This window comes from Sulfurimonas sp., from assembly GCF_023229025.1.
Lineage (GTDB): Bacteria > Campylobacterota > Campylobacteria > Campylobacterales > Sulfurimonadaceae > Sulfurimonas.
In genome coordinates, this window is the sequence record NZ_JALOAA010000001.1 from 57,672 (window position 1) to 114,820 (window position 57,149).

At 36.3% G+C, this 57,149-nt stretch carries 65 protein-coding genes (2 of these 65 cut by a window edge); 29 read left to right on the forward strand and 36 right to left on the reverse strand.

Features of this window, described 5'->3' with window-relative positions; translation table 11 throughout:
* From M0Q20_RS00280 to M0Q20_RS00315, 8 genes are all read right to left on the reverse strand, one after another.
* Positions 1-48 carry the beginning of an HAD family hydrolase gene (locus tag M0Q20_RS00280; RefSeq protein WP_295057416.1) on the reverse strand. It extends 447 nt beyond the left edge of the window, so 48 of the gene's 495 nt are visible here — the first part of the coding sequence; it begins with the start codon at positions 46-48; its stop codon lies beyond the left edge, outside the window.
* Positions 45-617, reverse strand: coding sequence for an imidazoleglycerol-phosphate dehydratase HisB (hisB, locus tag M0Q20_RS00285; protein ID WP_295057419.1), 573 nt, complete (start codon positions 615-617; stop codon positions 45-47). The genes M0Q20_RS00280 and hisB overlap by 4 nt, the downstream gene beginning before the upstream one ends.
* A gap of 3 nt (positions 618-620) precedes the next feature.
* The gene (locus tag M0Q20_RS00290; protein ID WP_295057422.1) at positions 621-1,433 is read right to left on the reverse strand and encodes a septal ring lytic transglycosylase RlpA family protein; all 813 of its coding nucleotides are present in this window, start codon (positions 1,431-1,433) and stop codon (positions 621-623) included.
* Complete coding sequence (locus tag M0Q20_RS00295; protein ID WP_295057425.1) at positions 1,426-2,652, reverse strand: lytic transglycosylase domain-containing protein; 1,227 nt, start codon at positions 2,650-2,652, stop codon at positions 1,426-1,428. The genes M0Q20_RS00290 and M0Q20_RS00295 overlap by 8 nt, the downstream gene beginning before the upstream one ends.
* 78 nt (positions 2,653-2,730) lie before the next feature.
* A complete protein-coding gene (locus tag M0Q20_RS00300) occupies positions 2,731-3,507 on the reverse strand; it encodes a TatD family hydrolase (protein ID WP_295057428.1) in 777 nt (258 codons plus the stop codon).
* 20 nt (positions 3,508-3,527) lie between these two features.
* A complete protein-coding gene (locus tag M0Q20_RS00305; protein ID WP_295057431.1) occupies positions 3,528-5,066 on the reverse strand; it encodes an AAA family ATPase in 1,539 nt (512 codons plus the stop codon).
* Between the two features lie 64 nt (positions 5,067-5,130).
* Positions 5,131-5,664, reverse strand: a complete 534-nt coding sequence (locus M0Q20_RS00310; RefSeq protein ID WP_295057434.1) for a DUF4136 domain-containing protein — start codon at positions 5,662-5,664, stop codon at positions 5,131-5,133.
* An 18-nt stretch (positions 5,665-5,682) separates the two neighbouring features.
* Positions 5,683-6,537, reverse strand: coding sequence for an NAD(+)/NADH kinase (locus M0Q20_RS00315; RefSeq protein ID WP_295057437.1), 855 nt, complete (start codon positions 6,535-6,537; stop codon positions 5,683-5,685).
* 139 nt (positions 6,538-6,676) lie between these two features.
* Here M0Q20_RS00315 and wrbA point away from each other — a divergent pair, with 139 nt between their 5' ends.
* The 3 genes from wrbA to M0Q20_RS00330 all read left to right on the forward strand — a co-directional run bounded on the left by wrbA (position 6,677) and on the right by M0Q20_RS00330 (position 9,730).
* Positions 6,677-7,288, forward strand: a complete 612-nt coding sequence (gene wrbA / locus M0Q20_RS00320; protein WP_295057439.1) for an NAD(P)H:quinone oxidoreductase — start codon at positions 6,677-6,679, stop codon at positions 7,286-7,288.
* Between the two features lie 90 nt (positions 7,289-7,378).
* The gene (gene aspS, locus M0Q20_RS00325; protein WP_295057441.1) at positions 7,379-9,133 is read left to right on the forward strand and encodes an aspartate--tRNA ligase; all 1,755 of its coding nucleotides are present in this window, start codon (positions 7,379-7,381) and stop codon (positions 9,131-9,133) included.
* A 24-nt stretch (positions 9,134-9,157) separates the two neighbouring features.
* Positions 9,158-9,730 carry an adenylate kinase gene (locus M0Q20_RS00330; RefSeq protein ID WP_295057444.1) on the forward strand — a complete coding sequence of 191 codons (573 nt, stop codon included), beginning with the start codon at positions 9,158-9,160 and terminating at the stop codon, positions 9,728-9,730.
* Here the strand turns inward: M0Q20_RS00330 and M0Q20_RS00335 are convergent.
* The 3 genes from M0Q20_RS00335 to M0Q20_RS00345 form a co-directional block, all read right to left on the reverse strand.
* Positions 9,723-11,168 (reverse strand): potassium/proton antiporter, encoded by a 1,446-nt coding sequence (locus M0Q20_RS00335; protein WP_295057446.1) that lies wholly within the window; start codon positions 11,166-11,168, stop codon positions 9,723-9,725. The two genes, M0Q20_RS00330 and M0Q20_RS00335, sit on opposite strands and share 8 nt — an antisense overlap.
* Positions 11,169-11,222: 54 nt before the next feature.
* Positions 11,223-11,870 (reverse strand): adenylate kinase, encoded by a 648-nt coding sequence (adk, locus tag M0Q20_RS00340; protein ID WP_295057448.1) that lies wholly within the window; start codon positions 11,868-11,870, stop codon positions 11,223-11,225.
* Positions 11,871-11,945: 75 nt separating this feature from the next.
* Positions 11,946-12,236 carry a hypothetical protein gene (locus tag M0Q20_RS00345; RefSeq protein WP_295057451.1) on the reverse strand — a complete coding sequence of 97 codons (291 nt, stop codon included), beginning with the start codon at positions 12,234-12,236 and terminating at the stop codon, positions 11,946-11,948.
* Between the two features lie 58 nt (positions 12,237-12,294).
* Between M0Q20_RS00345 and M0Q20_RS00350 the strand changes: the two genes are divergently transcribed.
* Together M0Q20_RS00350 and M0Q20_RS00355 are read left to right on the forward strand one after the other, a co-directional pair.
* Complete coding sequence (locus M0Q20_RS00350) at positions 12,295-13,026, forward strand: molybdopterin-binding protein (RefSeq protein ID WP_295057454.1); 732 nt, start codon at positions 12,295-12,297, stop codon at positions 13,024-13,026.
* A 187-nt stretch (positions 13,027-13,213) separates the two neighbouring features.
* Positions 13,214-13,846: a DUF6166 domain-containing protein gene (locus tag M0Q20_RS00355; protein ID WP_295057457.1), complete on the forward strand. Its 633-nt coding sequence runs from the start codon at positions 13,214-13,216 to the stop codon at positions 13,844-13,846.
* Positions 13,847-13,870: 24 nt separating this feature from the next.
* Here the strand turns inward: M0Q20_RS00355 and M0Q20_RS00360 are convergent, their stop codons facing one another.
* On the reverse strand, positions 13,871-14,374 hold the full coding sequence (locus M0Q20_RS00360) for an ankyrin repeat domain-containing protein (protein WP_295057460.1): 504 nt from the start codon (positions 14,372-14,374) through the stop codon (positions 13,871-13,873).
* Positions 14,375-14,451: 77 nt separating this feature from the next.
* On the opposite strand from M0Q20_RS00360, the gene M0Q20_RS00365 reads away from it, so the two are divergent.
* Together M0Q20_RS00365 and M0Q20_RS00370 are read left to right on the forward strand one after the other, a co-directional pair.
* On the forward strand, positions 14,452-15,648 hold the full coding sequence (locus M0Q20_RS00365; protein WP_295057463.1) for a tetrahydrodipicolinate N-succinyltransferase N-terminal domain-containing protein: 1,197 nt from the start codon (positions 14,452-14,454) through the stop codon (positions 15,646-15,648).
* A 67-nt stretch (positions 15,649-15,715) separates the two neighbouring features.
* Positions 15,716-16,021: a hypothetical protein gene (locus M0Q20_RS00370; RefSeq protein WP_295057466.1), complete on the forward strand. Its 306-nt coding sequence runs from the start codon at positions 15,716-15,718 to the stop codon at positions 16,019-16,021.
* An 8-nt stretch (positions 16,022-16,029) separates the two neighbouring features.
* Here M0Q20_RS00370 and M0Q20_RS00375 read toward each other — a convergent pair whose 3' ends face one another.
* From M0Q20_RS00375 to M0Q20_RS00430, 12 genes are all read right to left on the reverse strand, one after another.
* Positions 16,030-17,412, reverse strand: coding sequence for an NlpC/P60 family N-terminal domain-containing protein (locus M0Q20_RS00375; protein WP_295057469.1), 1,383 nt, complete (start codon positions 17,410-17,412; stop codon positions 16,030-16,032).
* 13 nt (positions 17,413-17,425) lie between these two features.
* On the reverse strand, positions 17,426-18,085 hold the full coding sequence (locus M0Q20_RS00380) for a LexA family transcriptional regulator (RefSeq protein ID WP_295057472.1): 660 nt from the start codon (positions 18,083-18,085) through the stop codon (positions 17,426-17,428).
* A gap of 217 nt (positions 18,086-18,302) precedes the next feature.
* Positions 18,303-18,443, reverse strand: a complete 141-nt coding sequence (locus M0Q20_RS00385; protein WP_295057474.1) for a hypothetical protein — start codon at positions 18,441-18,443, stop codon at positions 18,303-18,305.
* On the reverse strand, positions 18,440-18,910 hold the full coding sequence (locus tag M0Q20_RS00390; protein ID WP_295057477.1) for a tRNA (cytidine(34)-2'-O)-methyltransferase: 471 nt from the start codon (positions 18,908-18,910) through the stop codon (positions 18,440-18,442). The genes M0Q20_RS00385 and M0Q20_RS00390 overlap by 4 nt, the downstream gene beginning before the upstream one ends.
* A gap of 2 nt (positions 18,911-18,912) precedes the next feature.
* Positions 18,913-19,755 carry a formyltetrahydrofolate deformylase gene (gene purU / locus M0Q20_RS00395; RefSeq protein ID WP_295057480.1) on the reverse strand — a complete coding sequence of 281 codons (843 nt, stop codon included), beginning with the start codon at positions 19,753-19,755 and terminating at the stop codon, positions 18,913-18,915.
* The gene (locus tag M0Q20_RS00400) at positions 19,752-20,138 is read right to left on the reverse strand and encodes a hypothetical protein (protein ID WP_295057482.1); all 387 of its coding nucleotides are present in this window, start codon (positions 20,136-20,138) and stop codon (positions 19,752-19,754) included. The genes purU and M0Q20_RS00400 overlap by 4 nt, the downstream gene beginning before the upstream one ends.
* Positions 20,114-20,362, reverse strand: a complete 249-nt coding sequence (locus M0Q20_RS00405) for a tetratricopeptide repeat protein (protein WP_295057485.1) — start codon at positions 20,360-20,362, stop codon at positions 20,114-20,116. Before M0Q20_RS00405 ends, M0Q20_RS00400 begins: the two co-directional genes overlap by 25 nt.
* On the reverse strand, positions 20,359-21,426 hold the full coding sequence (leuB, locus tag M0Q20_RS00410; RefSeq protein WP_295057488.1) for a 3-isopropylmalate dehydrogenase: 1,068 nt from the start codon (positions 21,424-21,426) through the stop codon (positions 20,359-20,361). Before leuB ends, M0Q20_RS00405 begins: the two co-directional genes overlap by 4 nt.
* On the reverse strand, positions 21,426-21,929 hold the full coding sequence (locus M0Q20_RS00415; RefSeq protein WP_295057491.1) for a 3-isopropylmalate dehydratase small subunit: 504 nt from the start codon (positions 21,927-21,929) through the stop codon (positions 21,426-21,428). The genes leuB and M0Q20_RS00415 overlap by 1 nt, the downstream gene beginning before the upstream one ends.
* A 91-nt stretch (positions 21,930-22,020) precedes the next feature.
* A complete protein-coding gene (locus M0Q20_RS00420) occupies positions 22,021-23,550 on the reverse strand; it encodes a bifunctional GNAT family N-acetyltransferase/carbon-nitrogen hydrolase family protein (protein WP_295057494.1) in 1,530 nt (509 codons plus the stop codon).
* A gap of 146 nt (positions 23,551-23,696) precedes the next feature.
* Entirely contained in the window at positions 23,697-24,485 is a 789-nt protein-coding gene (flgG, locus tag M0Q20_RS00425; RefSeq protein ID WP_295057497.1) for a flagellar basal-body rod protein FlgG, read from the reverse strand.
* Positions 24,486-24,497: 12 nt separating this feature from the next.
* The gene (locus M0Q20_RS00430) at positions 24,498-25,319 is read right to left on the reverse strand and encodes a flagellar hook-basal body protein (RefSeq protein WP_295057500.1); all 822 of its coding nucleotides are present in this window, start codon (positions 25,317-25,319) and stop codon (positions 24,498-24,500) included.
* A 130-nt stretch (positions 25,320-25,449) separates the two neighbouring features.
* On the opposite strand from M0Q20_RS00430, the gene rpoD reads away from it, so the two are divergent.
* Positions 25,450-27,327 (forward strand): RNA polymerase sigma factor RpoD, encoded by a 1,878-nt coding sequence (rpoD, locus tag M0Q20_RS00435; RefSeq protein WP_295057503.1) that lies wholly within the window; start codon positions 25,450-25,452, stop codon positions 27,325-27,327.
* Positions 27,328-27,332: 5 nt separating this feature from the next.
* Positions 27,333-28,019, forward strand: a complete 687-nt coding sequence (locus M0Q20_RS00440; RefSeq protein ID WP_295057505.1) for a hypothetical protein — start codon at positions 27,333-27,335, stop codon at positions 28,017-28,019.
* Here the strand turns inward: M0Q20_RS00440 and M0Q20_RS00445 are convergent.
* From M0Q20_RS00445 to hemL, 3 genes are read right to left on the reverse strand one after another with little or no spacing between them, the layout of a single operon-like run.
* Complete coding sequence (locus tag M0Q20_RS00445; protein WP_295057691.1) at positions 28,014-28,520, reverse strand: hypothetical protein; 507 nt, start codon at positions 28,518-28,520, stop codon at positions 28,014-28,016. The genes M0Q20_RS00440 and M0Q20_RS00445 overlap by 6 nt on opposite strands.
* Positions 28,498-28,824, reverse strand: coding sequence for an AtpZ/AtpI family protein (locus M0Q20_RS00450; RefSeq protein ID WP_295057508.1), 327 nt, complete (start codon positions 28,822-28,824; stop codon positions 28,498-28,500). The genes M0Q20_RS00445 and M0Q20_RS00450 overlap by 23 nt, the downstream gene beginning before the upstream one ends.
* Positions 28,817-30,112 (reverse strand): glutamate-1-semialdehyde 2,1-aminomutase, encoded by a 1,296-nt coding sequence (gene hemL / locus M0Q20_RS00455; protein WP_295057510.1) that lies wholly within the window; start codon positions 30,110-30,112, stop codon positions 28,817-28,819. The genes M0Q20_RS00450 and hemL overlap by 8 nt, the downstream gene beginning before the upstream one ends.
* Positions 30,113-30,206: 94 nt before the next feature.
* On the opposite strand from hemL, the gene M0Q20_RS00460 reads away from it, so the two are divergent.
* Complete coding sequence (locus M0Q20_RS00460; RefSeq protein ID WP_295057512.1) at positions 30,207-31,124, forward strand: hypothetical protein; 918 nt, start codon at positions 30,207-30,209, stop codon at positions 31,122-31,124.
* Here M0Q20_RS00460 and M0Q20_RS00465 read toward each other — a convergent pair.
* Together M0Q20_RS00465 and M0Q20_RS00470 are read right to left on the reverse strand one after the other, a co-directional pair.
* Entirely contained in the window at positions 31,114-32,067 is a 954-nt protein-coding gene (locus tag M0Q20_RS00465; RefSeq protein WP_295057515.1) for an aldolase/citrate lyase family protein, read from the reverse strand. The genes M0Q20_RS00460 and M0Q20_RS00465 overlap by 11 nt on opposite strands.
* Positions 32,057-32,407, reverse strand: a complete 351-nt coding sequence (locus M0Q20_RS00470; protein WP_295057518.1) for a cytochrome c — start codon at positions 32,405-32,407, stop codon at positions 32,057-32,059. The genes M0Q20_RS00465 and M0Q20_RS00470 overlap by 11 nt, the downstream gene beginning before the upstream one ends.
* Before the next feature lie 59 nt (positions 32,408-32,466).
* Between M0Q20_RS00470 and folD the strand changes: the two genes are divergently transcribed.
* From folD to ychF, 14 genes are all read left to right on the forward strand, one after another.
* Positions 32,467-33,324, forward strand: coding sequence for a bifunctional methylenetetrahydrofolate dehydrogenase/methenyltetrahydrofolate cyclohydrolase FolD (gene folD / locus M0Q20_RS00475; protein WP_295057521.1), 858 nt, complete (start codon positions 32,467-32,469; stop codon positions 33,322-33,324).
* Positions 33,325-34,134: a signal peptidase I gene (lepB, locus tag M0Q20_RS00480; protein ID WP_295057524.1), complete on the forward strand. Its 810-nt coding sequence runs from the start codon at positions 33,325-33,327 to the stop codon at positions 34,132-34,134.
* Entirely contained in the window at positions 34,121-34,798 is a 678-nt protein-coding gene (locus tag M0Q20_RS00485; protein ID WP_295057526.1) for a site-2 protease family protein, read from the forward strand. The genes lepB and M0Q20_RS00485 overlap by 14 nt, the downstream gene beginning before the upstream one ends.
* 12 nt (positions 34,799-34,810) lie before the next feature.
* The gene (rpiB, locus tag M0Q20_RS00490) at positions 34,811-35,248 is read left to right on the forward strand and encodes a ribose 5-phosphate isomerase B (protein ID WP_295057529.1); all 438 of its coding nucleotides are present in this window, start codon (positions 34,811-34,813) and stop codon (positions 35,246-35,248) included.
* An 18-nt stretch (positions 35,249-35,266) separates the two neighbouring features.
* The gene (locus M0Q20_RS00495) at positions 35,267-35,599 is read left to right on the forward strand and encodes a hypothetical protein (protein ID WP_295057532.1); all 333 of its coding nucleotides are present in this window, start codon (positions 35,267-35,269) and stop codon (positions 35,597-35,599) included.
* 9 nt (positions 35,600-35,608) lie between these two features.
* The gene (locus tag M0Q20_RS00500; protein ID WP_295057535.1) at positions 35,609-36,157 is read left to right on the forward strand and encodes an adenine phosphoribosyltransferase; all 549 of its coding nucleotides are present in this window, start codon (positions 35,609-35,611) and stop codon (positions 36,155-36,157) included.
* Positions 36,157-37,380 (forward strand): tryptophan synthase subunit beta, encoded by a 1,224-nt coding sequence (gene trpB, locus M0Q20_RS00505; RefSeq protein WP_295057538.1) that lies wholly within the window; start codon positions 36,157-36,159, stop codon positions 37,378-37,380. Before M0Q20_RS00500 ends, trpB begins: the two co-directional genes overlap by 1 nt.
* A 17-nt stretch (positions 37,381-37,397) precedes the next feature.
* The gene (locus M0Q20_RS00510; RefSeq protein WP_295057541.1) at positions 37,398-38,810 is read left to right on the forward strand and encodes a leucyl aminopeptidase; all 1,413 of its coding nucleotides are present in this window, start codon (positions 37,398-37,400) and stop codon (positions 38,808-38,810) included.
* Positions 38,811-38,940: 130 nt separating this feature from the next.
* A complete protein-coding gene (locus M0Q20_RS00515; protein WP_295057544.1) occupies positions 38,941-41,013 on the forward strand; it encodes a TonB-dependent receptor plug domain-containing protein in 2,073 nt (690 codons plus the stop codon).
* A complete protein-coding gene (locus tag M0Q20_RS00520) occupies positions 41,014-41,559 on the forward strand; it encodes a hypothetical protein (RefSeq protein WP_295057548.1) in 546 nt (181 codons plus the stop codon).
* Between the two features lie 71 nt (positions 41,560-41,630).
* Positions 41,631-43,574, forward strand: coding sequence for an EAL domain-containing protein (locus tag M0Q20_RS00525; protein ID WP_295057550.1), 1,944 nt, complete (start codon positions 41,631-41,633; stop codon positions 43,572-43,574).
* A gap of 55 nt (positions 43,575-43,629) precedes the next feature.
* Entirely contained in the window at positions 43,630-44,475 is an 846-nt protein-coding gene (gene zupT / locus M0Q20_RS00530; protein WP_295057553.1) for a zinc transporter ZupT, read from the forward strand.
* A gap of 22 nt (positions 44,476-44,497) precedes the next feature.
* Positions 44,498-44,998 carry a ribonuclease HI gene (locus M0Q20_RS00535; RefSeq protein ID WP_295057556.1) on the forward strand — a complete coding sequence of 167 codons (501 nt, stop codon included), beginning with the start codon at positions 44,498-44,500 and terminating at the stop codon, positions 44,996-44,998.
* Between the two features lie 69 nt (positions 44,999-45,067).
* Entirely contained in the window at positions 45,068-46,168 is a 1,101-nt protein-coding gene (ychF, locus tag M0Q20_RS00540; RefSeq protein WP_295057559.1) for a redox-regulated ATPase YchF, read from the forward strand.
* A 31-nt stretch (positions 46,169-46,199) separates the two neighbouring features.
* On the opposite strand, the gene M0Q20_RS00545 is transcribed toward ychF, so the two are convergent.
* The 6 genes from M0Q20_RS00545 to M0Q20_RS00570 form a co-directional block, all read right to left on the reverse strand.
* Entirely contained in the window at positions 46,200-47,480 is a 1,281-nt protein-coding gene (locus tag M0Q20_RS00545) for a diguanylate cyclase (RefSeq protein WP_295057562.1), read from the reverse strand.
* A complete protein-coding gene (locus M0Q20_RS00550; protein ID WP_295057565.1) occupies positions 47,480-48,094 on the reverse strand; it encodes a chemotaxis protein CheC in 615 nt (204 codons plus the stop codon). Before M0Q20_RS00550 ends, M0Q20_RS00545 begins: the two co-directional genes overlap by 1 nt.
* A 12-nt stretch (positions 48,095-48,106) precedes the next feature.
* On the reverse strand, positions 48,107-48,469 hold the full coding sequence (locus M0Q20_RS00555) for a response regulator (protein ID WP_295057568.1): 363 nt from the start codon (positions 48,467-48,469) through the stop codon (positions 48,107-48,109).
* A gap of 91 nt (positions 48,470-48,560) precedes the next feature.
* Positions 48,561-49,379 carry a phosphatidylserine decarboxylase gene (locus M0Q20_RS00560; RefSeq protein WP_295057571.1) on the reverse strand — a complete coding sequence of 273 codons (819 nt, stop codon included), beginning with the start codon at positions 49,377-49,379 and terminating at the stop codon, positions 48,561-48,563.
* On the reverse strand, positions 49,372-50,469 hold the full coding sequence (gene truD, locus M0Q20_RS00565; RefSeq protein WP_295057573.1) for a tRNA pseudouridine(13) synthase TruD: 1,098 nt from the start codon (positions 50,467-50,469) through the stop codon (positions 49,372-49,374). The genes M0Q20_RS00560 and truD overlap by 8 nt, the downstream gene beginning before the upstream one ends.
* A 16-nt stretch (positions 50,470-50,485) precedes the next feature.
* Positions 50,486-51,304, reverse strand: coding sequence for a thiamine-phosphate kinase (locus M0Q20_RS00570; RefSeq protein ID WP_295057576.1), 819 nt, complete (start codon positions 51,302-51,304; stop codon positions 50,486-50,488).
* A gap of 88 nt (positions 51,305-51,392) precedes the next feature.
* Here M0Q20_RS00570 and M0Q20_RS00575 point away from each other — a divergent pair, with 88 nt between their 5' ends.
* From M0Q20_RS00575 to M0Q20_RS00595, 5 genes are all read left to right on the forward strand, one after another.
* Positions 51,393-52,592, forward strand: a complete 1,200-nt coding sequence (locus M0Q20_RS00575) for a diguanylate cyclase (RefSeq protein ID WP_295057579.1) — start codon at positions 51,393-51,395, stop codon at positions 52,590-52,592.
* Between the two features lie 195 nt (positions 52,593-52,787).
* Positions 52,788-54,500: a succinate dehydrogenase flavoprotein subunit gene (sdhA, locus tag M0Q20_RS00580; RefSeq protein WP_295057582.1), complete on the forward strand. Its 1,713-nt coding sequence runs from the start codon at positions 52,788-52,790 to the stop codon at positions 54,498-54,500.
* Between the two features lie 9 nt (positions 54,501-54,509).
* Complete coding sequence (gene sdhB / locus M0Q20_RS00585) at positions 54,510-55,487, forward strand: succinate dehydrogenase/fumarate reductase iron-sulfur subunit (RefSeq protein WP_295057585.1); 978 nt, start codon at positions 54,510-54,512, stop codon at positions 55,485-55,487.
* Positions 55,488-55,498: 11 nt separating this feature from the next.
* Entirely contained in the window at positions 55,499-56,380 is an 882-nt protein-coding gene (locus tag M0Q20_RS00590; protein WP_295057587.1) for a CoB--CoM heterodisulfide reductase iron-sulfur subunit B family protein, read from the forward strand.
* Positions 56,381-56,622: 242 nt separating this feature from the next.
* Positions 56,623-56,934 carry a hexameric tyrosine-coordinated heme protein gene (locus M0Q20_RS00595; protein WP_295057590.1) on the forward strand — a complete coding sequence of 104 codons (312 nt, stop codon included), beginning with the start codon at positions 56,623-56,625 and terminating at the stop codon, positions 56,932-56,934.
* A 17-nt stretch (positions 56,935-56,951) separates the two neighbouring features.
* Here M0Q20_RS00595 and mog read toward each other — a convergent pair whose 3' ends face one another.
* Positions 56,952-57,149, reverse strand: the 3' end of a protein-coding gene (gene mog / locus M0Q20_RS00600; RefSeq protein ID WP_295057593.1) for a molybdopterin adenylyltransferase. Its footprint extends 336 nt past the window's final position; only the last 198 of its 534 coding nucleotides appear in the window; its start codon lies off the right edge, out of view — the gene reads right to left on this strand; it ends in the stop codon at positions 56,952-56,954.

The window sequence follows — 57,149 nt, forward strand, 5'->3', positions numbered from 1 at the left end:
TCCACTTGTTAGGCAACCGTCAACATCTAAGACTATAAGTTTAATCACAGCATCTCTTTTGTGCTTGGGATACCTACTCTATCATTTCTTTGCATTGCACGACGAATTGCAACTGCAAGCGATTTAAAAGCCGCTTCAATAAGATGATGTTTGTTTTTTCCTCTAAGCGCTATAATGTGCGCACTAATTCTAGCATTTGAGATGAAAGCTTTAAAGAACTCTTCAACAAGCTCTATATCAAACTGCCCTACTTTGCCAAAGATATTAATCTCGTATACTAAATATGGACGATTGCTTAAATCTAAATCACAACTAACACATGCCTCATCCATGACAATATTTGCACTTCCAAATCGCTCCATGTTTTTAACCGGATATATTGCCTCTGCTAAAAGAGAACCCAAAACTATTCCTATATCTTCAACACTATGGTGATCATCTATGTGCGTATCGCCCTTACATGAGATATTTAAATCAATTAAAGAGTGTTTAGAGAAGCTCTCTAGCATGTGGTCTAGAAAACCGACACCGGTGTCTATATTAGACTTGCCCTCTCCATTTAATAGCATCGAGATAGTTATATCCGTCTCTTTTGTTTTTCTACTTTTACTAATCATCTCTTAATCCTCTCTAACAATAAATGAATCTTTAAAATTTCCAAGTGATTTATAATCTCTGGCCTCTTGTTCACTTCTAAAACCTTTAAGCCATACTTTGAACATTCTACCGTTTTCTGTATCCATATCTTTAATGATAGTTTTGTATCCATCAGTATCATCATACTTCTTTTGGGTAAAAATTGCACCCTCTATTCTAGAAAAAGATGCAATCTGAATAGCAAATCCATCTACCGGCTGATCTTGAGGCGAATCTCTTAGCTCTTTATTGAGTGGAACCTTTCTCTGATCTTTTGAGTGAAAACCTAGGACTTCAACGCTAACTGGTGCCGTTCCATCATTTATCATATCTATTTTTCGCGCAGCCGTGTTTGAGAGGTCTATGATTCTTGTTGCTATAAAAGGACCTCTGTCGTTTATCCTAACAACCGTGCTTAAGCCGTTTTTCTTGTTTGTGACTTTTACAATGGTATTCATAGGGAGGGTCTTATGTGCAGCAGTCATGTCGTACATATTGTAAGTCTCCCCGTTTGATGTAAGTTTACCGTGAAAATCAGGACCGTACCAACTTGCATTTCCGCGAAACTTGTCACCTACGTTTACGACGGTAGGGTAGTACTTCTTTCCTCTTATTACATATGGTCTCATAGTCGGGTGTTTATAATCTTTTTGATTAATCACAGAACTATGCGACCTACTATCAGAAGAGTATGTTTTTGTATCTCCGTAGTTTGTATATGTTCTAGTGCCTCTTGTGCTACATCCCGTAGCTAAGATAAGGGCAAAAATAAGTAAAAAAAAAGAGAACTTACTCATATAGCTTTAACCTCTCGCCTTCTCTTATTAGAGTATCTTTGAGATTGTTTTGTAGCTGTATGCTTTTTACACTTACCTTGTATCTTTGCGAAATTGACTCTAGAGTGTCGCCTCTTTTAACAAAATGATAAATCTGTTTATTTATTTTTTCAATACTTTTTTTATTATCTATAGGGATGATTAATCTCTGTTTTAAGTTGATAATATTGCTTTGAAGATTGTTAAAATCTTTAATCATCTTAAATGAAACACCATACTTTTTTCCTATATCATAGAGGCTATCTCCTTTTTTTACAATATGTACCTTGTATATATTTTTAATCTCCTCTTCAAAATATTTTTGTTTAAAGTCGGAGAGCTTAATGTATGGAATATATATGTCGTAACCGCCTAAATATGGAGGTACAAAATCATATTTAAGATGTCTATTTAATTTCTGGAGTTCTGCAAGCGGGATTCCAACTAGCTTGGAAATTCTCTTTAACGACTCCCCTCTTGGTACTCTAACAGTAGAGATAGAGTAGGCATTTGCTCTGTTTAAAAGATGTTCATACTCACTTTTTAACAAAAACTGCTCATCATTCCCCATTAAAGCAAGAGCGACTATTTTTCTAATATAGAGCCTGCTCTCTCTTGGAATATACTTTTTTTCAGGGTCTAGCAAAATAGGCAGTTCATCGCTTTTTGCAGCTTTAATTGCTCTACTTAATCTTCCACTACCGCAATTGTAAGCAATAGCAGCCAAGTACCACTTCCCAAATCTATCATGAAGATCACGAAGATGTCTTGCAGCTGCTTGTGTTGATTTTATAAGATCTCGTCTCTCATCTACGTATTCATCAATTTTTAGGTCATACATCTTGCCTGTCTCAGGCATAAATTGCCATAAGCCTGATGCACGTTTTACAGAGTATGCTTTTGCAGAAAAGTGCGATTCTGCCATAGCAAGAAAAAGAAATTCAGCAGGAATACCATGTTCTGCCAAAATACTCTTTATAGCAGGAATAAAAAGATAGGCATCATTCATCGCTTGAAAAAAGCGCTTATCTTTATAGATAGTCATGTTGCTGTTTTTCATTTTATTCATAATCGGATCATAAAGAAATGACGCCTCTATATCAAAAGATTCCAATATGGATATCTCTTTGGTGTGGTTTGAAGTAAAATTAAGGCTCGCACTCAACAGAAGCGGCATTAAAAGCAGTAGGAAATATTTCAAGATAGCGACTCTTATTTTAAATTTTAAAGAGTAGATTTTATCTAAATCAACTTTAAATATAGTTAATAATTTTTGATATTAAGAAATATCAAAGAGCTTAAGGGCGTTTTGAGTGGTTGTTTTCTTTATATCTTCAAGTGAAATTTCTAGAATTTCAGACATTTTTTTTGCAATAAAGGTTGTATATAGCGGCTCATTTCTCTCACCTCTATGCGGGGTTGGTGTTAGATATGGTCCATCAGTCTCTATAAGAAGCCTTTCATTGGGTATTTTGGGTAGTACATGCGGGAGTTTTTTTGCATTTTTAAATGTCAAAACTCCGCCTATTCCAAAGTAAAAACCCTCTTTTGCAAGGCTTAGCAACTCCTCATCAGCATTATAGCAGTGAAGAACTCCGCCCACCTCTTTTGCACCGTGTGCAAGAAGTATCTCTTTTGAATCTCTTGAGGCGTCCCTTATATGCACTATAAGTGGTTTTTTATACTTTTTTGCAACTTCTATTTGGGCTATAAAGATCTCTTTTTGCCTATTTTTTTCTCTCTCTTTCTCCTCATCTGTCCCCTCAAGCCTAAAGTAATCAAGTCCGCATTCACCTACAGCCACGCATTTTGGGTGCTCAATATAGTTACTGAAATCAAGAGTATCAAATATATCCATATCATATGGATGAACACCCACTGCAAAGTAAACATCGCTGTTTTTTTGGGCTATCTCAACGGCTCTATCAAGGTTTGCGGGATCTGCTCCCGGAATTATAAAGCGCTCTACACCACCCTCTCTAGCTCTATTTAAAACCTCTTGCAAGTCCTCCTCATATCTCCTGTCATCAAGGTGGACATGTGTATCAATTATCATATATTTAACTCTCTTTTTACTTATTTTACGTGCAGACCTAAGAGCTCTTTTGCAAACCCTTTTGCCTCTTGCGTAATACTCTCACCGCTTATAATTCTAGCTATTTCATCAACTCTGTTATCAAAATCCAGCTCTCTTACATATGACTCATCATCTTTTTTATATACTAAAAAGTGCTGATCGCCCATTGAGGTAAGCTGCGGTTGGTGTGAAATTACAAATATTTGAAAATATTTTGAGAGCTGCTTTAATACCTTAGCAACGCTCATAGACTCTTCCCCGCTTAGATTTGCATCTATCTCATCAAGCATCAGTACACCGCCGTTTTTGCTCATAAATTCTGATTTAAGAGCTAGTATTGCCAATCTAAACCTGTTAAATTCGCCGGTACTTACTTTTTGCAGCTCTGTTGAGTTTAGTTTTAAAACAATTTCATCTTTTCCTAAGACTCCATAATCAGTTTGAACTATCTCAACTTGCGCATCTCTTAAATATAGCTCTTTTAAGTATCTGTTTAAATCAGCTATAAAAGGCTTTAACTCGGCATGTCGAAGCTGAGTAAGAGTGTTTGCATAATCTTTTACTTTTTTACTTAAGGTAGCTTCTCTTTGCTCTAAATTACCTTTTGTAATCTCTATATTTTCATACTTTTGAAGCTCTTGTATCTTCTGCTCTTTATACTCAAGAGCATCTTCTATGCTTCCGTATCTTCTTTTTAAATCCCCTAACTCCTCAATGCGACCTAGAACCTCTTCAATATCAACTTCATCAAGCGCATTAAATCTCTCCTCTGCACTCTCCATGATGGCTCTTAGCTCATTCATGGTATCGCTAAAAAAAGAGCTATCTATATTTAAGAGATCTAAAGTACTAAAGACATTGTGCTCTTGCTCAAAAATAAGACTTGCCCTAGATATAGCCTCCATTGCCTTCTCTTTTTTTGAGAGCTCTTTTTTTATATCTAATAGTTCAATATCTTCGGAGATTTTAGGGTTTACATCCTCTATCTTTTTAATCTCATAAGCGGCAAACTCTTTTAACTCGATGACTCTTTTTTGTTCATCTTCAATTGATAAAAGCTCTTTTTTAACCATTTTATACTCTAAAAAAGCCTCTTTGTAGTCGTTTTTTAACTTATCTATATTTTGATTCTGTTTTTTTATTCTCTCATCTAAAATAGATAAAAGGTTTTCATTCTCAAAATCGCTAAAATCTCTCAAAGAGAGGTGTCTTAAGTAGCCAGAAGATAAGTCAGTCATGCTTTTTTTAGAGATGCTTTGGTTGTTGATGAAGTATCTTGATTTCTCTTTTTTAATATGTTTAAAAATATACAAATCATCACTCTCTATGCCATACTCATCTGCATCCAACTCCCAAGAAACAGTTGATTCACATACCGATGCATCACATGAGGCAGTGCCAAACGAAGATAAGATAGAGCTCATTAAAATCGACTTTCCGCTTCCGCTTGGACCGGTAAAGACAACCAGTCCTGATTTTAAATCCAACTCAACCTCTTTAAAACTAAGGTACTCTTTTAGGTAAAATCTCTCTATCATTCATTAGTGCCTTGCTAAAATATTTTCAAATTATACTTCTTTATTGTTAAAAATCTATGACTCTTTACTTACTTGAGTGAGCAGGAAACTCTTCAAGCATAGTAGCTACAATTTTATTGAAGTGCTCCTTGCGCTCTTGCGGTGACTCTAACTCTTTTATCTTACTCTTGAGTGTTGCATACCAGAATATCTTCTGCGTAGAGGGATCGAGCATATTTATAAGAGTAGTTCCTTCATCGCTCGAAAAACCACGAAAAGTTCCAAGAGAGAGACCTAGTCCGCTTGAAAACGTGCCTAAACCGACTCCAACACCGACATTTGAGGGTACATCCTCTCGGATTATGCTATGAAAACTCACATGAAACTCAGCCTCATTTTCAGGTACGCTTCTATAGCCCTTTGACTCCATTTCATACTTTATAGCCTCTGCTATGCGCTTATTATCTAATAGATATAGCTCATTTGTATTTTTGTTAACTACGGCAAATGTCGAAAGTGAACTTATCTCAAATAAAGGATCGTAATCTACAGCTACTTTTTTAGATGAACATCCTGATAAAATTAGAATTAGCAAAAATGGGAGTAGATATCTATACATGTTTATCTCTTTCGGGCTCTATTCACCCCATCTTAATTTCTCTTTTAATACCTCAAAGTAGTTATACTCCTCTTTGTGTATCAACTTGACTGTTTTGGTTGCTAGCTTTATATGTACACTCTCTCCGAGCTCTAGCTCATGCACATCTTGCCCATCAATGATTATTAAGGCTCTCTCCTCTGATGTCTTCATCTCTATGGCATATTTTCCGGGAAGCACAACCGGTCTTTGCGTCAAAGAGTGCGGACAAATCGGTGTCAGTGCAAATACATTACTCATCGGAAATAAAACAGGTCCACCTGCTGAGAGATTGTAAGCAGTTGAGCCCGTCGGTGTCGAGACAATCACTCCATCGCCATAGTAGGTATTGAAGGATTGCGAATCAACAAGAGTCTCTATATGTATCATGTTTGAAACTCTTGTACGAGTTAGCACTATATCGTTAAAAGCATAATACTTTACCTCTTTGGTGTTTTTTATAACTGTTGCTTCAAGAACCGCTCTCTCATCTACTCTATATCTGTTTTGAATTATTTTTTGCACAAAAGGGTCAAGCTCATCTACGGATAAATCCGCTAAAAAACCTAGATTACCTGCATGAACGCCGAGTATTGGGATATCAAAATCAAATGATTTTCTAACAGTTGATATAAGTGTTCCATCACCGCCAAAGGTAACTATGAAGTCACACTCTTTGCATATATTTTTAAAACTTTCTCCTGTCATGCCAATCATTTTAGCACTTCTGCTCTCTAGTAGAACTTCTATATTATAATTTTTAAAAATCTGCTCCACTCTCATGTAAGCATCTTTTATCTCCGGTGTTGAGGGTCTTAATACAACGCCTACTTTTTTTATATCTTTATTTTTCAAACATATCTCTTTATAAACATTTTACTAATTATACACTTTTGGTATTAAAATCAAAGGGAGCTCAACAATATTACTACTCCTGATGATTTAAGATTGATTGATTATAATATTTAAAACAGTTAAAGCAGAGGAGTTTTTTATGAAGATATTAGTCGTTTACTACTCAATGTACGGACATGTTTATAAGTTGGCACAAGCAGCGGTCGAAGGAGCTCTGTCGGTAGAAAATGTTGAAGTTGTGCTTTGTAGAGTTCCTGAGACTCTTCCTCTAGAGGTATTAGAAAAAATGGGTGCGGTTGAAGCTCAAAAACAGCAAGCACATGTACCTGTATGTACCGTAGAAGAGTTAGGCAGAGCCGATGCGGTCATCTTTGGAACACCGACTCGCTTTGGCAATATGTGTGCTCAGATGAGGCAGTTTCTTGATGCTACCGGTGGATTATGGACAAAAGGTGCATTAGTAGGAAAAGTCGGAAGCGTCTTTACAAGCTCAAACACGCAACACGGCGGTCAAGAGTCTACTATTCTTAGTTTTCACACTACCCTTTTACATCATGGCATGGTTATTGTCGGACTTCCATATACTTTTAAAGGACAGAGTACAATGGATGAAATCAGCGGTTGCTCCCCATACGGTGCATCTACTATTGCAGGTTCTGATGGAAGCATCTATCCAAACGAAAATGAGCTTGCAGGAGCACATTTTCAGGGAAGACATGTTGCACAAATAGCAAAGAAACTTATGGCTTAGGAAAAAAATATCTAGGTAAGAGCAAAATAATTGCCCGATAAGTCAAGTTTGGATATAATCGCGAAAATTATTTACTAGGACTCTATTTTTATGAGAAGTCATTATTGTGCGAATTTAAGTGAAGCAAACATTGGAGAAGATGTTGTTCTGACGGGTTGGGCGAACAGTTACCGTGACCATGGCGGAATTATTTTTATTGATTTAAGAGACAAGAGTGGCCTTATTCAGCTCACATGTGATCCCGAAGACAATGCAGAGGCGCATAAGGTAGCAGACAGTGTTCGTGATGAGTATGTTCTTATAGCTAAGGGAACTGTTCGTCATCGTGGGGAGGGACTTGTTAATCCACGTCTTAAAACCGGAGCTATAGAAGTTATAGTAAAAGAGCTTATAATTGAGAACAAATCAGCTCCAATCCCTTTCGTTATCGGTGATAAGAATGTAGGCGAGGAGACAAGATTAAAATACCGCTACCTAGAACTTAGGGATCCTTCAATGCATGAGACATTTCGTCTTCGCTCAAAAGCGGCAATTGCTGCTAGAAACGTACTCGATGCAAACGGCTTTTTAGAGGTTGAGACTCCTATACTTACAAAATCTACCCCTGAGGGTGCAAGAGATTATTTAGTTCCTTCACGTGTTCACAGCGGCGAATTTTATGCACTTCCGCAATCTCCGCAGCTTTTTAAACAGCTTTTAATGGTCGGTGGATTTGACAGATACTTCCAAATTGCTAAATGCTTCCGTGATGAAGACCTAAGAGCAGATCGTCAGCCTGAGTTTACTCAAATAGATGTTGAGATGAGTTTTTGTAACCAAGAAGATGTTATAAAAGTAGCAGAAGATTTACTTACGGCAATGTTTAGTGCTTGCGGTATTGATGTTAAACCTCCATTTAACCGCATTGCTTACAGAGATGCTATGGAATGGTATGGCTCTGACAAACCGGATTTGAGGTATGACCTTAAGATGGTTGACGTTATTGACATTTTTCTTAGATGCGACAATGAAATCTTTACAAACATCGCTAAAAAACCACATACAAACCGCATAAAAGCTCTAAAAGTTCCAGGTGCAGATCTTGTCTTCTCAAAAAGAGAGATGAAAACATTTGAGGATTATGTAAGAAAATTTGGTGCACAAGGTCTTGGCTATTTCCAGATGAAAGAGGATGGGCTTAAAGGTCCTCTTATAAAATTCTTTAGTGAAGATGATATAGCACTTTTAGTTGAGAGGCTAGGCATGGAAGTCGGCGATGTCGTATTTTTTGGTGCAGGCGATAAAAAGACCGTTTGGGACTACATGGGACGCCTTAGAATTTTTATAGCTGAGCATGAGAAGATGAATCTAGTAGATAAAGATGCTTTTGAGTTTGTTTGGGTTGTAGATTTTCCTATGTTTGAAATTGAAGATGGACGCGTAAAAGCACTTCATCATCCATTTACTATGCCAAAAGATACCGATAAAGAAGATATTGAAGAGATAGAGTCTATCGCTTATGATATAGTATTAAACGGAACGGAACTTGGAGGCGGAAGTATCCGTATCCATAAAGAAGATATTCAAGAAGAGGTATTTAAACTTCTTGGAATTGATGAAGAGGAGGCTGGGGAAAAATTTGGCTTCCTTCTTGATGCTCTTAAGTTTGGTGCACCTCCACATGGCGGCTTTGCTATCGGCTTTGATAGACTTATGATGCTTATAACTAAAAAATCTAGTATCCGAGACGTTATAGCATTTCCTAAGACTCAAAAGGCTTCATGTATCCTCACGCAAGCTCCGAGCAGAGTTGATGCTACCCAACTTCGTGATTTAAATATCCGTCTTAGAGAGCAGACTAAATAGACCAAAACTTCAAGGATTTATCTTTTGAAAAAACTATTCCTAATTATCGGAGCACCCGGCTCCGGTAAGACTACAGATGCAGAGTTAATAGCTAAGCAAACTGACAAAATAACACACTACTCTACCGGCGATATGTTAAGAGCAGAAGTTGCAAGCGGCAGCAAACTTGGAATTGAGATAGAGAGCTATATATCCAAAGGTCTTATTGTTCCTATAAAAATAGCAATAGAGACTATCGTAAATGCCATAAAAAATGCTCCGACTGACATAATCATAATTGACGGTTATCCTAGAAGCATGGAGCAGTTAAATGCTCTGGATGAATACATGAGCAAAGATGCCTCTTTGGAGCTTGCAAGCGTTATAGAGGTTCGTGTTAGCGAAGAGACGGCACGAGATAGAGTTCTTGGCCGTGCCCGCGGTGCCGATGATAACACAGAAGTATTTGACAACCGCATGAAAGTATACACCGAGCCATTATCTGACATACAAACTTTTTACAAGGCCAAAAATCTTTTACACGTAATAAGCGGTGAAGATACTATTGAAGAGATAGTTGCCGAGATGAGAACTTTCATAAACTCTAAGATTATCTAAGTTTTTTGATGATTTTTTGATACTTTTTTTCATCTTTGTACCGAATAAGAAGCACGTCATGCGCATTTAAAATTGTTGAGCCTGTTGGTTTGAAATATTTATTATTTCTATGAATGAGTAAAATTAAAAAATCTTTTGGTATATCAAGCTCCACTATGCTTTTTCCTATAATTTGAGAATCCTCTTCAATATAAAACTGCTTAAGTGAACTAGTTAGTAGCGGGGAGAGTAAAACCTCTTGTGTTTTTGGTTTCTTTGACTCTACTTTTAGCCATCTAGCTACATAGGGCAAAGACATCCCTTGAATCAAGATGGAGAATAAAACTAGAAAAAAGACGGTATTAAAGATCAAAGCAGAGTGCTCGAAATTTACCAAGTAAGGATATGTAGCCAAAACTATGGGTACCGCTCCTCTAAGCCCAACCCAAGAGATAAAGAACTTCTCTCTTATACTAAACTTACTAAACACCATACTTAAAAATACACCAATTGGGCGAGCAACAAACATAAGCCACAAAGCAATAGCCAGAGCCGGTAGTGCTATGTCGGGAAGCTGTGAAGGAAATACTAATAAACCTAAAGCCAAAAAGACTGTAATTTGCATAATCCAAGAGAGAGCGTCATGAAATCCGACCAAGTTTTTTTTGTGTGCAAACTCTTTAGTATTTGCAACAATTCCTGCTAAATAAACAGCCAAAAATCCATTGCCGCCTAACATTGAACTAAGAGCAAAAAGAAGTAAAATCCAACCAATCGTAAAGACGGGATAGAGTCCATAAAAACTCAAATGTATGCGGTTTAAAATCCTTGGTAGAACGAAACCAAAGGCATAGCCTAAAACAGCACCGATAAAAAATTGTAAAAAGAATTTATAAATCCACATGAGAACAGAAGAGTCTTGTGGGAAGAGTATAATCTGTAAAATAGCTACTGTAAGAAAAATAGCCATAGGGTCGTTACTTCCTGATTCAAGCTCCAAAAGAGGTGCGAGACGCTTTTTTAAAGCTATGCCTTTTGCCCGCAAAATCGTAAAAACAGCAGCTGCATCGGTTGATGAAATGATAGCTCCAATAAGCAGAGCTTCTAAAAAACTAAAATCAAGAAGAGCGTAAACTCCTATGGCAACTACAAATGCGGTCAAAAATACACCAAGGGTGGCAAGTACGATACCTTGTCTTAAGACAGGTTTTATAGCCTTCCATGTAGTATCGAGTCCGCCACCAAACAAGATAAAAATAAGAGCAAGAGTCCCTATGTTTTGCGCCAATTTAACATTATCAAAAGCAATACCTAGCAGACCGTCAGAACCTGCAAGCATACCTAATCCTAAAAATATAAAAAGAGAGGGCACTCCAAAACTGTTAGAGAGTTTACTTGCAACAACACTTAGCAACAATAAAAAAGCAGCTATAAGTAGATAAATTTCAATTGTTTGCATAATTCTCCCTATACTATTTTCAATAATTGATTGTTTCTTGCAAGCTAATATTTATTAACCTAGTTTAGAAACTATAGCTGCTTCTACTTTAGATATATCAGCAGTTCCATCAACAGTTATGTATGTCAGAGACTCCACTTTTTGCGCCTGCTCTTTATAGTAGCCTATAAGAGGCTTTGTCTGCTCATGATATACTTTTAACCTATCAAGAACAACCTCCTCTTTGTCATCATCCCTTTGAACAAGATCTTCGCCTGTTATATCATCTTTGCCATCTACTTTTGGCGGATTATATACGATGTGGTAAGTCCTGCCGCTTGCTAAGTGTGCACGGCGACCCGACATGCGCTTTACAATCTCGCTATCTGGAACATCTATCTCTATAACGGCATCAATCTCTATGCCTGCATTTGCAAGAGCGTCCGCCTGTGCGATAGTACGAGGGAATCCGTCTAGTAAAAAACCACCTTTGCAGTCATTCTCTTTAATTCTCTCTTTTACAAGCCCTATTATAATATCGTCTGTAACAAGCTGTCCTGCATCCATTGCAGCTTTAGCTACTTTACCGAGCTCTGTGCCTGCTTTTATCGCAGCACGAAGCATATCTCCGGTTGAGATTTGAGGAATATTATATCTTTTTGTTAAAAAACCTGCTTGAGTTCCTTTTCCTGCACCTGGAGCTCCTAGTAAAATTATTCTCATATTTTATCCTATCTGTTTTATTGATGATATTATATAGAAACGAATTTAAAATTGGCTATATTCAAATTACATAGACTACTCTTGCTCCGTAAATCCAAAATCCTCATCTAAAGAGTCGTTTTGAGCCTCCAAGATATCATCAATAAGCTCTTTGCACTCATCTTCTTCGATATCCCCGTTTTTAATATCCTCTAGCACATCTTGCAAATCAGCTTTAAACTCTCTTAACTCTTCTATCTCCTCTTTTGAGTCTTGAGCAGCCTCTTTGCTATCGGCAATCTCCTCAAAAATCTCATCTAATCTCTCATCTATATCCGGAATAACGCTTTTTGTTATTAACTCTTCTAGTTGTTGTGAATATGACATGTGATTTCCTTAACTCTTTTTAGTATAATACATAAAAAAGATATAACGGTAGATAAAAATGAACTTTTATGCTTGCATTATCGGCAGTGAAATATTAAACGGTCGTAGAGTTGACAAACATTTTGAATTTTTAAAAAATGAACTTCAAAAATATGGACATGAACTTTTTGCCTCTTTTATCATAAAAGATGATAAAGAGCTAATTAGAAAGATATATAAAATGGTAAAAGATGATGCCGATGGAGTAATGTTCTCCTTTGGCGGTATAGGTGCTACTCCGGATGACTTAACTAGAGAGATTGCGGCAGAAGTCTTTACCTCAAAGCCACTACTAAGGCACAAAAAGTTTGAACAAGATATTATTCAGAGATTTGGCGAGGAGGCGTATCCACATAGGATATATATGGCAGATCTGCCGCAAGATGTCAAGCTTCTGCCTAATCCGGTAAATAATATGTCCGGTTTTTCTCTGCAAGATAGATACTTTTTTACTCCCGGATTCCCACAAATGGCACACCCTATGATAATTGTAGTTATAGAGCGTCTCTTTAGTGAGTCAAAACAAAAATATAGAGCCACTCTACTAGCAAAAACAAGTGAGAATACGCTTATAGAGCTTATGAAAGAGATTCCCCCTGAGATTGAACTCTCATCTCTTCCCATATTAAACAACAATGGTGCATCTGTTGAAATATCACTCTGTGCGGCAGACAAAAAAAGCGTAGAAAACTACTTTAAACTATTTACTGATTTTTTAGACAAATCAGAAATATCATATAATTTAATATAATCTCAATCCGGTCGATTTGCCTTAGAGTAAGTAAAAATCAAGGAATTGCATCATGGTAATTTGGTTATTGGTACTTTTATTGCTTAGTCTGTCTCTATATGTTGCTTATCGTTTCTTGTTTCTCAATAAAAAAGAGACAAATCATAAAAGAGAGCATCATTACACTTTTAAAATATAAGAGGTAGTAATGGCTATTATGCGTAACAATCATGTATTTAAAGGGCATAAGACTCTCCTTGGAGTTAGATATGTAACCTACGCTGAAGTGGAACTTCCACTTAGATATGATATGTTTTCTATGTCAAGCAGTGGCTTTGATTGGGGGCACTCAGGAGGCGCGGCGCAACAACTTGCATTCTCTATGCTTTATCAATTAAGCAACGAAGAGTTTGCAAAAGAGAACGTAACCCTTTTTACAACAGAAGTTATCTCAAAGTTTAGCGGCAGAGACTGGCTTATCTCAGCATCAGATGTCCTAAGCTGGATAAAAGAGCATACAGTTGAAGATAAAACTATCAAAAAACAAGAAGATAAGAGAGAAGAACCTGCCAACTCTTTAATATTAAAAGCGCAGAAAACATCCAAAAAGTCAAAACAGAAAAATAATGTAGTCAAAGATATATGCAAAGAGTTGCAGATAACACAAAAAGATCTCGCCGCTATTTTAGAAATTCCAGAGGGAACGGTAAGTAGCTGGGCGGTTAAAAATGAGATTCCAAGACTAGGTAAAAAAGCTATAGAGTTTTATATTCAGAGTCAAAAAAATGAGCAGATTATAAAGAGCTACAAAGATTTCGTTAAACTACTTGACGTATCATAAGAAGTAAAGAAAAGTTTATAGCATCTATCTGGCATAGTTAGTGTTTTTAGGTGCCGACTCGTCATAACCAAGCAGAAGCAGTATACTTTTTTTGTTTGTCTTTCTTGCAAAATCAATAACACTTATTCCCTTAGCATCAACAGCATCTCTATCTGCACCATGTGCTAAAAGTAGCTTCGCAATCTCTAGGCGTCCATAACAAGCAGCAGCCATCAATGGGGTAAACCTACTTCTTCTTGTAGTGCTATTTACATCAATCCCTTTTGAGATCAAATACTTAACCATCTCAATGTTATTGTAGGTAATTGCCATATCAAAAATGCTAACACCCTCTTCATCAAAGTCAAAAATATCTGCTCCGTTATCAATTAAGAGCATTATCAAATCAAAATCACTGCCATGTCTTAGTGATGAAGCTAAAACGGACTCTCCGCTTTCGCTTGCTTCATTAACATCAGCACCCTCTTTTATATACTTCTTTACACCTAATAGGTCACTGTTTTTTAAAAGTTCAATCCATTTATTCATAAGAGAAGTATATATAAATTGCTATTAATAATGTTTAAGTATAATGACTTTATAAAAATTATGTAAGCGAGAATTAAATGCAAATCATTCAGACAACAGATGCCTTTAAAGCACTTATTCAAAATATCAAATCAACAACAAAGGGGTATAAAGACCCTTTAGCGTTTGGTATATGTAGAGTAGATTTAGGACAGATGAATCTTACAAAAACACTCCAAGCCACCTACCCTGTTATAAATTGGAATGAGAACTTTGGAAGTGCTGCTATTTTTATTAGAGCACTTCAAGAACAAGGCATTGAGATAGACTTCGGCAAGAGTGAAGTTGTCTGCAACATCAATACTTCGTTTTTAAAAGAGTGTTTAAATGCGTTTACGCCTTACGCAGATGAAGCATACGGTGATGCACATAAAAATATTCAGGTTGTCTCTGCCCTATACAACCAAATCATGAATAGCGGTTCTTTAGAGGGTGAATTTAAAGTCACGTTTATCTTTGCAGATGAAGAGCTAAAGAGTGTTGAGGCAACTTATCTAAAGCTTTATGCACTATCTGAGGCAAAAGTTGAGCTAAGAAGCATAAATCTTAACGGTGCATTTGGCGTACTACCAAATGTTGCTTGGTCAAACGGACAACCAATTGAGCTTGAATATCTTCGTGAATTTGAGATAGAGCTAAAGCTCTCAAACGAGTACCCGCATATCGATTTTGTAGATAAATTTCCAAGATTCCTGCAACATATCATTCCTGCTGATAATACAAGGATTTTGGATACATCAAAAGTGAGATTTGGTGCTCAACTAGCAGCAGGTACGACTGTAATGGCTGGCGCATCATATATTAACTTCAATGCAGGAACAACAGGTCCGGTAATGGTAGAGGGTAGAATTTCAAGCTCTGCTATAGTTGAAGAGGGAAGCGATATTGGAGGAGGAGCTTCAATCCTCGGTGTTCTTAGCGGAACAGACGGCAATCCTGTAACAATAGGTAAAAACACCCTCTTAGGCGCAAACTCTACTTGTGGTATCTCTCTTGGTGATGGGTGTATTATTGACGGTGGCTTGGCAATTTTAGCAGGTATAAAAGTTAGCATTAATGACGCAGAAATAAGAGAGATTCAAAAAGTAAATCCAGGCGCAAAACTATCTCCTATCATGAAAGCTTCGGAACTTGCGGGACTCAATGGATTACACTTTAGACAATACTCCTTAACAGGACAATATGTTGTGCAAAGAAGTAAAAGAGAGATAAAGTTAAACAGTGATTTGCACTAATATTAGTTTGCAAAAGTAATTACTATCTCAGCTCTCTAAAGTTAAAATTAATTATAAAGGAGTTTTTATGAATGTATCTAGCAATATATCTTCAATACAAGCTCATCAAACATGGATGAATACAACCGCAAATAACGTCGCTAATGTAAATAGTGATAGGTATGTGCCGACAGACACTAGAGTTGTAGGTAGTGAAAACTCCGTAACGGCAAATAGCCGTAAAGTAGATGACAACGGCTCAAAAATGAGCCAAACAGACCTATCTAAAGAGATGAGCGATCAGATTATAACTCAAGGTGCAACGGCAGTAAATGTCACTGCAATAAGAGCACAAGATGAGATGTTAGGCTCGCTCTTAGACACTAAAGCCTAACTAAAACATTAAGGCTCTTTAGTTAAAATATTCATACTTATGAGATTTTTCAAAATCTCTGCTTCCTCATCATAGTTCTCTTGATACCTACCAAGCTTTAGTGAGCTAAAAATAGGTCCTCCTATAACAACCCTACCCTCAGCCTCATCTTTTTTTGTTTTAATACCCCATGTGTTGTGAAATACAACAATTTCATCACTGTAAGTACCCACATAAAGAACTATATGCCCTTTTTTGTAAAGAAGTGTCTTAAAAGGGATGGCTCTCTCTTTTATGGCTCTTATTTTTTGCTCATCGGATAAATTTTCCAAAGAGATAACACTTCCTATTTTACTCTGCTGATAGGAGTTTCTAGGTAGCCATATACCAAAGGGTGTAAACATATCTCTTAGCATTGAAGAGCAGTCTCTTTGTTCATACATTCCACCCCATCCATAATTTGTCTTTGAGACCTCATTGATTATAGAGACAAGGTTTTCTCTGTCAAACTTAAGTATCTCTTTTGTTGCTATACTTTTAGATATTTTTGATTTTAAAAAGAGAGGTTTTCTATTTTTATATGAAGATACAGCTAGGATAGTATATGTATCTTCATCTTCAGAGATAAGCGCAAACAACATTCCTATTTTTGATTTAAATAAAAAGTTACCGTCAATATCATAAATAGGCTCATTCTCTAGAGTAATAGCAACCTGCTTAGCTTTTTGCCAATCTTGAGTGTGCTCATCTTTTAAAATAACAAACTCATCTGATTTTAGCCATCCAGATGCATAACTACTAAATACAAATGCCCACTCTTTATCTTTTGTATAGTGTGATATAAAAAGAGGCTCATTTGCATGTATTGAACTATTTTGAAGATAATCAAAAGGGAAGCCTTCCCCTGCTGCCGTTGGGTCTTTTAGTAGAGGTCTTATCGTCGGGAAAGCTCTCATGTTGCTATATTTTAGCGTCACCGCCTTTTTATTGATAGTGCCATACGCCTCAAAATTTGCATTTTCTCTCATCTCATCAAAAAAACTTTGCTCTAGAAGTTGAAGATTCTCTCCATAGCTTTTGTTAAATGTAAATGATACAAACGGCCACATTGCAGATTTTAAATCCTCTTTTGGTTCATCAATATTCCATACGCTAAAATAGTTTCGCTCATACTTTTGTTGAGCATCTTGTATATTTGAATCTTCAACAATGTTCTTGGCAAAATAGCTCACATCCTGAGGAATATTGAGCAAATCATATATCTCGATATCTCTAGTCTGTAGTTTTTCAACACTCTTGCTTGGGAGATTTATTGATGTTGCTTCAACTTCAGCTAAAACATCTGACTCAACTATCTTTGACGTACATCCCGCTAATAAAAAAATCAACAATACTAAAAATAAATACTTCACTATTAAACCTTTTTTAGTCAACACTGCCAAATCTACTTACTACTCTTCCTACTACCTCTATCTCTGAGGGATTAAGCGTCTGGGTTGAGTAGACTTGATTATCGGATATTATATCTATTTTTCCGTCAATTCTCTTTTGTACTCTCTTTATAAATAGCCCCGCTTCTGTTCTTATAGTAAATATTCCGCCTCTTTGCAAATCAGTCTTGCTCCTGTTAATAAAAACTATATCGTTATAACTAAAAGTCGGCTCCATAGAGTCTCCTGTTACATTTATGGCTTCTATATGCTTTAACTCCCTCTCTCCCCCTAGCATCATAACAAACTCATGAGGAATCTCTATACCCTGAACCTCTTGCTCATCTACATCTGCTCCACCACCGGCTGAGGCATTGACATCTCCAAAGTACTTGACCATAAAAAATCTATTTGTTGCTTCAACAAGACTCTCCGGGGATTGACCGTAGAGCATCCAGTTTATAGATATGGACTTTGTTGCACAAAAATCTAAAAGTTCACCAAAAGGAATTTTATTTCTTTTTTTCATTGTCGCAAAATTCATCTGAGATATGCCAAGAATATCTGCAACATCCTTATCATATACCCTTTTGTTATTAAACTCCGTAGAGACTATACTTTTAATCTCTTCTACAATCTCAAGAAAACTTTTCATCCCATCTCCTTTATAGTAAATAGTAAGCTATTATATTGAATTTTTGCAATTTAGTCAAAATAAATATGGCAAAATGCAATACTTTTTATATTTATATGAAATTATGTGTACTATTTATAAAAATAAAAGGATTTAAGATGTCAATTATGGTAAAAAATGTACAAAGCATGTTAGAAAAGTTTGAAGATACTATAGAGAGATGGGCACAAAAGTTTCTCTAAAGGGTATCCTCTTTGTTTTTTTGCTTTTTTTCATCTGCTTCTCTTTGCGCAGATTTATTTTTATGGTAACCGCCAAAGATAAAAACCATAAAAAGTACAAAAAGAATCATCATGACTATATTAACAAACTGGCTCATAGGCTCCCTTTAAGTGCTGTGTAGTTTTGTCGTATGGCCTCATAAAGCACTATTCCCGTGCTTATTGCTAAGTTTAGGCTTCTGCCGTCTTTAGTCATAGGTATAGTTACATTTTGCTCTTTATATGCATTTAATATTTTTTCAGGAATTCCTGCCGTTTCACTTCCAAAAAAGATATAATCGCCATCCTTGAACTCTGCCTCAAAGTACAGTTTATCAGTTTTTGTAGTAGCAAAATGGGCATTATCTGTTATTTTATTATTTTTAAAAAAATCATCCAAACTCTCCCATACATGAAAATCTAGCTTATGCCAATAATCAAGCCCTGCACGTCTTACGGCTTTTTCATCAATATCAAACGCTATGGGCTTTATGATATGAAGAGATGCCCCGGCATTTACACATAGGCGACCTATAGCTCCTGTATTGTTTGGGATTTGAGGATTTACCAAAACAAGATTGAACAATCTTATCCTTGAAAAATTACGGTTTTGTTGGCATTGACAAAGATTCTATCTTCAAGTGCCAGCTTTAGTGCTCTAGAGAGGACGACTTTTTCCACATCTTTACCTAAGCGCTGCATATCTTGCCACCCGTAAGCGTGATCTACATGTATAACATCTTGAGATATAATAGGACCTTCATCTAGATTATTATTTACAAAATGTGAGGTTGCGCCTATAATTTTAACACCTCTTTCATAAGCCTGCTTATAAGGGTTTGCGCCTATAAAAGCAGGTAGAAATGAGTGGTGTATATTGATAATTCTGTTTTCATGCGCTTCAACGAATTTAGGCGTCAATATTCTCATATATTTTGCTAAAACTATATAATCTACCTCTTCAAACTTAGATAAATACTCAACAATCCTATTCTCATGCTCATCCCTACTTAGTCCTACATGAGATATACAGACAAATGGTATATTAAATTTGCTAACAAGCGACTCTAGATTATTATAGTTTGATATTACACACAAGATATTTGCTTCAAGCTCTCCAGCCTCATTTCTGATTAAAATATCGCCAAGAGCATGCATCTCTTTTGTTGCCATTATAATTATATTTTTGTTTTGTGGAGCAATAACCTCGATGTTTGCGCTCTTGGGCATAACATCACTTATAAGCTGGTGCAGTCTATCTAAAGTAATATCACCTTCAACGACACTTCTCATAAAAAATTTATTTTTCTCTTTATCAACAAACTCGCTATTTGAAAGAATATTCATATCACTTTTATAAAAAACTGTAGAGACTTTATGAACCAAACCTTTTTTATCATCTGCATCTATGAGAACTCTGTATTGACTCATCTGCACTCACCTCTTTGCAACTCTTCGACTCTTGAGTCGATAGTAACAAGCACATACTCTAAAAAATTTAGCGTCAAATCTATTTTTGCCTCTATATTTGTATTGTTTGGTGCCTGAAAGCCCTCAAAAAGCACAAGCAGTCTCTCTCTTATAGAGTTTAAAAAAAGCAGTTCACTATTTATGGAGTGCTCTCTCTTGAAATCATCCTCATTATCAACCTTTGACTCATCAAGAGGGTCTGCTTTTGGCTCTTTTTGTTTTTCCTCTTTTGAAGTATTAGTCGGCTTTATGCTCTCTATAATATTTTTTTCAGGTTTTCTATTTTCCATCTCTGCTAAAGTTGAGAGAATTACATCTTTTAGCTCCATAACTTCAATAACCACCTTTCAAATTCATTAAACTCAACATCATCTTGCATCTTTATAAAATAGTCCCTCATTTGAGTATCCACATTTAAGAATTTTTTTCTCATACCCGAGAGTCTTCTAATAGCAATCTTTGCATCGCTATTTGAAGGATCCTTTTTTAAAACATCTTTATATATTTCAAGAGCCTCTTCTTTTAGCCCTTGAAGTTCATAAATATTTGCTAGAGTTAATGTCTTCATTTTGCCGCATAATTAGCAATAATTGAGCCCATTTCACTTGTTGAACAAACCTCTTTAGCATCATACTGTGCTAAATCTTTTGTCCTATATCCCTCTTTTAATGCTCTTTTTATAGCGCCATCTATCTTATCAGCCGCTTCGCTTAGACCTAATGCATAACGAAGCATCATAGAAGCAGATGCAATCGTAGCAATTGGGTTTGCTATGCCTTGACCTGCAATATCCGGTGCAGAGCCGTGAATAGGCTCATAAACACCTATTTTAGCTCCTACTGATGCTGATGGAAGAAGCCCGATAGAACCTGAGAGCATACTTGCTTCATCACTCAAGATGTCACCAAATATATTTCCCGTAAGCATTACATCAAACTGTCTAGGGTCACGAATAAGCTGCATCGCGGCGTTATCGACATACATGTGCGAGAGTTCAACCTCCGGATACTCTTTTGCTACTTCCGTAACAACCTCTCTCCAAAGCTGGGAGACATCAAGAACATTTGCTTTATCTATCGAGCAGACTCTCTTGCTTCTTGTCATTGCAATTTTAAATGCCTCATGAGCAATGCGGACAATCTCCTCACGGGTGTAGACCATGGTATTCCAGCCTCTATTTTCGTCACGCCCTTTAGGCTCGCCAAAATATATTCCGCCTATTAGTTCACGTACAACCATCAAGTCAACGCCCTCTACGACTTCCGGCTTTAGTGATGAAGCGTTGACAAGCTCATCATATACAACGGCAGGACGAAGATTTGCATAGACTCCCAACTCTTTACGGAATCTTAAAAGTCCGCTCTCGGGTCTTTTTTCACGAGGAAGATTGTCCCATTTTTCTCCACCTATTGCACCAAAAAGCACTGCATCGCTATTTAATGAGATTTTAATCGTCTCCTGCGGAAGCGGGTCACCTGTAATATCATAAGCGCATCCACCCATAAGAGCCTCTTCGTACGAGAAATCTATATCGCAACATGAAGCTACCGCATCTAATACCTTAACAGCCTCATCAATAATTTCAGGACCGATTCCGTCACCTTTTATAAGTGCAATTTTATATCTTTTCATTACTTGCCTTCTATCTCATTTTTTGCAAAATTCATAAGTCCACCGGCATCTATAAGCTCTTGCATAAAAGCAGGAATAGGAGTAAAGTTATAAGTCTTGCCTGATGTTTTATTTGTAATTGTTCCTCTGTTCATATCTACGCTTATCTCATCGCCCTCTGCTATCTCTGCGCTCTCTTTGAGCTCAAATATAGGAAGTCCCATATTAAATGCATTGCGATAAAATATTCTTGCGAAAGTAGGAGCAATAACTGCGGCAACACCGGCAGCTTTAAGAGCTATCGGAGCATGTTCACGAGAGCTACCGCAACCAAAATTCTCATCTGCAACGATAACGTCGCCTCTGCTCATTTTATTTACAAACTCAGGGTCGGCATCTTCCATGACATGCTTTGCCAACTCCTCCGGTACAGACGTGTTTAAATAACGAGCCGCTATAATTAAATCTGTATCGATATCTTTCCCAAATCTCCAAGCTTTACCGTTAATATTTGCTTTTTGCATATAAAATCCTAATCATCTTATTATAAATTAATTTTGCGATTATACCCAAAATGATATTTTAGTTTTATAAAGAGCCTTTATGCCCTAAATATCACTTTTTAAGCCTTACTTCATACAAATCTTCTCTTCTATCTTTTAGGTTTGTGACTCCCCCAAAAGAGTGGAGCTCTTTTAAGAGATCCAAATCAACATCTGCAACAAGTATCATCTCCGTATTTGGTGTTGATTCTGCCTTTATTCCGTTTGAAGGAAATGCAAAGTCACATGGAGTAAAAACTGCTGATTGTGCATACTGTATGTCCATATTACTTACCTTTGGCAGATTTCCGACACATCCGGCAATTGCTACATAGCACTCATTCTCTACCGCTCTTGCTTGTGAACAGATTCTCACTCTAGAGTAGCCGTTTTGCGTGTCTGTTAAAAATGGAACAAATAGTATCTCCATCCCCTCTTTTGCAAGTATTCTTCCAAGTTCGGGAAACTCTGTGTCATAACATATTAGAACTCCGATTTTCCCGCAGTCGGTATTAAATGTTTTTATTTCATTTGAGCCTTTTAGACCCCAAATTTTTGTCTCATCTGGAGTTACATGTATTTTAGAGTACTTCTCATGAGTTCCGTCTCTTCTGCATAAAAATCCAACATTATAGAGATGACCATCAACTAGCTCAGGCATACTTCCCGTAATAATATTGATGTTATATGAAATAGCTAATTTTGAAAATTCATCTCTAAATGTATGAGTATAGCCCGCTAACTCTCTTATGGCCTCAGCTTCATTTAGATGATTATATTTTGACATAAGCGGGGCATTAAAAAATTCGGGAAAAACTGCAAAATCACTTCTGTAGTTTGATACTGCATTTATAAAGTATTCCGCTTGCTGGAGCACCTCTTCAATATTATTATAAGGTCTAACTTGCCACTGAATAAGTCCAAGCCTGATAACCGTTTTTTGAGTAATTGGATTTTTCTTTGGCTTTGTGTAATATATATTGTTCCAAGCCAAAATCGCTGCATATTCACAACTCTCCTTATCACCCTCTAAATAGTTTTTAACAACACGTCTGACATAAAAGTCGTTTGAGAGCTGAAAATTTAGTACATGATCATCAATCTCTTTCTCTTTGACTTTTTGAATATACTCTCTAGGGGACATTTTTTTTGCATATTTTTCGTAGTTTGGAAGTCTGCCGCCAAAAATTATAGCCTTTAAATTAAGCTCTTCACAAAGCTCTTTTCTATAGTCGTATAATCTTCTACCAAGCCTTAAACCACGATATTGTTTACTTACAAAAACATCAACTCCGTATAAAACATTGCCAAGAGGATTTAATGTTTTAAAGGTATAGTCACCTGTAATCTCTCTATATGTGTGTGAATCTTCAAACTTATCATAATCAACAATCATGCTAAGCGCAAAACCGACAAACTCACCGTCAATCTTAATACTAACCTGCCCTTTTGGAAACTTGTTTATCAAAACACTAAGCTCTTCTTTACTCCATGTAGAGTCTTTGAGGTGTCTATACTCATCTTTCATAAGTTTTGCTACAGCCATGTGATCATCTATCTCTAAATAATTTAACTCGACCTTCTCTATATTTTTTAAATTCATTAATATTCCTACTTAAATACTCTTGGTTTTATACACAATTATAATGCACATTGTACTAAAAGTAGTTTGATGTTTTGTTGATTAGTAAATAAAGCATGATAAATAACTTGATATCAATTAGTATCAAGCTATTTTAAGGAGCTTGATTATCTTTTTAGATTATTTGTAGTTTGAAGCATTTCATCACTTGTAGTGATTACTTTTGAGTTGGAATCATATGCACGCTGACCTGTTATGAGGTCTGTTAATTCAACAACAAGCTCAACATTGCTAAGCTCAACAAAGCCCTGTCTAAGAATACCAAGTCCATCTAATCCAGGAGTTCCTTCAACCGGTTGACCGGAGCTATCTGTCTCAATATATAAGTTGTCTCCCATAGAGTGAAGTCCTGCAGGATTTATAAAATTAGTCAATGTAATTTGACCTATTTGAGTTGCCTGAGTCTGTCCAGGCTGAACAACACTTACCGTACCGTCAGTACCTACGCTAATATTTGTCGCATCAGGTGGAATAACAACCTCAGGGACCATTCTGTAGCCGTCACTATTTACGATTGTTCCATCTTCATCTATCTTAAAAGCGCCGTTTCTTGAGTAAACTTCAGTTCCATCAGGAAGCTCTAGTTTAAAAAAACCTTTTCCCGTTACCGCCAAGTCTAATTCATTATCGGTCTGCTTTAGGCTGCCCTCTGAGAATATCTTGTTTATCGCAGTAGGTCTAACGCCAAGTCCAATCTCAATACCGGTAGGACTTTTTGTAACATCACTTGTGGATGTTCCCGCATACTCCATGACTTTGTACATAAGGTCTGCGAACTCTGCACGAGACTTTTTAAAGCCTATTGTATTTACGTTGGCAATATTGTTTGCCGTCGTATCTATCTGTGTCTGCATACCCAACATTCCTGTTGAGGCAGTATAAAGTGATTGCATCATCTTCTAAACTCCTTAAGATTTTCTAGCAATTTTTTCAATTGCATCACGGTTCATATCGTTCATCTGTGTATCCATCGCTTTTTGGTACATTCCAACTAAGCGGTTTGTCTCTATCATCTGTGTCATCATCTTAACGGCATTTACATTGCTTTTCTCTACAAAGCCTTGCATAACGGCACCGCTCTCCTCCATACTCTCAAACTCCTGTTCGCCGTCATATCTATAGAGATTGCTTCCCTCTTTTTTAAGAAACGCGATATTATCAGGCTGTGCGACAAATAGTTTAGAGTTTGGTGCAAAGTTTGCACTATTTGGAATATTTGTATATATCTGTCCGTTCTTATCTATCTCAATTATGCTATCCTCTTGATTGAGGGTTATTGGCTGCTTTGTTTCAAAATAGTCACTCGGCAACACCTCGTAACCGCTTTTTGTTATAAGCCTGCCCTGATCATCTCTCATGAAGGTGCCGTCTCTGGTAAATCTTACTCCCTCGGGTGTCTTGACCAAAAAGAAAAGTCCTTCTCTTGAGAGAGCCATATCTAGAGGATTGTCACTTTTTTGCATATCCCCAAGGGAGTGATCAGTGTATGAATCAACAACCTGCGGAGCCTTGTTCATCGCTCTATTTAGAAACTGTGCCGCCTCTTTTGTTTGATTTGCATTAGGCAGTTCGTCTCTTGCTTCTTTGTAGAGACGCATAAAATCACCGACTACTAAATTATCCTCTTTAAAACCGACAGTATTAACATTAGCAAGATTGTTTGCAATAGTATCAAGACGATTAAACTGAGTAACCATACCGGCTGCTGAACTATAGTATCCGCTTTGCATAAAGTACCTTTGAGAAATATTTTCAAGTTAAAAGCAATGTCTGTTCCAATTTAAAAAGAAGGATACATTAAGAGTGTTTGGGTATAATCCACCTTTGAAAAAACTTAATAGATAACAAGGTGTATTTTATATGACAGCTAAAGAACTAAACAGAGCTATTGAATCATTCTTCCTAAATCAAAAACCAAAAGAGTGCTTAACTTACGAATCACTAATAGAACTTTTTGATAAACAACCTACTGCCTCACAAGCCGCAAATATATATAAACTTACACAAAAGCACAAAGCTTGTATCTATACGGCATCCGAGCACGCAAAGCTTCTAAACGATAAAGAGGCGGAAGCAAGAAGAAGTGCTCAAAGAAAGATGATAGAAAATAATGAAACGGACAACTTTGATATACTAAAAGAGCATGAGCTATTAGAGTGGTCCCGCTCTGACTCTCCGGTTAGAATGTACCTTCGTGAGATGGGTCAAATACCGCTTCTTACAAAAGAAGAAGAGATAGAGATAAGTAAAAAAATAGAGAGCGGAGAGAGAATCATTATAGATGCAATATGCTCCGTTGCATATCTAATAGATTTTATCCTAGACTATAAAGAGCCGTTAATCAATCGTGAGAGAAGAGTAAAAGAGCTATTTAAAAGCTTTGAAGATGAAAAAGACGATGATGCTGATGAGTCTGATAGCGGTGACGACAAAGATAGTGAAAGCGAGGATATTGAGGAGCCTGTAGATAAATCGCTTACAGTAAAAGATAAAACTAGAGTCGAAAAAGTCACAACAAGCTTTAAGGCTTTAGAGAAAGCTAAAAAAGAGTGGGTAAAATTAACTGAAAAAGCACCCCAAGATTTAGATGGGGAGCTAACGCCGGAGATAGTACACTACTTTTTATCAGTTACATTTAAAAAGAGTATCTTAAAAGAGAAGTTACTAGATTTAGGTCCTACTTCTAAGCTTATAAACGAGCTAGTAAAGGCTATGGAGACTGCGCTTAAGAGTGATGAAGGGTATGAGAAAGAGTTAAAAAGATTGGAGTACAAACTTCCCCTCTTTAACTCAACTCTAAAAGCAAACCATAAAATTTTAGTTGGAAAAATTTGTGATTTAAATAAAGAAGATATCGCAGGTATGGTTCCTGAAGCTACAATGGTTAGCACATATATGGAGATTAAAAAACTAGTTCAAACTAAAGAGGCTTCAAAAAATAGCTTTGATATGGAGCCTGAAAAACTCTCAGATATTCTAGAACAGATAAAGCGCGGTAAAAATATCTCTGAAATCTCAAAAACAAAGATGGCAAAATCAAATCTAAGACTTGTCGTCTCTATCGCAAAGAGATATACAAATCGGGGACTCCCTTTTCTTGATTTGATTCAAGAGGGAAATATAGGGCTTATGAAGGCTGTTGATAAGTTTGAGTACCAAAAAGGGTATAAATTCTCAACATATGCTACATGGTGGATTCGTCAAGCAATATCCCGCGCAATCGCTGATCAGGCAAGAACGATTCGTATTCCAATCCATATGATAGAGACTATAAACCGTATAAATAAAATTATGCGTAAACATCTTCAAGAGCATGGAAGAGAGCCTGATGTAGAGATAATCGCACAAGAAGTGGGTCTCTCTATTGAGAAGGTTAAAAATGTTATTAAAATCACAAAAGAACCTATAAGTCTTGAAGCTCCTATCGGTAGTGAAGATGATGGACGTTTTGGAGATTTTATAGAGGATAAATCATCACTCTCCCCATCTGATTCAATACTCAAAGATGACCTGAGGGTTCAGATAGAGAATGTTTTAGAGCAACTTAACGAAAGAGAAAAAGCAGTTATCAAACTTCGTTTTGGAATTATGGATGATGAGAGCGATAGAACACTAGAGGAGATAGGTAAAGAGCTTAGTGTAACACGCGAGAGAGTTCGTCAAATCGAATCAAGTGCTATTAAAAAGCTGAAGCACCCTAAAGTTGGAAGAAAACTTAAAAACTACATAGAAGAGTAGATAAAATGACATTTGAGCAGCAATGGGTTGAGTATGACTACAACCCGTTTGTGCTCTTTAATTCAAATGGAAAAGTTATATCGCTAAACGAACAAGCTCAATTCTTGCTTGGCTCTATCACTACAGAAGAGCTTTTTAATCTTGCTACTACTTATGCAAATGTCTCATTTGGATTTAAGACTACTTTTGTTGAGTTAGGTTTTGGCCGCTATAAATTTTTTGCGCTTACAGTCGGATATGAAAATGATGATATTATAGGTATAAAACTATATCAAGCTCCATCTTTTAAATTAAACGCTCAAAGCTCACTTCTCGGCGAATTAGCTAATATCTATACATTGGTTGATTTGTGCATATCGACTTACTCTATAAACTCAAAAATAGTTTTTGAAAAAGATTTTGATCCAACTATTCCGGAAGTTATGCTTGATTCAAATAACTTCATAAAGATATTAAATAAGATATATCACTGCTATGAAGATAGCCAGAGAATATTGACTAAAATATTTTACAGAGTCGGTGAACATATAAAATTTGATAATAAAAAATATAGTATATTCTCTATTGAAATTAGCGGTAGTGATATAAATAACAAGAGAGTTGATGAGCTAAAGAGTATATCAATAAATAGTAGTTTTTATATAGATATTGAAAAAAAGATAACTATTAATATACCTATGATTACCTCATAGCTCTTTTGCAAAAAAGTATCCGGCTACAATTCCAACCAACAATGAGGGAAGATAGATAGAGATATCTAGTAGTTCATTGTTTTTAAGAGCTATAAAACCTAAAACTAAAAACAGATACGGAACCACTCTAAATAGGGAGACTCCGGCTCTGGAGCCCTTTTTTATATCTTTTATATTTAATATTTTTATCTTTTTCTTCTCTTCTTTGACAATTGCCTTGATATCTAGCTCATCAATAGGTCTATTATCTATCTCGATATCTTCATAAAGCTCATATGGATCTTCGATTTCATCTAGTATGTCTCTTTTTTCATCTCTGTTTTCAAGCTCAACCTGCTCTTTTATCATTTTTTTATAGGCATAAGCAGAGCCCGCTATTATAAAAAAACTACTTAAAAATGCTATTTGAAGATTTATAAAAAATTCAAAAGAGATGATATTTGTAAGCAGAACAAGAGATTGGATTATAACTACTAATTTAATAGTTTTTTTCACTCTCATCCTCATCTTCATCATCTTTGAGTTTTTTCTTTACGGCATAACGAGGCTCTTTTGCAAGCTCTTCATACTCTTTATACTGTTTTGAATAGGCTTTATAGACATTAAGTACTGCTGCTGCTATACCGATAAAAACGCCTATCCAGAGAGTCCAGCCGGCACCTGTTAAATTTTTAAGTAAAATACCAATACCGACACCCATAAGAATTGCTACAACTATAGAAATTCCCAAAGAGAGACTATCTGCCGCTTCGATTATGGGTTTTATTTTAGGAGCTTTTTGCTCCTCCTTATCACTATTATGCATTATCTGTTATCTCTTTAAATACTTTTGCGCTTGCTTTGATTGCATCTTCTATCATCTCATCTGTAGTAGCTGTTGAGATAAAGCCTGTTTCATAAAGTGAACAAGCAAAATAGAAGCCCTCTTTGAGCATTTTGGAGTGGAATCTAGCAAATAACTCTGCATCAGAGTCACAAGCATCGGCAAAGTTCTTTACAGGTTTTTCATTAAAAAAGAAACCAAACATGCTGCCTCTTGTGTCTATCTGCATAGGAATATTAAAAGCTTGTGCCTCTTTTTTCATTCCCTCTACCAATCTTTTTGCTCTTTGGTTTAAAACAGATATAACTCCGGGATTATTCTTCAGCTTAGAGATTGCAGCAAGACCTGCTGCCATTGCAACGGGGTTACCGCTTAGTGTTCCTGCTTGGTAAACCGGTCCTTCTGGAGAGAGTTTTGCCATAACATCAGCTCGTCCGCCAAAAGCGCCGACCGGCATGCCTCCGCCTATGACTTTACCCAATGTTACAATATCGGGCTTTACTCCCGTAATAGACTCTGCACCGTTTATAGTAGCACGAAAGCCGCTCATAACTTCATCAAAGATAAGAAGAGTTCCGTTTTTATCACACAGCTCTCTTAATTCATGTAAAAACTCTTTATCTGCAGGAACAAGACCCATATTTCCGGCAATAGGCTCAATAATAATACATGCAATATCGCTTGAGTCTGCAAAACACTTCTTTACACTATCAATGTTGTTGTACTCTGCTAAAAGTGTATGTTTTGTAAAATCAGCCGGTACACCGGGTGAACTTGGGTTTCCAAATGTTGCCGCACCGCTTCCGGCTTGCACTAAAAGAGAGTCACTATGCCCATGATAACATCCTGTGAATTTTACAATATCATCACGTCCTGTATATCCACGAGCAAGACGAATAGCGCTCATAACTGCTTCTGTTCCGCTGCTTACAAATCTAATCTTATCTATAGAGTCAAACATCGAGATTACAAGCTCTGCCAAATCACTCTCCGCTTGCGTTGGAGCACCAAAACTTAGCCCGCGCTTTACAGCTTTGATAACAGCGCTTTCTATGGCTTCATCTCTATGCCCAAATATAAGCGGCCCCCAGCTTTGAACAAAATCCACATATCTATTTCCATCAATATCTTTAAGGTATGCACCCTCTCCCTCTGCTATAAAAAGAGGTGTCCCCCCAACACTGCTAAATGCTCTTACCGGCGAGTTGACACCGCCTGGAATTAAATCTTGTGCCTGCTCAAAAGCCCTTAGTGAACCATCTATACTCATAAAACACCCTTAATAATTTTTTATCATTATAGCAGAGTTGTATTAATCTATATTTGTTATAATCACTCAAATTTTCATAACTGGATAAAATGTCTTGAATCGCTCATATTTTGCTCTGTTTGTTGCACTTTTAATTCACTTTGTGTTGCTACTACTCTTCTGGCTTCTTGGCACTATGGCTCCTCAGATAAAACAGCAGCCAAAACCAGAGGAGAAGAAAATAAAAGTTTCACTCAAGGAGATGCCAAAAATCTCTAAAGATGCAGGCGATAAAAAAGAGATTATTAAAAAGCCTCAAGACATTGCACCTCCAATGCCAAAGGGAAGTCAACTAAAAGAGATAGTGACTCCGCTAAATAAGAAACCACCGATAAAGTATGAGCCAAAAAAAATTCAAAAAGAGCACAAGCCCTCTGTAGAAATACCAAAAGAGGTGCAAAAAGAGCAAGCAGTACAACAGCCAAAAGTAGAGCCGATTCCTCCAAGAAAACCATATATACCTACTCCACCGCCTGCTAAAAAGTATATTCCAACAGCTCCGCCGCCACCTAAAGAAGATAAAGAGGAAAAAGAGGCTTATAGCTGGCTTTATGAAGATAAATCAGCAGAAGAAGCTAAAGAGAAAGAGGCTAAACAGAGCTTAGGCAGTAGTATAGGTAGCTCATCTCTAAAAGAGCTCTACGGTGATGAGTTTGGCAAACTCACACCCGGGCAACAGAAGTATCTTATTGATAATCAAGAGATTATGAGAAGAATAACTCAAGAGGTTTTAAATAGAGTAGCTGGGGTAAACCTAACTAGAGATATGAATGTCAATAGAACCAATGTTGTTGAGTTTTATCTTCATCCAAACGGAGATATAAGTGACTTTAAATTCCTTCAAAAAAGTGGATACTATATTCTAGATGATACCACTAAAGAGACAATTGAGTTTGCATACAGCAGATACCCGAGACCTGATGAGAAAATATTGGTCCGGTATAATGTATTTTATAATTTAGCTAGATACTAAAGGGATGCTCATTATCGTTTGAATTTAGTAGAGCTAATGCACCCTTATAGATAGGCTCATCTATAAATCCAAACTCCTCATCTTCAAAGCCTGTAATACCCTCTTCTCTTTTGAGTTCAAACAGTTTTATGATGTTTTTTGCTCTTAATATCTCTTTTTTATCATCTGCAAAAACTTCATTTACAATTTTTGCTTGTGTCGGTGACACACACCCTTTTGCATCATATCCCATTTTTTTTTCTAAATAGAGCCACTCTTTAAACTCGTCTAGCTTCTTAAACTCCTGATAAACAAATGAGACAGGTCTAACACCGACTACTCTACAGGTAACTAAGAAATGAGACAGTATATAGAGTAGAGTTGGGTTATCTCTTTTTATGAGGCTTTGTGGAAGTTTCATATCCGCAAAAAGATCTAAAACCCCAAGATAAAATGTCGTTACTTTTTTATTGACTCTTAATGATGAGAGATTTTTCCATGCTTCATTGGTCTCTATTGAGAGATGAAGTTCTATTTTTTCATCTAGTAATTCGTAAACGGTCTCGACCTCTTTTGCTTCTCTAATTTTTGGTACTCTTATAGCATCGGGCATAAATTGGTTTAGGTATGTTATCTCTTCAAAACCGCCATCATCAAGAGCATTAACCCTTACAATAAGCTTCTTGTCACATCTTTTATGATGAGATAAAAAAATAGCACATAACACAAGTCCAAAAGGCTTCTCTTCTTTGCTCACACCATCTTCAAGGTTCAAAACTATGCAGTCAGCCTCAAGAGAATCTATCTTCATTAAATGCGCAAGATTATTACAGGAGAGCATAAGCGCAGACTTAAAATCTCCTCTTCTATTTATCGTTCTGTGTGTTGGAATAGCCAGCTTGTCTAGTGCAGCTAAGTCTCTACTCTCATAAGCCTCTTTTATCTGCTCAAAATTACTTAACATTTAAAGAGCTCTCTGTTTTTTTCTCTTGGAGATAAAAGTATAATGCCTTAATCTCTTGTTGTGTTAGAAAGTACCTAGGCATGCCATTTTTTCTAACATTAAGCGAGTTGAAAAAATCATTAAAGTTCATGCTGTTTATTACCGGGCCTATAAAACTTTTCTTCTCGTTTTTGTGCTCATACTTAGCAACTATCTTCCCCTCTCCAAACTCTCCATGACACCTGTGACAACCAATGCCTCTTGGGTTTTTATAGAGGGAAGAGGCGTACTCCATAGGAGTTATAAAACTACTTTGTGCCAGTAGATAAAACGGCAATAAAACCAATAATATACTCCTCATAAAGCCATCCTTTAACATATAAAGGTATAATAACAAAAAAATAATATTATGAGGTTTAAATGCAACTTCTTGATGGAAAAGCGCTATCTGCAAAAGTAGAAAAAGAGATTGCGGATGAAGTAAAAATTTTAAAAGCCGATACAGGGTTAGTTCCGGGTCTTGCAGTTATTTTAGTTGGACAAGATCCGGCAAGCGCGGCTTATGTGAGAATGAAGAAAAAAGCGTGTGATAGGGTTGGTTTTTACTCGGTAACTCATGAGATGCCCGATGACATTTCACAAGATGCAATAGAAAAGACTATTACCATGATGAATGACAACCCAAATATTGACGGAATCTTGATTCAACTCCCTCTTCCACCGCAAATAGATACAACAAAGATACTTGAGCTTGTAGATCCAAGCAAAGATGTTGACGGCTTTCATCCATACAATGTGGGAAGACTCACAACTGGACTTGACGGATTTGTTCCATGTACTCCTCTAGGAGTAATGAATCTTTTGCATGAATATAACATAGATGTAAAAGGAAAGAACTGCGTAGTAGTAGGTGCCTCAAACATAGTAGGAAAACCTATGGCTTCGCTACTTTTAAACGCTAACGCAACTGTTGAGATTTGCCATATTTTTACAGATGATTTAAAAACACACACACTAAGGGCAGATATCTTGTTTGTTGGCGTCGGCGTAATAGACCTAATTAAAGAGGATATGGTAAAAGATGACGTTATTGTTATTGATATAGGTATAAATCGTGCAAATGACGGCACTCTTGTAGGCGATGTGGACTTTGATAGAGTTAGTAAAAAATGCTCATATATAACTCCTGTTCCGGGTGGAGTAGGACCTATGACAATAGCAATGCTTCTTAGTAATACGCTAAAAGCTACAAAAGCACACGCAGACGAAAGAGAGTAGATGAAAGAGATTTTACACAAAGCATACAAATTTTCAAACTCATGGACGGGAACTATTGTAATAGTTCTATTTGTTATATTTTTTATTGCGCAAGCTTTTAAGATTCCAAGTGGCTCAATGAAGGACTCCTTACTTATAGGAGATCACCTATTTGCCAAAAAATTTGCATACGGTATTCCTATGCCTCACCTACCGTTTTTAGAAGTATCTATAATGCCTTGGAGCGACAAGCTTCGTCTAATGGACGGAGATAGACCGCAAAGAGGAGATATTGTAATATTTAGACCTCCTCACAATACAAAACAGCACTTCGTTAAAAGATGCGTAGCGCTCCCCGGGGATGAACTCTTTGTGGCAAATAAAGATTTATATATTCATCACAACGAGGGCGATGAGTGGATAAAGAGCAATTTTGACAAAGAGGATATAGTAATCTTTGCAGAGAAACTCTGGGTTAAAAATCCATACATGAAAAAACATCACGGCATCCATCATGATGAAAAAATAAAATATAATGAACAATACCCGATGCCGATATTTAACTTTGCTCCAATCAAGGTTGATGAGGATCACTACTTTATGATGGGTGACAATCGTGATCACTCAAACGACAGCCGTTTTTGGGGAGCTGTTCCTTATGAAAATATAGAAGGAACACCTTGGTTTGTTTACTTCTCGATTGATGAAGATTGGGAAATAAGATGGGATCGTATAGGAAAATCACCTACCGACTTAGAGTCTCCTGAGCATTTAAACAGAGCTGTTCAAGAGAGATTAGCAAAAGATAAAGACGATTATGGAATCTATTGATTTATTAAAAATTGCCGCTGCCGTCCTTGCTCTTATAGTAGCAATAGTCGGGCATGAGATAATGCATGGATGGGTCGCTTACATGTATGGAGACAATACCGCAAAAAATGCGGGCAGACTCTCTATAAACCCCATCTCTCACATAGATTTAGTCGGTACGATTTTAGTACCTGCGGCTATGTATTTTTTACCAATGCTTCTTACGGGAGAGAGCGGATTTTTATTTGGGTGGGCAAAACCTGTACCTATTAATATGAGAACAGTTTTAAATAGAGGTGGCTATAATGCCGCAATGCAAGTTGATTTAGCAGGAATAGTTTATAACTTTACCTTAGCAGTAGTAGCTTCTATTGTTGTACTTAGCATGTCTCAACCAAACAATAGTGACAGTTTAATCTATATATTTGCTTATCTATTTATGTTCCAGTTGCTTATTATAAACGTTGTCTTAGGTGTCTTTAACCTCCTACCTATACCTCAATTTGACGGTGCGCACTTTATTATGCACCTCGCACTAAAATACAAAATAAACTCCGTAGCAGAGTTCTTTTATAAAAATGAAAGATATGGAATAATTATAGTTTTAATAATTTTGATGACACCGCTAAAAAATTATCTGTTACTGATGCCTGTGCAGATGATTTTAAATCTGTTATTATTATAAAAGGAGAAGAAGGTGAAATTTTATATAGCTACCGATCATGCAGGAATCGAGCTTAAAGAGTACACGGTTGAACTACTAAAAGAAAAAGGTCATGAAGTTGTAGATTTGGGACCTTTTTCAAAAGATAGGGTTGACTACCCCGATTATGCCACAAAGGTTTGTGAAGCAGTTTTAGTAGATAACAGCTCGCATGGCATCTTAATTTGCGGCTCCGGAATAGGTATGAGCATGGCGGCAAACAGATATAACGGTATTCGTGCCGCACTTTGTCATGACGCCTACACAGCAACTGTAGCCCGCGCGCACAATGATGCAAATATACTATGCTTTGGCGAAAGAATTATAGGTAGAGGCGTGTGTGAGTCTATCGTTGATGCTTGGATTAAAAACAGCTTTGAGGGCGGTCGTCATAGACAAAGAGTAGAGAAAATCGAAAAAATTAACTCTTAATACGCAAAAGGAAAACTTATGTTTCTAGAATGGTCACTTTTAACAATACTATCTATCTTGTCTGTCTATCTTTTTGTTAAGATGTTTTACTTTAAAAGCATCACCAATAAAGAGCAGCGAAATAATGATTTAATGAAACTAACCCTTCAAGAGGCGGAGATACTCATTAGAAAGTATCAGATTCAACTACAGAGGGCTCTTGGAAACGTTGATATTTTAAGTGATGAGTTGACAAAACAGAAGAATGAACTCAAAGTACTAAAGCAGAGAAATACCAAATATAGGCAAGAGACAGATCGTCTCAATAATAAAATTAAAGCTCTAGAGGGTCGCATAGACGCCCTGATATAAGGAAAAAATATGACACTTAGCAACACAGAAAGAAGAATCATAGAGAACTCAATCCGAGATATAAAAGATTTTCCAAAACAAGGTATTGTATTTAAGGATATAACTACTCTTTTAAATGACAAAGAAGCTTACGGCGTAACTATGAACCATCTCTATCAAAGATATAAAGAGTACAATTTAGACTTTGTAGCGGGCATTGACGCAAGAGGGTTTATATTTGCTGCTGCATTAGCACAAATGCTTGGAGTAGGATTTGTTCCTATTCGCAAAAAAGGCAAGCTTCCTTATACGACAATAGGAGAGAAATATTCGCTTGAATATGGTGTAGATGAAGTAGAGATTCATATAGATGCTTTTAGTAAAATCCCAAGTGCCCGCGTACTTCTTATTGATGATCTAATTGCAACCGGAGGAACAGCAAACGCTTCGGCAAAACTAATAAATCAAGCCGGTGCGACTTGTGTTGAAGCATGTTTTATTGTTGCTCTTAGCTTTTTAAATGCACAAGAGGAGTTGAGAAAAACAACTCCTACATACTCTTTGATTGAGGTGAAATAATGTATATGCCATCTGCTTCAAAATTTGATCCTGATGAAAATGGTCATTTTGGAGCCTTTACCGATAATAGTGCTTCTTTTGGAGGTAGGTACGTTCCTGAAACGTTGATGCCGGCACTCCTAAAGCTACAAGAAGAGTATAAAAAGATACGTTTTGACAAAGAGTTTTGGAAGGAGGTAGATTACTACCTCAAAGATTATGTAGGTCGCCCCTCCCCGCTCTACTATGCTAAAAATATATCTGATGAACTCGGTGCAAAGATATACCTAAAAAGAGAAGATTTAAACCATACCGGAGCACATAAAGTAAACAATGTAATTACTCAAGGACTTATGGCAAAGAGACTTGGGTATAAAAAAATAATCGCTGAGACGGGTGCGGGTCAACATGGTGTTGCTACTGCTACTATCTGCGCACTTTTAGATTTGGAGTGTGAGATATTTATGGGTGCAAAAGATGTTGCGCGTCAAGAGCTTAATGTCTTTCGCATGAAGCTTCTTGGTGCAAAAGTAAACTCTGTGCAGAGTGGAAGCAAAACCCTAAAAGATGCTATGAATGAAGCAATACGTCACTGGGTAACAAACACAAGAGACACCTTTTACATTATAGGAACTGTTGCCGGTCCACACCCATACCCTATGATGGTAAGAGACTTTCAGGCAATTATCGGTTATGAAGCAAGAGCGCAGATTTTAGAAAAAGAGAATCGCCTGCCTGATCATGTTATAGCATGTATAGGCGGAGGCAGCAACGCAATAGGTTCTTTTCAGCACTTTTTAGAAGATAAAGATGTTGAGTGTATCGGCATAGAAGCCGGCGGCCACGGCATAACAAGCGGACAACATGGTTGCTCGCTAAATCAGGGACGTCCCGGTGTTTTACATGGTCAGATGAGCTACCTTCTTCAAGATGAAGATGGACAAGTAATTGAAGCTCACTCCATAAGTGCCGGACTTGATTATCCGGGGATTGGACCTGAGCACTCATTTCACCATGACAACAAAACAGTAAAATATGACCATGCGACAGATGAAGAGGCACTAAGTGCATTTGTATGGCTCTCACAAAAAGAGGGAATTATTCCGGCATTTGAGAGTGCGCATGCGATAGCGTATCTTAAAAAGATGTCAGATATTAAAGACAAACTCATCATCGTAACCTTATCAGGCCGTGGAGACAAAGATATGATACAGGCAAAAGAGTTATTAAATTTCGACAATTAAATCAAAGAGGAATATTTGTGAATATTAAATTAGTAGAAAAAAAAGTATCCGATATTAATGCGGATATATTAATAGAGTTTTTAACAAAAGATGAGTTAAGCGGGCATAAAGAGATTAAAACATTAAAGAGTGCAGGCTTTAAAGCCGAGCAGGATTCTACCTGTTTTTTATATGAAAAAGGTGTTTTGCTGTGTGGTGTAGATAGCAAAAAAGGCGATGATATAAGAAGTGCAGCAGCTTGCATGATAAAGATACTTAAATCCTCAAACTACAAATCTGCAAAAGTAATTGCTCTTAGCAAATCCTCTCTTGCTGCTTTAGTTGAGGGGATAGTTTTAGGCGGTTATGAGTTTAACGAGTATAAATCAGAACCTAAAAAAGTAACCCTAAAGAGTATATCTATAGCATCTAATGAGCCTGAGTTTAGTGCTTTTGAGACTATTTTTAAAGAAGCTCTTATAGTGGCTAACGCTACTTGTTTTACACGTGATATTGTAAACAGAGCGCCACAAGAGATAAATCCACAAACTCTATCTGCTCTAGCTCAAAAACTAGCGGATGAAAATTCACTTGAGTGCACAATTTTACAAGAAGATGCCCTAGCAAAAGAGAATATGAATGCAATGCTTGCAGTCGGTCGTGCTTCTATTCATGGTAGTGCTTTAATACATCTGGCATACAAGCCCAAAAAACCTAAAAAGGTAGTCTCTCTAGTTGGTAAAGGGCTGACATACGATAGCGGCGGATTAAGCCTCAAACCTGCTACTTCAATGGTTACAATGAAGATGGATAAGGCTGGAGCTTGCGCAGTTCTTGGGATGATTAAAGCAGTAAGCGAGCTAAAGCTTGATATTGAAGTTCATGCATTTATCGGTGCAGTTGAAAATATGGTTGGCGGGGATGCTTACAAGCCTGATGATGTGCTTGTATCAAGAAGCAAAACTACAATTGAGGTTAGAAACACCGATGCAGAAGGACGTTTGGTTTTAGCAGACGTCCTTGACTACGCTCAAGATGCTGTAAGTGCTGATTATATATTTGACTTTGCAACTCTCACAGGTGCCTGCATGATTGCTCTTGGTCAATACACAACAGGACTTATGGGTCATTCGCATAAATTAAAACATGATATTTCCCGTGCAGGCAGCGATACGGGAGAGTTAATAAGCTCACTTCCATTTAACAAGCATCTTAAAAAACTTCTAAAGAGTGAGATTGCAGATATAAGCAACACTGCTTCAAAGCCTTACGGCGGGGCAATTACTGCAGGACTTTTTTTAGATAAATTCATTCGTGATGAGAATAAAAAGAAGTGGATGCATTTTGATATAGCAGGAAGCGCATATACTGAGACCCCATGGGATTGTAACGTTTACGGTGCCACAGGTTCCGGTGTTCGTCTTATGTGTGGCTATTTAAAAAGCTTATAATCAAAGCCTCTTCTTTCAGTTTGCATTAATAGTTATTTAAATATATTAAATAAAAAAAACTTATAAATTTTATGGTGTGGATACTTAGTATCTATTAGATGCTATAAATATAAAAAATAGAAGAGGTTATATGAAACGTAATATTTTATTTACACTCAACAGAGTATTCTTTACCCTTCTTCTTATCTTTAGCTTTACATCTCTAAATGCTCAAACTAATGATCTCTTAGAGTCAATCTATAACGAGATGGAGCAATTTAATAGAGTCGCAACCGTTACAAAGCAAAATGAAAACTATCAACCCTATATTATCTCTGTATTTCAAGGTGAAGAGCTTGAGAAGCTTGGCGTGTCAAACTTAAAAGAGGCACTTCTACTTACTCCCGGTGTCGATATGACAACAGATAATTTTAATAATCAAACACCTATATTTAGAGGCTCAAACTCCCTCTCATATGGTCAGTCAAAACTCTTTATAGACGGAGTATCTGTAAATAATCTTTTTTTTGATGCCTACTCAGAATATCTCTTTCTTCCTATTGAGATGATTAAACGATTAGAGGTAGTAAGGGGTCCGGGAAGCAAGATTGATGGGGTTAATGCCTACGCAGGTTCTATTAATGTCATTACGTATGCAGAAGATTTTGAGGGATTTGAGTCTAGCGACAAGCTTATTTTTAAATACGGTTCATCTGAGTATAAAATGGGCGGTTTTTTTAAAACTCTAAAAACAGATGAGCTGAAACTTTTTGTTGATTTTTTCTATCAAGAGGATGATAAAAAGCTTCCGTCAGGTCCTGACGGACTATCTTTAGGAGCTTTAGGTGCGAGCAATATTCCACTCTCTAGATCCGGCGATGCTCCCGTGTGGCTCAAAGAGTATTCACTAGGACTAAGTCTTGAGTATAAAGACTTTTCTATAAAAGCAAGAGTGCTTGAGCATGAAAAAGGGAGCGCATACGGCATCAACCTTGCGCTTCCTGAAAATAGTGACAGAGTTAAACTCCCTAGCTACTATCTGGATATTGGCTACGATAAAAAAGTTGGAGATTTTGAGCTAAATGTAGATACGGGCATAAAGTATGATGCATTTGACTCCTACTCAAAATTAGCTCCCGATGATTTAAACTTGAGTAATGTAATTTTTAATGATGGAATATATGGGGAACATTTTGCCGCTCAACAGACACTCTATCACTCACTCTATGTCAAATACGACGGATTTGACAATCATTTAATAACTATGGGATACCGCCTTGTAAGAGAAGAGACGATTGACATGGTCTCAAAACTCTCAAATAGAACAACAGGAGATGTTGAACTAGTTGACTATAGCGATACACTACCATTTTTTGACAAAAATGCAAAGCGAAATATATTCATATTCTCCCTACAAGATGAGTTTTGGTTTAGCGATAATTTTAGTTTTATCTACGGCTTTAACTATGAAGAGACTTCTTACAAGGATGCAGGAGTAGAGCCTAGAGTCTCTATGGTATATCAGTTGGATGCAGGAAATATTTTTAAGGCTATTTATAGCCGTTCACACAGAAATGCTTCTTGGCAAGAGATGTTTACCATGAACAATCTTGCAAGAGTCGGTAGCACAAACTTAGAGCCCGAGATAGTAGATGCATTTGAAGTGGCATATATTAAAAAACTCTCTAGCGACTCTCATGTCAAAACTAATCTTTTTTATCTTATAAATAAAGATCAGATATACAACTCATCTGCAAATCCAGAGTACAAGAATGCAATGGATAGTGACATTTACGGATTTGAGATAGAGTACAAAGGAAATATCTCCAATCTTGATAAGCTATACCTAAACTACTCCTATGTAACCGGGGATTCATATATAAAAGATGAACATAGAAGCGAATCGCTCTCAAATGCTGCACATCACTTGGCAAAAGGGTATTATATATACAATATAGACAGAGGGTTGTCTCTTAGCGCAATAGCTAAATATGTTGGCTCAAAAAGTAGAGTTCTTGGGGATAGACGCGAGAAGGTAGAAGCATACTCCACTTTTGATACTGCAATGCACTACAAAAATATCAAACATGATTTTAGTTTAACTTTTAGTATAAAAAATATTTTCAATAGCACTGTTAAGTTTCCATCTGCAATAGATACATATTCACAAGATTACGAACAAGAGCGCAGAACCTTCCTAGTAACTCTAAAAAAAGAGTTTTAAATGAAAAGAGCTGCTCTTCTTTTTTTTATTTTAGCAAGCTATGCTTATGGTTATACGTACAACAAACTGCTACTTAAAGCTCAAGCTTCAATCTTTCCAAAAATTATAATGCTTGATAAAAAACTTTATGAAAAACTTGTTGATGGAAAGATTGTATATACTATTGTTTATGAGAAGAGTGATTACTATACAGCTTCTGAGATAGGAAAGTTTATTGAATCAAACTATAGGCACACTTCAACCCAATATGCTTTTAAAATAAACCTAGTAGAATTTTCAGAGTTCTCTAGTAAAACTGATGCAACTGCAATTTACATTCTTAATTCCGATACTCAGGTTCAAGAGCTTGCAAAATATGCAAACAAAAAAGGTATTATCACTTTTGCTTACGATATAAACTATCTAAAGAGTGGTTTTTTGTTCTCCTTGATGCTTGAGAAATCAGCCGTCATATATCTAAATAAAGAGAATCTAAATAGTAATAAAATTGATTTTGTCGATTCGCTTTACCAAATTGTTAACTTTATTGATAAAAACAGTATCTAAAGTATAAATTAGTCTTATTTATATGATAAAATAGCTTTAAAAAGTCTAGCTACACGGCTTAAGGTGCTTGTATGAATAAAAAAAAATTTAGTTCGCTCTCTAATAAAATAGTATTTTCTATAGCTTTTGTATCACTTATCATTACTTTAGTAGTTTTTATAATTTCTAGCAAAATCAACAAAGAAGCATTTCACCAAATAGAGATTGAAAAGGCTGATATTATTGCACAAACCATTGAACCGTTAATAGCTGTTAATATCTACCTAGGCATGGAGGAGAGAATCAACCAAACAATACTCCAGCTTACAGAAAATCCAAATATTCTTGCTGTAAAAGTATTAAAAAATGATAAATTAATAGGCTATGTTGAGTCAAAAGAGCACAAAAGTAGTGCTAAAGACTTTTTTGTTATAAAAAGAGCTATAACTCAACCAAATACGACAAAAACAATCGGTGAATTAGTTCTTACTTACTCAAACAAGGGATACAATGAGCTTATAGCAAAATATAAAAATTTAACACTTATGCTTGTATTTACTCTTGTAATACTCTTTATTTTCTTTGGTCTTTATGTAAAAAAACTTCTCTTTCCACTAAGAGAGATATCAAAACTACTCAAAGGCTACTCTGTTAATAAAAATATTGAGGTCCCTTTTTCATCACAAAATAATGAAATTGGATTAATATCCAATACTCTTAACAATATGCAGAAAAAAATTCTTCAATACTCAAAAAAACAAGAAAACATAAATCACTTTCTTGAAGAGAAGGTTAATGAAAAAACTCTCGAACTTAGTATGCAGTTATATATGGACTCACTAACGGGACTGCCAAATAGATTTAGTATTTTTCATGAAATTGCCAAGATAGAAGATGGAGCTTTACTTATAATCAATATTGACGACTTTAAAGAGATTAATGATTTTTTTGGACATGTCGCAGGCGATGGAATTTTAAAAAAGTTCTCAAATAGGCTCAAAAGTATATTTAAAGATAGTGAGTTCATCAATCTAAAGCGCCTCTCGGGGGATGAGTTTGCTCTGCTCTTTACGCAAAAACCTCCGCTTCAAGAGTTTATATACATAGCAGAAAAGTTAATTAAGGATGTGGAAAAAATGATTTTTTTCCATGAAAAAAACGAGATAAGCATAAGAGTTACAATTGGAGGAGCATACCAGATAGAAGGTGCTTTAGAAAAAGCGGACATAGCTTTAAAATCGGCAAAAAAAGAGCAGAAACCTTTCTTACTTTATGATGAAAAGCTAAATATAGAAGATGTATACAAAAAAAATATGGAGTGGGTAAGAAAGCTAAAAAAAGCAATCAAACATGACAAAATTGTTCCATATTTTCAACCTATATTCAATAACTACACAGATGAGATTGCTAGCTATGAGTCTCTTATCCGTTTGATTGATGATGATGGTAACGTTATTAGCCCATACTTTTTTTTAAATATTGCCAAAAAAAGCAGGTTATACAGTACCCTTACAAAGATTATGATTGAAAAAAGCTGTATCTATTTTGAGCATCTCAACTATGATTTTTCAATCAACTTATCGGTTGAGGATATACTTGATAAAGATATTGTAAATTTTATAAAAGAAAAAATACAAACACACAACGTAGAAAACAGAATTATTTTTGAGATACTAGAATCAGAAGGCATAGAAAAGTATGAAGAGGTCTTTGCGTTTATTACCCAGATGAAAAAACTTGGATGCAGAATTGCGGTTGATGACTTTGGAAGCGGGTACTCAAATTTTGAGCATCTTCTTAAACTAAATGTTAATTATATAAAGATTGACGGTACATTAATAAAAAATCTTGACAAAGATATAAGTGCACAGATAATAGTTGAGACGATTGTAGATTTTGCAAAGAGATTAAACCTGCTGACAGTTGCAGAGTTTGTTCACAACAAAGAAATTTTTCAAAAAGTCAAAGAGCTCAATATTGATCGTACTCAAGGATACTATCTTTCTGAACCCCAAAAAAACACCATTAACAATTAAATTTTTTAAGTAAAAATAAAGGCATAATTTATTTTTAAAATCATATAATCCTAACATGCAAGATATATCATTTGAAACCTTTTTATTTGCCTTTATGCTTACTCTACTTGCTGGGCTTTCAACTTCAATAGGTGCACTCTTGGCATTTTTTTCAAAAAGTAAAAACTACACTATTTTGTCAATGGGGATGGGTTTTTCTGCAGGCGTGATGATATACGTATCCTTTATGGAAATCTTGGTAAAATCAAAAGAGTCCTTTACAGAGTTTTACTCAAGCGAGATTTTAGGAGACTCTTTTATGGTCTTATCATTTTTTGCAGGAATTGCACTAACCGCTCTCATAGATAAAGCAATTCCAGAGGATGTAAATCCACATGAGACAAAAAGTAGCAGTGAACTCTTGGAGCTTAAGCCTCACAGCAAGAGTTCTATAATAAAAAACTCAACGCTTAAGCGAACAGGTATTTTTACCGCTCTTGCCATCGCGATACACAATTTTCCGGAAGGGTTTGCCACTTTTATCTCCGCGCTTGAAAATCCTACGCTCGGTATTACAATCGCCTTTGCAATAGCGATTCACAATATCCCTGAAGGTATGGCGGTATCTTTGCCTATTTATCATGCCACAGGAGATAAAAAAAGTGCATTTTGGTATGCAACTCTCTCAGGATTAGCAGAGCCTGTAGGTGCACTTGTAGGATTTTTTCTGCTCTTTCCATTCATGGGAGGTGCAACACTTGGAATCACTTTTGGTCTTGTAGCAGGAATAATGGTTTACATCTCGTTTGATGAGCTTCTCCCTGCTGCAAGAGTTTACGGAAATGCCCACACAACAATAGCTGGAATCACCATCGGCATGCTCGTCATGGCGATAAGTCTAATTAGTTTTAAGCTTATATAAAACAGAGGAAAATATTTCTGATATGTATGTAGATATTGACAAACCGACACTTTTTTTGTTTACAGATGCAAGTGTAAATCCAAAGACCAATGTAGGATACGGGGCATACCTTCTCCTAGGTGAGTATGAACTTAGAGCTCCGCCAAAAAAATTAGATATAAAAGTAAAAAGATTTGAAAATACAACTTCATCTAAACTTGAGCTAGAGACTCTCTTGTGGGCATTAGAAAAAATACCGACAAAAGATTCAAAGATAATCGTATATACTGATTCTCAAAATACAATAAACCTAAAAGATAGAGAGGAGAGAATCAAAAAAAATAACTATATGACAAAAAAAGGCACTCTTATAAAAAACCACGAGTTGTATAAAAAATTTTATGAACTTACAGATCTTTACGAGTGTGAATTTATAAAAATCAAAGGGCATAAAAAGAGCGAAGATAAAGATTATGCAGATAGATATTTTACTCTCGTTGACAGAGCATCAAGAGAGGCTCTTAGGGGTGCACTTGGTTCTTAAAGTGTTCTCTTTGCATATTTTAGCTAGAATTACAAAAAAGTATAAAATAGCAATAAACAAAGGCAAATTATGGGTTTAAGTATAGGTCTAGTAGGACTTCCAAATGTAGGAAAATCAACAACTTTTAATGCACTAACAAAAGCACAAAACGCAGAGGCAGCAAACTATCCATTTTGTACGATAGAGCCAAACAAAGCAGTAGTACCTGTTCCGGATTCTAGACTCCAAGAGCTTGCAAAAATAGTAAAGCCTGAGCGTATTCAATACTCAACTCTTGATTTTGTAGATATTGCAGGTTTGGTAAAAGGTGCGAGCAAAGGTGAGGGACTGGGAAATAAATTTTTATCAAATATTCGAGAAACAGAGGTTATTTTGCATATTGTAAGATGCTTTGAAGATGAAAACATTGTTCATACCGAGGGAAACATTCACCCGCTTCGAGATGTTGAGATTATTGAGGGAGAACTTATTTTAGCCGATATAGAAGTTTTGCAAAACAGAGCCGATAGATTAAAAAAACAGGCTAAAACAGATAAGAGCGCAGCTTCTCTTTTGACTCTAGCAGAAGAGCTTTTAGAGTTTTTAGCTGATGGAAATCTCGCTAAAAACTTTCCAAAAGCAGATAGTGATGAGTACAAGCAGCTAAACAATGAAGTTAGGCTATTAACAGGTAAAGAGATTATGTACGGTGCAAATGTTGACGAAGATGGTCTGCTTGAAGATAGCCAATATGTTCTTGACCTTAAAGAGCATGCAGCTAAAAACAACTGTGAGCTGATAAAACTATGTGCAAAAATTGAAGAGGAGTTAGTTGGTCTTGAAGATGATGAAGCAGATGAGTTTTTAAGCTCTCTTGGCGTTGTCGAATCAGGTCTTAATCAGATAATCCAAAAAGGTTTTGACAAGCTTGGTCTTATGAGTTACTTTACAGCCGGTGTAAAAGAGGTTCGTGCTTGGACAATTCGCAAAAACACTACCGCACCAAAGGCTGCAGCCGTAATCCACAATGACTTTGAAAAAGGATTTATCCGTGCAGAGGTTATCTCATACAGTGATTTTATTGCATGTGGTGGAGAAAACAGAGCAAAAGAGGCAGGGAAAATGCGTTTAGAAGGCAAAGAGTACATCGTACAAGATGGAGATGTCATGCACTTTAGATTTAACGTATAGCAGGCCTCATATAGAGGTCACTTGCGCATAACTATTTTACTACTACCCTGTTTCTTCCGCTATTTTTTGCTTTATAGAGAGCGTCATCCACTCTTTTAAATATCTCTTTTGCATCTTCACCAAAAATATATCTTGTTAAACCAAAAGATGCGGTAACTTTTATATTATTATTAATAACACTTTGTTCTATATTTACCCTGACTTTTTCTATAATATTTTTTGCTTCTTCTAGGGTTACATTTTTTAGCATAATGACAAACTCTTCACCTCCCCATCTTGCAAGCAAATCATCCTCTCTAATTGAGTTTTTAAGAGTTTTTGCTATGGCTATAAGCGCCTCATCACCGACCTGATGACCATAGGTGTCATTTATAGACTTAAAATGATCTATATCTACGATAGCCAAAACAAAATCAATATCTGTTTTCCTTTTATGTTTTACAAGCAGGTTTATCGTCTCATCAAAATGAGCTCGATTATATAATTTTGTAAGAGAATCCGTTATATAAAGCTGGGCAAGAAGTTTTTCATTTGTAATATCATGACATACGGCACTAAACTCATGTAGCTCCCCATGTGCGTTAAAAATAGGCAGTACTCTAGTTTGAAACCATTTCTCTTGTCCACTTAAAGTCTTGTACTTTAACTCCCCGTTCCAAGACTTTTTATTTTGAACTGTTTGCACAAGTTCTCTATAGATAATATTAGAGATATCTGCTACTTTAAAAATAGATATATTTTCTCCTACAAGATGCTCTTTTTCCATTTCAAAATAGTCACAAAAAAATGTGCTTACATCTTTAATAATTCCGGTTGATGAAGTTTTAATTACCATAATATTCTTATCGATAATTTCTCTATCAGCTTCTAGTTTTTCATTTAATTTATTAATCGTGCGCATCTCTTTTTTAATTAAAAGTTTTGCTTCAAAGAGTTCACTTATGTCATAAATAGAGACCATAACTCTATTTTGTGAAACTATATATGGAGAGATTGTTACTTGTTGCTGCATAAGCTTTAGTGAGGAAGTTGTCACTTTATTGCGATTAATCGGTATAAATTTCTTACTGCTGTTGGCATCATAAAAGGTTGGTGTACCGATAGAAAGAGCAGTTTTTATTTTTCTTTGAAGAACTCTGTAGTTAATCTCAGGATAAAACTCCTCTAAACTTTTGCCAATTATCTCATCTTTATGAATTTGGGTATTTATACTAAGCCATCTATTCCAGTAACTCACAATAAAGTTTTCATCAACTACCATATGCCCATTTTCTAGTGAGTCTAGCAGTACATCAGGACAATTAATCTCCATTATCCGTAAATCTCTTCTATTTTTTTATCTATTAAGATTTTTAAACTCTCTATAGCTTTATCTTTTGTAAGAACATATATATTGCCTTTAATTTGCTTATCTTCAAAATCTAAAACGGTGCTTATTATAATAATTTTTGAGTACTCTGCAACATCATCATCACTTACTACAGAAGTTGAATCTAAAAACTGTAGAGATGGAACAAAAAATTGAACTTGCGTATCTAGCTCCTGCGTAAGCCTGCTAATTATTGTTGAAGTCAAAATATTAGTTAGCTCTAAGACGGCATCGCTAATATCATCATAAGAGGAGTTCTTTGCATTATATAGATAGTTCCCTAAATTCAGTGCCGACTCTTGGCTTATAACAAACATACACTCCCCGCCAAACTTACCTGTAAATAGCTGTTTAATAACAAAATACATGGAATTAGAGTCTATTGATGCTTCAATCTTATCTGCCAATTCATCACTATTACAAATCTCTATCTTAGGTATATGCATAGTACCAAAAGCATCCAGCAAATTTGCCATACTTGCCGTAGCAGCACCAATAGAGACATTCATAAACTCTCTTAATGCATCAATCTGATCCTCATTAAATTCTAAATTCAATATTTTTACCTTTTATAATAATATATCTTGTTTAAATATTTTTGCCATTATTTCACCATTTATAGGCTTTGGATACATATTTTTTGCGCCCGCAACTAAAACTCTTAGTTTTGCCTCATTTTGGATATCAGCAGTTATAACTATAACTTGAGCCTCCTTGTTTATCTCCATAATCTTCCCAAGAGCCTCATATCCGTCCATAACAGGCATTGTAAGATCTAAAAAAACAACATCCGGATTCTCTTTTTCATAAAGCTCTACAGCCTCAAGACCGTTTATTGCTTGGAGAAGTTGGGCATTGGGATAAACCTCTTTGATGCTTTTTATAACTCCCATTCTCGCAATTTTTGAGTCATCTACAACTAAGACCTTCAATATATATATCCTCCTTGCGCTATTTATCTTTTTATAAATGGATTGTAAGATATTTTTAATTAACTAGGCATTATAGCTTTGAATCTTTTTATTATTTTAATTTTGCAATCGTATCGCCGTATCTCACATGTTCATCAGCTTTAATACCAAGTTCAAGCATATTATGCTGGGCTAATATTACTATAGTAGAGCCCATCTCAAAACAACCAAAATCATCACCCTTGTTTAGATATAACTCCTCATAAGAGTAGAGAGTGCTATTTTCTGCATCAGCATTTGTTTTTATTTTTGGCTCAAATGAGACCTGCATGACACCTACGTTAAGTGCGCTTACTAAAACCATATAAAATCTTTTTTTCGTTGTTGTTTCACACAATATGACAACTCTCTCATTCTCTACAAAAAGGTTTATCCTTTTTTTAAGAGAAGGTATATTAACCGGATAAAACTTACCGGGAATATGAGCTGTTTTTAGCACCTTTATGTTGGTAGGAATGTGATAGCGATGGTAATCTTTTGGGGATAGATAGAAGTTTATAAAAGTTCCGTTGCTTACTATCTCCCTCTCCTCTTTTGTAAAGTGTTCTCCTATGAGCTCATCGGTTTTATATTTCATCCCTTTTATCTGAAGAGCATACTCCTCTTGTAAATCTCCGCACTCAGTAATAAAGGAGTCACATGGAGATATAAAATCTCCTCCATCAAGAGAGTAAGCTCTATCCTCTCTTAGCTTCCTTGTAAATAGAGCATTAAGAGTGCTGTAAGTCTCAGGGGAGCTAAACTCACTCATATCAAGACCCATAATATTTACATATGAGCTGTTTATGAACTTTTGAATCGGTTTTGCAAACTCTTTGCTTGCAAATTTTCCAAAAAGTTGCGAAACTGCCGAAGTTATATCTCTACTCATCTATTCTCTCCTTCTTCTCAAAAAGCTTACGCTTTGCTATCTCTTCTAGTAAAACCGTGGCATAAGAACCTTTGGGAAGCGAAAAATTGAGTTCATACTGAGCCTCTTGATTCTTAAATCTCCCCTCGACACCCTCCGGATATACCCAAGCATATCTTCTTGCGCCATCAGCATTTATCTCATCGTCAAACTCTTTTTCAATAGTTCTAGCTATATCAGAAGAGAGCTTTGCCTTTTTACCGCAAAGCAGTCCCGTGACAGATATATCTTTCTCATTAAATCTCTTAAAATCGTGCTCACTTGCATCAAAATCAAACAGCCTGCCATATGGATAGTGCTCCATAATATCCCCGCTGATAAGCTTAAAGGGGTGTTTCTGAGCCTTCATTTTGATTAGTTCGCTCTCTGGTATATTCAGCAGGGACCCAAGCTCTTTTGTATCAAAATTTTGCACTAGAGTGTTTATCTCAAGTCTTCTGCTTAGCCACAGATTAAACAAATGGCTCTGATAAGCACTGATAAGAAGCTTTTTTATCTTTGGGTTACGCTCTTTTTTTTCACCTTTAGCAATCTTTTTGCCGTCAATATGGTTATTGCCGTCAGTTCCAAAACGCTGATAACCAAAAAAGTTAGGCATACCAAACTTTGCTATATTTTTCAGAGCTTCATCTATTTTTTGTGCCGATGTAGGATTTACTTTTTTTAATTTAATATAAAATCTATTGCCGGTTAGATGCCCTATTCTAATCTTGTTATTGTGGTATGTTTTGGATAATATCTTAATATCTTCATGTTCAAACTCATCCATTTTTGCTTCATGTTTTTTATGTAAAGATATATACTGCTTTGTCATGGCATGTTTATCTTTTAGTCCTGCATAACCTATCTCTCTGTTTTGTATCCCTAGATACTTTGCAATCATAGAGACAAGTTCAAGAGTCGATATGCCTTTTTTTCTAACAAAAAGAACTAAATGCTCACCTTCGCCGCTAAACTCATAAAGCGGTATCTCTTCAACAACGAAATCACGCGGAGTCTGCTTAAAATGAAAATCTATACTTGAGTGTCCCAGCGAATAAAATCTATCCATAATAATCCTAATATTTTTAAAAATGATGCGCTTTGCATCTATTTTTATAACTTTTTCTAACGCTTTGCGCAACAATAGTTATAGGTGTTCTACATAGTTTTGCAACTCTTAGAACGCTCTTTGTGTTTCGTTTGTCAAAAGCAAAAAGCATCTCATACTCTTCGCCGCTACAACCTACTCTCTTTGGCACATGTCTGCAAAATTTAAAACCCATTCTATTTACCGAAGAGAGCTTACCTAAATCACTAAAAAGACCATCCGATATATCCATACCGCAGCTAAGATAACGAGAACATTTCGATACAAACTTATCTCTTAGTTTTATATTGACAAATTTTGAGTTCTTGTGAATATTTCCTAAATTTAGTAATCTCTTTAAATCTTTTGCACTTCTGCCAAGCTCTCCACTGTATGCAACCATGTGACCACGTCTAAGACCCTTTCTCATAAGAGGCTTGATAGTTTTTGAGACTACTGTTACAGTGATATCGAGTTTGGTATTCTTGATGGTATCTCCGCCGATTATCTCGATACCGTATTTAGCAGCAGTCTCTTGAAATCCCGATACCAGCTCTCTCATCTGCGCCATTGTCATGTAAGGAGGCATGGCAACACTAAGCAGAGCATATTTTGGTTTTGCGTTCATGGCAATAGCATCTGAGATATTTACACTCATCGCCTTAGCTGCAATTTGATAGTAGCTCATCCACTCTCTTTTAAAGTGAATGCCTTCAAAAAAAGCATCTTTGGAGTAAACAGTATCGTCTATTAATGCTCCATCATCTCCGATATGAGCGTTTTTAAACTGAGATATAAAATAATTTTCTAAATTCAAATAAACTTCTTAAATTGCCTTAAGTTACTATTAAAGCCAATATATATAAAATAGCAGGTAATTATACCATCTATATAGGAAACTCTTTATGAAACACTCCATAAAAAAGATATTTCAAAACCTCTCTTTTTTTCTTTTATTAGCGGTGGTATTTGCAGCTATAGGAGTACTCGTTACAGTTGAACACTCTAACTCATATGCAAAAATTGAAAGCTTAAATAATCAAAAACGTATAATCTCCTCTCTTACCTCTATGCCAAAAGAGAATCTTGATTTATCTCTTATCCAGTTTAACGGTAAAAGTGCGCAACTTCTTAATGATATCGACAAGTTGCGTAATCAATACGACTACTCTCTTGTGGAGAAATATGTGCTCTTAAACTCGCAAGAGTACCTTGCTGACTTAGATAAACTAAGCTTACTTACAAAAGAGTTTAACAAAAAAGCTATTGAATTGTATACAAACAAAAGCAGTAATATTAAGGAAAAAGAAGAAGAGCTAAAAAAGAGCTTTGACTCTTTGTTCGAGCAGATAAACAGTATGATTTTTAAAAATATCTCTTACAATCAAGCAAAATTTGACATTCACAAAAATGTAACATACTTAGCCTTTGTGTTGATTTTTTTAGTTGCTCTTTGGTACAGAAGAAGACTCAATGCTATATATAAAGATATTGAGTATCTTTATAATGTAGATACAAAGGGGTATGAGCCATTTTCGCAAGAGGCAGGTGCAATCTCTATGAGAATAAGAAGAAAACCGGATGTCTCTGAAAATCCTAAAATGATTGATCCGGTGACCGGTATAAACAACATAAAAGGGATGATTAGCTCTTATGCAGAGAAAAAAAATCTTAAAGAGAAAAACTTTACCTCTGTTACCGTGATTGAGATTGACAACTTCTCAAAAACAAACAGAGTCTATTCACAAGAGTTGACACAAACCATACTTAAAAAAGTTGCATTTACTATATCTCTTCATAAGCAAGCAGCTGACGTTGTAGCAAGAACTGATTATAATCAATTTACCATAATCTTATCTAGAGAAAACAAAGAGCAATCCTTTAGGGATGTTGACATTATCCGTCAAAGTATCTCTGAGCTAAAACTAGCATCTCCCGAACTTGGAGCAATTAAGATAAAACTTAGTGGCGGATTTGTCATAAAACCAAATCATGTCTTACTTGAAGAGTCGATAAAGCAAGCTCAAAAAATTCTGGACTACGCAAAAGAGAGCGGCGGAGACAGAATATGCCAAGTAAAAGATTTGGCTCATAGCGAGCTGTAAAACATAATTCTACTCTCTAGCTAAGAGATTATTAGCTTTGCTCTATATAATCAACATCTAAACCGATACATAATACCTCTTCTAGAAGTGAGTGATTATGGAACATTTTACACATTTGCAACAATCTTTTATCATATACAAAGGCTAAACGCTGTATAATCCGCCTTATTTTATTCTTAATTACAAAGGAAAGTAATGGGTATTCCTATTTATACTTACGATGCAATTATTGTCGGCTCGGGGCTGGCTGGATGCGCCGCTGCAAGAGAGTTGCAGAGTGCAGGCAAAAAAGTTGCAGTTATAACAAAACTTCATCCGCTTAGAAGCCACTCAGGAGCTGCTCAAGGTGGTGTTAATGCTGCTTTTAGTGATAAAGATAGCGTGGAGCTACATGAGTTTGACACTGTAAAGGGGAGTGACTATTTAGCTGATCAAGATGCTGTTGAGTTTATGTGTAAAAATGCACCTGAGACTATCCGTTGGGCAGAGAGAATGGGAGCTGCTTTTAGTAGAACTCCCGATGGAAAAATAGCACAGCGCCCCTTTGGAGGGCAATCCTCTCCTCGAGCATGTTATGCAAAAGATAGAACAGGCTTAACGCTTTTGCAAACTATATATGAGCAGGCTTACCGCGTTGGTGTTGAGTTTTGGGATGAGTGGTATGCTGCTGATATTATCTATAAAGATGGCAAAGTCTCAGGAGTAGTCGCTTTTAATATACGAGATTTGCAAGTAGCGGTATTTAACGCTAAGTCCGTCATGTTCGCTACAGGTGGATACGCAAGAAGCTACAAAATCAACTCAAATGCACATGCAAACACAGGTGACGGACTCTCGATTGTAGCGCGTCACGGTCTTCCGCTTGAAGATATGGAATTTGTACAGTTTCACCCATCAGGTCTTTCAGGAAACGGTGTTTTAATCTCTGAAGCTGCGCGTGGAGAGGGAGGACGACTTTTTAACTCTTTGGGTGAGCGCTTTATGGAGAAATATGCTCCAAACGCAATGGAGCTTGCATCACGTGATGTTGTAAGTCGTGCTATTTTAAATGAGATAAGAGAGGGACGCGGAGTAGGACCGAGAAAAGATGCTGTATTTCTTGATGTTACTCATCTTGGACGTGATTTAATTATGGAGAGGCTACCTGAACTTCGTGAACTTGCCATGACCTTTTTGGGACTCGACATGATAAAAGAGCCTATTTTAATATCCGCAACGGCGCATTACTCAATGGGCGGTATTCCGGTAAATATTGCAGGAAATGTTCGTAAAAATAATAGCCAATATGTTGAAGGCTTCTATGCAGCCGGCGAGTGCTCATGTGTTTCTGTTCACGGTGCAAATCGCCTAGGTGCAAACTCTGTTTTAGAAGCACTGCTCTTTGGTCGTTTTGTCGGCAAAACAATGGTTAATGAGATAGACACCATTCCTCTTCGCGCGGCACAAGAAGATGATGCAAAAAGAGCTCTTGATGAAATTAATTTCATATTAAACAACAATGGAAATGAAACAATCACACAGCTAAGAGAAGAGCTTCAACAGTGTATGACTGCAAATGCAGGTGCATTTAGAACAAAAGAGACTCTAGAGATTGCAATCGCCAAAGTTAAAGAACTTCGCAAAAGATTTAAAAATATTCGTATAAAAGATAAGTCTAAGCTATTTAACACAGAACTTCAAGAGGCAATAGAGCTTGGTCACATGATAGACTACTCTGCCTTTATTGTTGAGAGCGCAATTGCTAGAAACGAGAGCCGTGGTGCTCACTTTAGAGAAGATTTTAATACTCGCGATGATGAAAACTTTTTAAAGCATACAATGGCATACATGGACAAAGAGGGTAACATTTCGCTTGATTATATGGATGTCGTTCTCGGCAAACATGAGCTTAAAGCAAGAAATTACTAAGGAGGGATTATGAGTACAAATACAATTACTACACAAAAAGTGAACTTCAAGGTATTTCGATTTAATGCAGATGAAGATTACCTTCCATACTATGAAGATTACAGTATGGATGTTACTTCCGAAGAAGTTGTTTTAGATATATTAAATAGAATAAAATGGGACCATGACGGTAGTTTTTCATACAGAAGAAGTTGTCGTCACGGCATTTGCGGGGCATGTGCCATCAAAGTAAACGGTAGAAGCACTCTTGCTTGTAAAGAGAGTATGACTACCATGGTAGAGTACTTTGGAAACGACCTTACAATAGAGCCTCTAAGCACAAAAAGAGCCGTTAAAGATATGATTATCGACAAAGGGGACTTCTGGGAGAAACATGCAGCAGTGACTCCTTATCTGGTTGCAGATATTGACGAATCTCCTTCATGCGAAAATCTTGTGTCCCCACAAGATGCTGAAGAGCTTGATGAAGCTGACCTCTGTATCCAATGTGGTGCATGTCACTACGCCTGCCCTGTTGTTGAAATAAACAGTGACTTCTTCGGTCCTGCGGCATTTGCTGCTGCTTACCGCTTTGAGGCTGATGTTCGTGACAATGACGGGCAGAGGCTTATTGATGTAAATGAGGAGAAGCAAGGCGTTTGGGACTGTGTTAAATGTTTTGAATGTACAGAGGTTTGTCCAAAAGATATTAATCCATTTGAAAAGATTACAAAACTTCACCAAATGGCATTTAAAAAAGGGGTTGCAAAGAACAATGTCGCAACTCGTCATGCTGTAGGTTTCTTACACTCTATCAAAAAACATGGTGTACTTGATGAGGGCGGCTTAGTCCTTTACTCTGAAGGACCGTCTATTGTAAAGCATATTCCCGTAGCACTTCAGATGTTTAGAAAAGGCAAAATAGTAATGCCTTGGAATATACAAAAATCAGATAACCTTGATGAGATACAAAAGCTTATAAAATCTTCATCAACAGTAAAGTTCTAGGAGTAAAATAGATGAAAAAATTAAAATATGCACTTTTTACAGGATGTACAGCAAAGCAGAGTACTCCGGAACAGATGATGTCAACTATGGCAGTTGCCAAAAAACTTAATATAGAACTAATCGAGTTAACCGAAGCTTCTTGTTGCGGGGCTTCACATCTTCAAGACTATGATGACTTCTTATCTCTTGTTCTAAATGCAAGAAATATAGCTTACGCTGAAAAGCACGCTCTTACTATGGTTACTATCTGTAATACCTGTCAGCTAAATACGGCTATGACAAAACATAGATTAGATAGAAATCCTGAGCTAAAAGCAAGAGTCAACGAGAAGCTTGCGGAAGTTGGACTTGAGTACAAAGGTACTTCAAATGTCATCCACTTCCTATATGCTATTATTGATGATTTTGGACTAGATAAAATCAAAGAGATGGTTGTTAAACCTCTTAGTGAATTTAACATCGCTCCATTTTACGGCTGTCACAATATCCGCCCTTCAGAGCTTCATGATGAATCTCATCAGCAAAAAGAGAATCCATACAATCCTAACTCTCTAGATGATTTAATTATCGCATGCGGTGGTATGAATGTTGATTATGAAGAGAAAAATAAGTGTTGTGGCTTTCATGTAGAGCTCCAAGCTCCACACACTGCGGCAGTTTTAACAGGAACGGCAATTGCGGGTGCGACTGACCAAAATGCAGATATGATGGTAACTCCATGTCCACTTTGCCACCTAAAACTAGATACGCAAACTAAGGGTGCTTCTGAAGCAATAGGCAGAGAAGTTTCACTTCCTGTTCTTCATATGCAACAGATGGTAGGACTAGCACTTGGATGCAGCCCTGCAGAACTTGGTCTAAAACACCACGTTACAGACGTAAACTTCGTCTAAAACTACAAAATAGGGAGTCTCCTCTCTCTATTTAATACTTCTTTACATCAAAAAAAATAATAATTAGAAAAATTTACTAAGTTAATATATCTTTTAAAACTGTAATATATTTATAATATATTATTATTTGAAATGTAGAGCGGTTTTAGTAGAACAAAGTATTCTACTAATTAATAGCTAGTTTTTTGTTAGTCTCTGTAAAACTCTAGCTTAAATTAACCAGAGACTATAGGAGAATTATTATGAAAAATATAGTCAAAGCAGTGCTGTTATTCTCTTTGCTTTCATTTGGGTTTACCCATTCTGCTTACGCATCAGAAGCTAAAAAAGTTGAAGACTACATGCCAAGTTTAATTACTAAAACGCCTCTTGAAGGGCGTATGCTTGCTATTAAAATAGTAAGAAAAACAGTAGGGGCAATTCAAGGAGATCCAAACATAAAGCAAGCAGTTAGAGAAAAATATGAAGATGATCCTAAATTGCTTATGTATGCAGTAGAGCTAGTTGCAATAGAGTTTAAAACCATCGCTATTGCAAATAATTATTGGAGATAAACCTAACAATATAAAGATTACTTAGCCTTCGGTCTAAAAGCCTTTATAACCTCTTCATTTGTCTCTATATATGGACCCTCTATTAGGTCTATACAGTAAGGTACGGCAGGGAATACGGCATCAAGGCACTCTCTTATAGACTTTGGTTTTCCCGGTAGGTTTATGATAAGGCTTTTGCCTCTGATACCCGCCGTCTGGCGCGAGAGGATTGCAGT

Excerpts from the sequence above, each read along its gene's own strand:
- rpoD (WP_295057503.1), top strand. The coding sequence starts at position 25,450 with ATGACAGCTAAAGAACTAAACAGAGCTATTGAATCATTCTTCCTAAAT.
- M0Q20_RS00465 (WP_295057515.1), bottom strand. The coding sequence starts at position 32,067 with ATGTTAAGTAATTTTGAGCAGATAAAAGAGGCTTATGAGAGTAGAGAC.
- M0Q20_RS00545 (WP_295057562.1), bottom strand. The coding sequence starts at position 47,480 with ATGGAGATTAATTGTCCTGATGTACTGCTAGACTCACTAGAAAATGGG.
- M0Q20_RS00520 (WP_295057548.1), top strand. The coding sequence starts at position 41,014 with ATGAAAAGAGCTGCTCTTCTTTTTTTTATTTTAGCAAGCTATGCTTAT.
- truD (WP_295057573.1), bottom strand. The coding sequence starts at position 50,469 with ATGGATAGATTTTATTCGCTGGGACACTCAAGTATAGATTTTCATTTT.
- M0Q20_RS00365 (WP_295057463.1), top strand. The coding sequence starts at position 14,452 with ATGCAAATCATTCAGACAACAGATGCCTTTAAAGCACTTATTCAAAAT.
- M0Q20_RS00470 (WP_295057518.1), bottom strand. The coding sequence starts at position 32,407 with ATGAGGAGTATATTATTGGTTTTATTGCCGTTTTATCTACTGGCACAA.
- M0Q20_RS00420 (WP_295057494.1), bottom strand. The coding sequence starts at position 23,550 with ATGAATTTAAAAAATATAGAGAAGGTCGAGTTAAATTATTTAGAGATA.
- M0Q20_RS00350 (WP_295057454.1), top strand. The coding sequence starts at position 12,295 with ATGAACTTTTATGCTTGCATTATCGGCAGTGAAATATTAAACGGTCGT.
- M0Q20_RS00305 (WP_295057431.1), bottom strand. The coding sequence starts at position 5,066 with ATGATAGAGAGATTTTACCTAAAAGAGTACCTTAGTTTTAAAGAGGTT.
- purU (WP_295057480.1), bottom strand. The coding sequence starts at position 19,755 with ATGAGTCAATACAGAGTTCTCATAGATGCAGATGATAAAAAAGGTTTG.
- folD (WP_295057521.1), top strand. The coding sequence starts at position 32,467 with ATGCAACTTCTTGATGGAAAAGCGCTATCTGCAAAAGTAGAAAAAGAG.
- M0Q20_RS00415 (WP_295057491.1), bottom strand. The coding sequence starts at position 21,929 with ATGCAAAAAGCAAATATTAACGGTAAAGCTTGGAGATTTGGGAAAGAT.
- M0Q20_RS00405 (WP_295057485.1), bottom strand. The coding sequence starts at position 20,362 with ATGAAGACATTAACTCTAGCAAATATTTATGAACTTCAAGGGCTAAAA.
- M0Q20_RS00355 (WP_295057457.1), top strand. The coding sequence starts at position 13,214 with ATGGCTATTATGCGTAACAATCATGTATTTAAAGGGCATAAGACTCTC.
- hisB (WP_295057419.1), bottom strand. The coding sequence starts at position 617 with ATGATTAGTAAAAGTAGAAAAACAAAAGAGACGGATATAACTATCTCG.
- M0Q20_RS00595 (WP_295057590.1), top strand. The coding sequence starts at position 56,623 with ATGAAAAATATAGTCAAAGCAGTGCTGTTATTCTCTTTGCTTTCATTT.
- trpB (WP_295057538.1), top strand. The coding sequence starts at position 36,157 with ATGTATATGCCATCTGCTTCAAAATTTGATCCTGATGAAAATGGTCAT.
- flgG (WP_295057497.1), bottom strand. The coding sequence starts at position 24,485 with ATGATGCAATCACTTTATACTGCCTCAACAGGAATGTTGGGTATGCAG.
- M0Q20_RS00385 (WP_295057474.1), bottom strand. The coding sequence starts at position 18,443 with ATGAGCCAGTTTGTTAATATAGTCATGATGATTCTTTTTGTACTTTTT.
- lepB (WP_295057524.1), top strand. The coding sequence starts at position 33,325 with ATGAAAGAGATTTTACACAAAGCATACAAATTTTCAAACTCATGGACG.
- zupT (WP_295057553.1), top strand. The coding sequence starts at position 43,630 with ATGCAAGATATATCATTTGAAACCTTTTTATTTGCCTTTATGCTTACT.
- M0Q20_RS00345 (WP_295057451.1), bottom strand. The coding sequence starts at position 12,236 with ATGTCATATTCACAACAACTAGAAGAGTTAATAACAAAAAGCGTTATT.
- M0Q20_RS00310 (WP_295057434.1), bottom strand. The coding sequence starts at position 5,664 with ATGTATAGATATCTACTCCCATTTTTGCTAATTCTAATTTTATCAGGA.
- M0Q20_RS00430 (WP_295057500.1), bottom strand. The coding sequence starts at position 25,319 with ATGCAAAGCGGATACTATAGTTCAGCAGCCGGTATGGTTACTCAGTTT.
- ychF (WP_295057559.1), top strand. The coding sequence starts at position 45,068 with ATGGGTTTAAGTATAGGTCTAGTAGGACTTCCAAATGTAGGAAAATCA.
- M0Q20_RS00440 (WP_295057505.1), top strand. The coding sequence starts at position 27,333 with ATGACATTTGAGCAGCAATGGGTTGAGTATGACTACAACCCGTTTGTG.
- M0Q20_RS00535 (WP_295057556.1), top strand. The coding sequence starts at position 44,498 with ATGTATGTAGATATTGACAAACCGACACTTTTTTTGTTTACAGATGCA.
- M0Q20_RS00590 (WP_295057587.1), top strand. The coding sequence starts at position 55,499 with ATGAAAAAATTAAAATATGCACTTTTTACAGGATGTACAGCAAAGCAG.
- M0Q20_RS00495 (WP_295057532.1), top strand. The coding sequence starts at position 35,267 with ATGTTTCTAGAATGGTCACTTTTAACAATACTATCTATCTTGTCTGTC.
- sdhB (WP_295057585.1), top strand. The coding sequence starts at position 54,510 with ATGAGTACAAATACAATTACTACACAAAAAGTGAACTTCAAGGTATTT.
- hemL (WP_295057510.1), bottom strand. The coding sequence starts at position 30,112 with ATGAGTATAGATGGTTCACTAAGGGCTTTTGAGCAGGCACAAGATTTA.
- M0Q20_RS00560 (WP_295057571.1), bottom strand. The coding sequence starts at position 49,379 with ATGAGTAGAGATATAACTTCGGCAGTTTCGCAACTTTTTGGAAAATTT.
- M0Q20_RS00380 (WP_295057472.1), bottom strand. The coding sequence starts at position 18,085 with ATGAAAAGTTTTCTTGAGATTGTAGAAGAGATTAAAAGTATAGTCTCT.
- M0Q20_RS00500 (WP_295057535.1), top strand. The coding sequence starts at position 35,609 with ATGACACTTAGCAACACAGAAAGAAGAATCATAGAGAACTCAATCCGA.
- M0Q20_RS00290 (WP_295057422.1), bottom strand. The coding sequence starts at position 1,433 with ATGAGTAAGTTCTCTTTTTTTTTACTTATTTTTGCCCTTATCTTAGCT.
- M0Q20_RS00335 (WP_295057446.1), bottom strand. The coding sequence starts at position 11,168 with ATGCAAACAATTGAAATTTATCTACTTATAGCTGCTTTTTTATTGTTG.
- M0Q20_RS00370 (WP_295057466.1), top strand. The coding sequence starts at position 15,716 with ATGAATGTATCTAGCAATATATCTTCAATACAAGCTCATCAAACATGG.
- M0Q20_RS00485 (WP_295057526.1), top strand. The coding sequence starts at position 34,121 with ATGGAATCTATTGATTTATTAAAAATTGCCGCTGCCGTCCTTGCTCTT.
- M0Q20_RS00575 (WP_295057579.1), top strand. The coding sequence starts at position 51,393 with ATGAAACACTCCATAAAAAAGATATTTCAAAACCTCTCTTTTTTTCTT.
- M0Q20_RS00360 (WP_295057460.1), bottom strand. The coding sequence starts at position 14,374 with ATGAATAAATGGATTGAACTTTTAAAAAACAGTGACCTATTAGGTGTA.
- sdhA (WP_295057582.1), top strand. The coding sequence starts at position 52,788 with ATGGGTATTCCTATTTATACTTACGATGCAATTATTGTCGGCTCGGGG.
- M0Q20_RS00525 (WP_295057550.1), top strand. The coding sequence starts at position 41,631 with ATGAATAAAAAAAAATTTAGTTCGCTCTCTAATAAAATAGTATTTTCT.
- M0Q20_RS00515 (WP_295057544.1), top strand. The coding sequence starts at position 38,941 with ATGAAACGTAATATTTTATTTACACTCAACAGAGTATTCTTTACCCTT.
- leuB (WP_295057488.1), bottom strand. The coding sequence starts at position 21,426 with ATGAAAAGATATAAAATTGCACTTATAAAAGGTGACGGAATCGGTCCT.
- M0Q20_RS00300 (WP_295057428.1), bottom strand. The coding sequence starts at position 3,507 with ATGATAATTGATACACATGTCCACCTTGATGACAGGAGATATGAGGAG.
- aspS (WP_295057441.1), top strand. The coding sequence starts at position 7,379 with ATGAGAAGTCATTATTGTGCGAATTTAAGTGAAGCAAACATTGGAGAA.
- adk (WP_295057448.1), bottom strand. The coding sequence starts at position 11,870 with ATGAGAATAATTTTACTAGGAGCTCCAGGTGCAGGAAAAGGAACTCAA.
- M0Q20_RS00450 (WP_295057508.1), bottom strand. The coding sequence starts at position 28,824 with ATGCATAATAGTGATAAGGAGGAGCAAAAAGCTCCTAAAATAAAACCC.
- wrbA (WP_295057439.1), top strand. The coding sequence starts at position 6,677 with ATGAAGATATTAGTCGTTTACTACTCAATGTACGGACATGTTTATAAG.
- M0Q20_RS00445 (WP_295057691.1), bottom strand. The coding sequence starts at position 28,520 with ATGAGAGTGAAAAAAACTATTAAATTAGTAGTTATAATCCAATCTCTT.